Below are 47,632 nucleotides of genomic sequence, written 5' to 3' on the forward strand. Positions count from 1 at the left end.
TCGGCGGCTCAGCGGCTCGGCGGCTCGGCGGCCTGGGTGGTACCGGGCCGGGTTTGCCGACGGGTCCGGGCGGCGGCGCGTCAGGCGGCCGCGAGGGTTTGGCGCCAGTCGCGGACGTTCCCGTCCGCCCAGCGGTGCAGCAGCTCCGCGTCGTGGCTGATCGCCAGCACCCCCGCCCCCGCACGTTCCCGGTACGCCTCGATCCGCCCCACCAGGTGGGCCTGCGTCGAGGCGTCCAGCATCGTGGTCATCTCGTCGCAGATCAGGTAGCGGGGCTCCAGGGTCAGCGCCCGCGCCACGCAGGCCCGCTGGAGCTGCCCGTCCGACACCTCGTGCGGCCTGCGGCCGAACAGCTCGGGGGTCAGCCCCAGCTCCTCCGCCAGCTCGTGCGCCCGGTCCAGGGGCCGCCTGGCCGCGCGCAGCGGCTCGGCGATCACGTCGAAGAGGGTGAAGCGGGGGTCGACGGCGAGGCGGGGCTGCTGAAAAATCAGGCCGATCGCGGTGCGTTGCGGCGCCCGGTGCCGCCAGCCCGTCACCGCGCGGCCGTCCACGGTGACCGTGCCCGCCATGGGTTTCAGGAGCAGGGCCAGCACGCGGGCCAGCGTCGACTTGCCGCACCCACTGGGCCCCGCCAGGCCGACCACCTCCCCCGGGCGCACGGACAGGGAGACGCGGTCCAGCACTCGGTGGCGACCGAAGGAGACGGTGATCCCGTTGGCTTCGAGGCCGCCGGCCGCAGGTCCCCCGGTTTCCGGCCCGCCGGCTTCAGGCCCGCCGGCTTCAGGCTCGCCGGCTTCAGGCATGGTGCTTTCAGGCATGGTGGCAGGCCACCTTCTTCCCGTTCATGAGCGGCTGGTCCTCGCAGGCGGCGGTCGCCAGGGGGCAACGGGGCAGGAAGGCGCAGCCGTCCGGGAGGCGGGTGAGTTCCGGTGGCCGGCCGGGGATGGGGACGAAGCGGCGCGAGGGCAGCGCGTCCAGCAGGCCCCGCGAGTACGGGTGGAGCGGGCCCGAGAAGAACGGCTCCGCCTGCGACAGTTCGACGATGCGGCTGGCGTACATGACAGCGATCTCGTCGGCCACCCGCTCGGCGGCGCGCAGGTCGTGCGTGATGACCAGCACCGCGCGCCCGTCGTCGCACAGGCGGCGCAGCTCGGCCATGGTGGCGTCCACGAGCGGCCGGTCCAGCCCCGTGGTGGGCTCGTCGGCGACGATGAGCGGCGGGTCGCCGGCCAGGGCGAGCGCGTTGGCGACGCGCTGCGCCATGCCGCCCGAGAGCTGGTGGGGGTAGCGGTCCAGGTCATCGGGGCGCAGTCCGGCGCGGTCGGCGAGCAGGTCAGGGGTCTCGGTGCGACCAAGCTCCCGCAACGTCTCGGCGAGCTGGGCACGGGCGGTGCGAACCGGGGTGAGGTGCGCGGCCGGGCTCTGCGGGATGAGCCCGATGAGCCGCCCGCGCACCTGCCGCGCCAGCACCTTCTCCGGCGCCGCGACGAGATCGAGAGGGTCGTCACCCCCGTCCAGCCAGGCGTGGCCCGTGACGGTGGCGTTGCCGGGCAGGAGGCCGAGCAGGGCGTGCGCCATCACCGACTTGCCGCAGCCCGACTCCCCCACCAGCGCCAGGCACCGCCCCTCCCGCAGCTCGAACCGGGCGTCCGTGACGGCGTGCACCTCGGCGCCGGGAAGGTGGAACCGCACCGACAGGCCGTCCACACGCAGCTTCACAGGTTGAGCTCCGATCTCCACCGCGGGTTGGCGCGGTCGCGTACGTACTGGGCCAGCGACGACACCGCCAGCGTCGGCACCAGGATCAGCAGCCCGGGGAAGAGGCTGGACCACCAGTCGCCCGCCAGCAGCGACCGCTGCCCATCGTTGATCATGTTCCCGAGCGAGGCCAGATGCGCGGGCAGCCCGAGGCCGAGGAAGCTGAGCGCGGTCTCGTGCCAGATCGCGTGCGGGATCATCAGCACGGTCGCCAGGAGCAGTTGCGGCGCCAGGTTGGGCAGGAAGTGGCGGACGACGATGCGCAGCCGGCCGGATCCGCCGGAGACGGCCGCGTCCACGAACGGCCGCCCGCGCAGCGACAGCACCTCCGAGCGGACGATCCGGGCGGCGGTCGTCCAGTGGGTGACGGCCACGGACACGACCACGGCGGTGGCGCTGGGCGCGAACAGGGCCACGATGAAGATCCCGAACAGCAGGTGGGGCAGCGCGTTGAACCCGTCCACGACCCGCATGAGCAGGCGGTCGGCGATCCCGCCCGCGGCGCCTGCGGCGAGCCCGACGAGCCCGCCGATGAACACGCTGACCACCGCCGCCGCCAGGCCGACCAGCATCGAGACGCGCAGCCCGTAGATGGAGCGGAGCAGCACGTCCCGCCCGACCTCGTCGGTGCCGAACGCGTGGGCGGGGGACGGCGGCAGGCCGGCCGAGCGCAGGTCCACGAGCTGCTGGTCGAGTCCCGCGACGAGCGGCACCAGCACCACGGCCAGGACCAGCACGGCCAGCGTGCCGAGCGCGAAGCGGTGGCGGCGGGCCCGCCGACGCGCCCGTCCATCCGCACCGGCCCGCCGCAGGGTCCCTCCGGCCGCGCCCGGCCACCACCGCGCCCCTCCGGCCGTACCCGAGCGCCGCCCCGCCTTCCCCGTCCGGGTGACGTTCATCAGCTCACCCCGAGCACGCGCACGCGCGGATCGGCCACCGTGTACGCCAGGTCGGCCAGCAGGTTCCCGGCGACCACGGCTAGCGTGGCCAGCAGGGTCAGCGCGGCCAGCAGCGGGAAGTCCACCGCCAGGGCCGCCTTGATCGTCGTGCCGGCCACCCCTGGCCAGGAGAACACGGACTCCACCAGGATCGCCCCGGTGACCAGTTCGGGCACGCGCGCCCCCATGATCGTGATGAACGGCAGCAGCGCCGAGCGCAGCGCGTGCCGCAGCAGGACGGTGCGCTCGCGCAGCCCGCGCGCCCGCGCACCGGTGACGAAGTCCTCGCGCAACACGCCGATGACCGACTCGCGCACGAACAGCAGCAGCCACGACGACTGCGAGAACGCCAGCACCGCGACCGGCAGCACCAGGTGCCGCGCCAGGTCGGGCAGCGTGACGGTGGTGGAGGCGGCGTCGGTGAGGCCCCCCGCGGGCAGCCAGCCGAGCGTCACGGAGAACACCCAGATCGCCAGCAGCCCCACCCAGAACACCGGCGCGGCCTCGTTGGCGAAGGCCGTGCCGGTGACCAGCCTGTCCAGCCAGGAGTCACGCCGCCAGGCGGCCAGCGTGCCGACGGCCAGCCCGGCGGCCAGCATGACGACCAGCGCGCAGCCGACGACCAGCAGCGTCCAGCCGAGCCGTTCGCCGATCACCTGGGCGACGGGCAGCCGCAGCGAGCGGGACTCGCCGAGGTCGCCGGTGAGCAGGTTGCCGAGCCAGGTCGTGTACTGCTCCAGCAGGGGCCGGTCCAGCCCCCAGTTCGCCCTGATCCCGGCCATGATCTGCGGGTCGGTGACCATGGCCCGCTCTCCCAGGTACTGCCGTACGGGGTCGAACGGGGACGCCTTGGCCAGCGCGAACATCCCGAACGTCACGGCCAGCAGCAGCGGCACGGCGAACGCCAGCCGCCACAGCACGATCCGCATCCAGATCACGGGGCGGGCTTCCAGTTCACCACGGTGCCGAGCAGGCCGCCGGTGGCGTGCTCGTGGGCCTCGACGCCGGGGGTGAGGCCGCTCCAGCTCCCGCGTACGACGTAGGTGTGCTTGAGGTAGACCAGGTACAGCCAGACGGCGTCGTCGCTGATGCGCTGCTGCACCTCGTCGTAGACCTTCTTGCGCGCGGCGGCGTCGGAGGTGCTGCGGCCCTGCTCCAGCAGCCGGTCCACCTCGGGATCGGTGTAGTGGCCCGGGTTGAAGTAGCCCTGGCCGGAGTAGGCGGAGTGGAACAGCTCGTAGTTGGTGTAGTCGGGGTCGTACGGGCTGCCCCAGCCCATGATCAGCGCGTCCTTCGACATGCGGTGGTCGATGGCGTCCCAGTCGAGCCCGGCGAGCCGCACGTCGATGCCGATCTGCTTGGCGTCGGAGGCCACGGCCAGCGCCAGCTCCTTGCGCAGCGAGTCGCCCGCCGGGTACATGAGCGTGAACCTGGCGGCCCTGCCGTCCTTGACCCTGATCCCGTCGGCGCCGGCCTTCCAGCCGGCCTCCTCCAGCGTGGCGGTGGCCCTGGCCCGGTCGGGGGCGGCGGAGCCGGTGACGGCGGGGTTGTGCCAGTCGGTACGGGGGGCGATCGGCCCGAAGGCGGGCTCGCCCGCGCCGGCCAGGATTGCCGAGACCATGGCGCCCCGGTCCACGGCCAGGCCGAGCGCCTTGCGGATGGCCAGGTCTCCGGTGACGGGCTGCTTCAGCGGGAACATGACACCTCGGTAGTCGGCGCTGGGCACCTCGTGGACGGTGACGCCCCGCTGGTTCCTGAACCGGGCCACGGCCTTGGGCGGCAGCTCGGTGGCGGTGAACTCGCCGGCCGCCATCCGGGTGGCGCGGGCGTTGTCGTCGGTGGTGTACGCCAGGACGAGGTTCGTGATCGCGGGTTTGCCGCCCCAGTAACGCTCGTTGGCCTTCAGGGTGATCTTGTCGCCCTTGGCCCAGGAGACGAAGGCGTACGGCCCGGTCCCGATGGGACTACCCGACAAATCGGACTTGTCGGGAATGATGCCGAGGGTGGTGCGCTGCAGGATCGGTGCGTACGGATGCTTCAAGCGGAAGACGACCGTCCGGGCGTCGGGCGACTCGACCTTTTCGATGGCCGCGTAGTCGCCCCGGATCGGCGAATTGTTGCCAGGATCGAGCACCTGCTCGTAGGTGTAGACGACGTCGGCCCCGGTCAGCGGCCTGCCGTCGTGGAAGGTGACGCCCTGCCGCAGCTTGAACGTCACCTCCTCACCCTCCACCTCCGGCAGCGACTCCGCGAGCGCGGGCTGGAGCTTCAGGTCGGGCGTGCGCCGGACGAGGCCGTCGTACATCAGCGAGCCGCCGTCCACCGAGTAGCCGAGCACCGGATTGAGCGAATCGGGCTCCGAGCCCAGGCCCAGCACGGCGGTGTCCTGCGCGGCGGCCGTGGCGCCCGGCGGCACCTCCGAGGGCGCCGAACACGCGCTCAGCACCAGGACAACTGCCCCGAACAGGGCCGATCTTCGCCTCATGAAGGCGACATTAAAGCGATCATCTCGCTATTGCAATACATTCGCAATAGAGTCCATGGGGTGAGCAGACATCACCCGCTTCCGGATCACCGAAATTGCGCTCACCCCCGTGTACGTCCTGTGATAGATAGATGACAACCTGGGGTTAGCGCGCCCCACGGGTACATCCGGCTAATGTCTCCGCTACCTGAGAAAGCACGGGCGAGTTCGGAGGACCGGTCATGGGCGACTCCACCGTCGGCACGTCCCATTCGTCCGCGCGCGGCAATCGCGCCCGAGGTTCGGGAGAGGCAGGCGAGGAGCCGGAGCTGCGCCGGCTGCTGGCGGGGCTGACCGCCGTCAGGGACGGCGACTTCCGCACGAGGCTCCCCGACGACGCCGACGGGCTGCTCGGCGAGATCGCCTCGGTCTTCAACGGCATGGTGGACCAGCTCTCCCTGTTCACCTCCGAGGTGACCCGGGTGGCCCGCGAGGTCGGCACCGAGGGACGGCTGGGCGGCCAGGCCGAGGTGCCCGCGGTCTCCGGCACCTGGAAGGACCTCACCGAGTCCGTCAACGCGATGGCGGGCAACCTCACCGACCAGGTACGCAGCATCGCCCAGGTCACCACGGCGGTGGCCCGCGGCGACCTGTCGCAGAAGATCACCGTGCACGCGCGCGGCGAGATCCTGGAGCTGAAGAACACCGTCAACACGATGGTCGACCAGCTCTCCTCCTTCGCCGCGGAGGTCACCAGGGTGGCCCGCGAGGTCGGCACCGACGGCAGGCTCGGCGGCCAGGCCGACGTCAAGGGCGTGGCCGGCACCTGGCGGGCGCTGACCGACTCGGTGAACTTCATGGCCGGCAACCTCACCGACCAGGTACGCAACATCTCGCAGGTCGCCACCGCCGTGGCCCGCGGCGACCTGTCGCAGCGGATCACGGTCTCGGCCCGCGGCGAGATCCTGGAGCTGAAGAACACCCTGAACACGATGGTCGACCAGCTCTCCTCGTTCGCCGACGAGGTGACCAGGGTGGCCCGCGAGGTCGGCACGGAGGGCAACCTGGGCGGCCAGGCCACGGTCAGGGGCGTGTCCGGCACCTGGAAGGACCTGACGGAGAACGTCAACGTCATGGCCTCCAACCTGACCAACCAGGTGCGCAGCATCGCCCAGGTGGCCACCGCCGTGGCCCGTGGCGACCTGTCGCAGAAGATCACCGTCGAGGCCAAGGGCGAGGTCGCGGCCCTGGCGCAGACGATCAACACGATGGTCGACACGCTGAGCGCGTTCGCCGACGAGGTCACCAGGGTGGCCCGCGAGGTCGGCACGGAGGGCCAGCTCGGCGGCCAGGCCCGCGTCCCGAACGTGGCCGGCACCTGGAAGAACCTCACCGACAACGTCAACTCCATGGCCGACAACCTGACCAACCAGGTGCGCAGCATCGCGCAGGTCACCACGGCCGTGGCCAGGGGCGACCTGACCCGCAAGATCGACGTGGACGCCCGGGGCGAGATCCTGGAGCTGAAGACCACGATCAACACGATGGTCGACCAGCTCTCGTCGTTCGCCGCCGAGGTGACCAGGGTGGCCAGGGAGGTCGGCAGCGAGGGCAGGCTCGGCGGCCAGGCCGAGGTCGAGGGCGTCTCCGGCACCTGGAAGCGGCTGACGGAGAACGTCAACGAGCTGGCCGGCAACCTCACCCGCCAGGTCCGCGCCATCGCCGAGGTGACCAGCGCGGTCACCTCCGGCGACCTGACCAGGTCGATCACCGTGGACGCCGAGGGCGAGCTGGCCGACCTGAAGGACAACATCAACTCGATGGTGAAGTCTCTGCGCGAGACGACCAGCGCCAACGAGCAGCAGGACTGGCTGAAGTCCAACCTGGCCCGCATGTCGGGCCTCATGCAGGGGCACCGCGACCTGGCCACGGTGGCCGAGCTGGTGATGAACGAGCTGGCGCCGCTGGTCTCGGCCCAGTACGGCGCGTTCTTCCTGGCCGAGGAGAGCGAGCTGCAGCTCATCAGCGCCTACGGCTACCCGGCGGACCCGGAGCGGCCGACCCGGTTCAGGATCGGCGAGGCGCTGGTCGGGCAGGCGGCGCGCAGCCGCAGGACGATCTCGATGACCGACCTGCCGCCCGGCTACATCACGATCTCCTCGGGGCTGGGCAGGACCGACCCCACGTCGGTGATCGTGCTGCCCATCGTGGTCGAGGAGCAGGTGCTGGGCGTGATCGAGCTGGCGTCGGTGCAGGCGTTCACGCCGGTGCACCGGGCCTTCCTCGACCAGCTCATGGAGACCATCGGGGTCAACCTCAACACGATCGTGGCCAACGCGCGCACCGACGAGCTGCTCAAGGAGTCGCAGCGGCTGGCCTCGGAGCTGCAGGCGCGCTCGGAGGAGCTGCAGAGCCAGCAGGAGGAGCTGCAGCGCTCCAACGCCGAGCTGGAGGAGAAGGCGACGCTGCTGGCCCGCCAGAACCAGGACATCGAGACCAAGAACCTGGAGATCGAGCAGGCCAGGCAGGAGCTGGAGGCGCGGGCGCACCAGCTCTCGCTGGCCTCCACCTACAAGAGCGAGTTCCTCGCCAACATGAGCCACGAGCTGCGCACCCCGCTCAACTCGCTGCTCATCCTGGCCCAGCTCCTCGCCCAGAACCACACCCGCAACCTGACGCCCAAGCAGGTGGAGTACGCCGGGATCATCCACTCGGCCGGCTCGGACCTGCTGCAGCTCATCAACGACATCCTCGACCTGTCGAAGGTCGAGGCGGGCAAGATGGACATCAACCCCGAGTGGGTGCAGCTGCGCAAGCTGCTCGACTACGTGGAGGCCACCTTCCGGCCCATGACGGGCCAGAAGAGCCTCGCCTTCCGCGTCACCACCGCGCCGGGTGTGCCCGCAGAGCTGCTCACCGACGACTCCCGGCTGCGCCAGGTGCTGCGCAACCTGCTCTCGAACGCCGTCAAGTTCACCGAGACGGGCAGCGTGGAGCTGCGCATCGAGCCGGCCGCGCCGGGCGAGCTGCCCGTCACCGTACGCCCGAACGGCCCCGCCATCGCGCTGCGCGTCATCGACACCGGCGTGGGCATCCCCGAGCAGCAACTGGAGGTCATCTTCGGCGCGTTCCAGCAGGCGGACGGCACGACGAGCCGCAAGTACGGCGGCACCGGGCTCGGCCTGTCGATCTGCCGCGAGATCGCCTACCTGCTGGGCGGCGCCATCACCGTGCAGAGCACGCCCGGGCAGGGCAGCGTGTTCACGCTGTTCCTGCCGGTGGCGCGGCCCGGGTTCGAGGTCGTGCCGGCGGAGGGCGAGCCCGCGCAGCCGGCGGAGCGGGCGCCGGTGGCCACGCGGCGGCTGCTGGTCATCGAGGAGCGCCGCAACGGGCTGCTGTCACTGGTGTCCGAGAGCGTCGTGGGCGATCTGGCCGGCACGCGCGACCACGACGGGACGATGGAGGTCGTCACGGCGGCGGGCGCGGAGGATGCGGCCGTCATGCTGGGCGGTGAGCCCTGTCACTGCATCGTGCTGGACCTCAGCATGCCGGACATGTCGGCTTATCACCTGCTGGACCTCATGGACCGCGACCCGCGCCTGCACGGCGTTCCGGTGCTCGCCTACAACAGCTGGCGCTCGCAGGCGCAGGAGGAGGTGAGCCTGGCGCACCAGCCGCTGGAGCTGCTGTCCAGCCTGGACGAGCTGCGCGAGCGCATCGCGCTGCACCTGACCGCCAACCAGCCGGGCGACGTGCTGCCCCTGGTCAGGACCGGGACGGTGGGCGAGGCGGCGGCCCGCGAGATCGACAACACCCTCGCCGGGCGCACCGTCCTGGTGGTGGACGACGACGCCCGCAACCTGTACGCGCTGACGAGCATGCTGGAGATCCACGGCATCAACGTGCTGCACGCCGAGAACGGCCGCAAGGGCATCGACATGCTGACCGACCACGCGGAGACCGACCTGATCCTGATGGACGTCATGATGCCGGAGATGGACGGCTACACGGCGACGGAGACGATCAGGTCCATGCCGCAGTACGCCGACCTGCCGATCATCGCGGTCACCGCCAAGGCGATGCCGGGCGACCAGGAGAAGAGCCTGGCGGCGGGGGCCAGCGACTACGTGACCAAGCCGGTGGACGCCGACCATCTCATCGAACGCATCCAGCACTGGATGGACCCGTCCTGACGACCTCGCGAGGAGCGGCGACGTGCACGCAGACGACCAGGCGACTCCTCCCCACACCCCCACGACCCCTGCCTGGGACGCCGGCGCGCCCGGCCAGGGCGGATGGCATGACGGATGGCATGACAGCGCCGCCCGGGGAGACAGCGTCGGGGAGGCCGTGGGACGGGACAGCGGTGAGGAGGGCGCGGGGGAAGGTGATCTGGGAAGGCTGGCGGCGACCGTCGAGCGGCTGCGGCGGCAGGCCGAGCGGGCGCGGCGGGAGGCCGCCGGCCACGCCCTGATCGAGCTGGCCAAGGGCGTGCTGCTGGAACGGCTGCAGTGCGGCCCGGCGCAGGCGGCCGAGCAGCTCGCCACGCTGGCCGGCAAGGCCGGCGTGTCCCGGCTGGAGGTGGCCGCCGACATCGTCAACGAGGTCGCCAGGGACCGCATCGGCGCGGCGGGCGAGTCCGACCCGGAGGTCTCGGTGCGGCTGCGCTCCGCCGAGAGCGCCGCGCTCGGCGCCCGCGACACCCAGGTGGTGGCCGTCGCGCTGCTGGAGCACGCGCTGACCCCGCTGGGCGCCACGGCGGTGGCGGTGTGGGCGGCCGAGCCGGGCGCCGCGCTCAGCCTGGCCGGGTACGCCGGCTTCGGCCCGGAGGAGGCCAGGCGCTGGCGGCACGTCCCGCCGGGCGTGATCACCCCGGCGGGGCGGTCGCTGACGGAGCGGCGGCTGATCTGGCACGCCGGCGCGGGCCTGCCCGCCATCGGCCGGCTCGTCGCCGGCGGCGGCAGGGTCACGGTGCCGATGACCATGGCCGGCCGGGTGCTCGGCGTGCTGGAGATCTGCTGGCCGCACGCGCTGCCCCCGCACCCGCCCAGGCTCGAACGGCAGATCGAGGCCATGGCCGAGCTGTGCGCGCACACGCTGGACGCGCCGTTCGCGCCGCTGACGCCGTCCGCCCCCGCGCTGTCGGAGATCGTGGACCTGGCCGACGCGCTGCCCGACCCCGCCCTGGTGCTGCAGGCGCACCTGGACGCCAGGGGCGAGCCGGCCGACTTCCGGATCAGGCACGTCAACGAGCGCATCGCGGGCGGTGACGGGCTGCTGCTGGAGGCGTACCCGCTGGTGCCGGGCGGGCTGCTGCTGGAGGCCTACCCCCGGGCGGCGGGCGGGCTGTTCACGCGGCTGCTGCAGGTGCACGCCACGGGCCGGCCGTTCCGCGCCGAACGGATGACGTTCGGCATGAGCACGACGGGCGTGGCCGACGTCAGCCTCACCCGGCACGGCGACAGCGTGCTGATGGTGTGGCGCGACCACGACGAGGACGCGCGGCTGGCCGGGCTGCTGGCGCACGCCCAGCGGCTGGGCCGCATCGGCGGCTTCGAGGAGAGCGCGGTGACCGGCCAGATCACCTGGAACGCCCAGCTCTACTCCCTGTACGGCATGGCCCCCGGCGACCGGCCGATCCCGCTGGAGCGGCTGCGCGACCACGCCCATCCCGACGACGAGATCGCGATCGGCCGCTTCCTGCGCACGGTGCTGCACCACCGGCGCTTCGCGGCCGTGGCGTTCCGGCTGGTGCGCCCCGACGGGATCACCCGCCACATGCGGGTGGTGGCCGAGCCGGTCTTCGGGCCGGAGGGGCGGCTCATGGCGGTGCGGGGCGCGTACCAGGACATCTCCTCGCAGCACTGGACGGAGGTCGCGCTGGCGGTCACCCGCGACCAGCTCGCCCACACCGAGGAGCGCTCCGCCGCGAGCAACCGCCTGGCCCTGCAGCTCCAGCAGGCGATCATGCCTCCCTCGCACGGCACGATGGACTCCTTCGGCCTGCACATCGCCGTGCGCTACCGGCCGGCGCAGAAGGAGGACCTGGTCGGCGGCGACTGGTACGACGCGGTCGCGCTGCCGTCCCAGCGCGTGCTGCTGTCGGTGGGCGACGTGGCCGGGCACGGCGTGGAGGCGGCCACGGGCATGGTGATCCTGCGCAACGCGCTGCGCGGCCTGGCCACGACCGGCGCGGGCCCCGCGCAGATCATGGACTGGCTGAACCAGGTCGCCCACCACCTCGCCAACCGGATGACCGCGACCGCCGTGTGCGCCCTGTACGACCCGCCCACCCGCGTCCTGCGCTGGGCCAGGGCCGGCCACCTGCCGCCCATCCTGCTGCGTGACGGGAACGGCTCGGAGCTGCCCATGGTCAAAGGGCCGCTGCTGGGCGCGTTCGCCGACGCCCGGTACGAGGAGGGCCGGGTCCAGTTGCGGGCCGACGACACGCTGCTGATGTACACCGACGGGCTGATCGAGCGGCGCGACCACAACCTGCGCCACGCCCAGGACCAGCTCCTGACCATCGCCGGGCGCTTCGCCGCCACGCTCGACCACCGCCTCGACGATCTGCTCACCCACTGCAACTCCGACACCGACGACGACACCTGCCTCATCGGCGTGCACCTGAGCTGACCGCACCCGCTGCCCGGTCGCGCGGCCAGGTTGCCCAGTCCCGGTCGCCTGGCCCCGTTGTCGGCCGGGTGGCTCACTGGGCATCCTTGGTCCGGTGGACTTCAGGAACGCCGACCTGCTCCTGGCCGACGCGCGGGCCCTGCTGGACGAGCATGCCTCCGTCCGCGCGCAGGCGCGGCACGCCCTCGGCGCGCTGCGCCGCGACGTGGCCAGGGCCGGGCTGGAGGCGGTGCCGGTCTCGCGGCTGAAGGACGTGACCGGCGGGCGGCTGCGCGTCGGCGCGCTGGAGAAGGCCGGGCTCGCCACGGTGCGGCAGGTGCTGGAGGTCACGCCGTACGAGCTGCAGTTGCTGCCGGGGATCGGCGCGCGGACGGCGGGGCAGATCCACGCGGCCGCCCGGCAGATCGAGCAGGCCGCCGCCGAGGCCGCGAGCCTGCGCCTGGACGTGGACCGGCCCGACCACCACACCACGGAGCTGGTGGTCGCGCTGCACCGCCTGGTGGGTGCCGGCCCGGACCTGCCCCGGGCGCTCGGCGCCGCCGGCGACCTGGCGGGACGGCTGGCGCCGCTGCTGGCAGAGGCGCGGCCCGCGCGCAGCAGGCTGCGGATGATGGTCACGCTGCCGGCGCGGCGCCGCCGGGCGCGGGAGGCGGCCGGGGCCATCGAGGACCTGCTGGCCGGCGCCGCCGCGACGCGGCTGCTGCTCGCCCAGGTCACGACCGACCTGCTGCGCCCGCCGGCCCGCGACTTCGAGGCGTGGGCGGACTTCGAGTCCCGCTCGCCGGAGTACTTCGCCCTGCTGGCGGAGCTGGCCGGCGAGCCGCTCGGCACCGGGCAGGGCATGCTGCCGGACGACCTGGCGGCCAAGGTCGCCGCGCAGCCGCTGGACGACAGCCACCGGCGCGTGTCCCTGCGCGGCTACCAGGCGTTCGGGGCCCGCTTCGCGCTCGTCCAGGAGCGCGTGATCATCGGTGACGAGATGGGGCTGGGCAAGTCGATCGAGGCCATCGCGGCGCTGGCGCACCTGCGGGCGTCCGGCGACACGCACTTCCTGGTGGTCTGCCCGGCCAGCGTGCTGATCAACTGGGTGCGGGAGATCGGCTCGCGCAGCACGCTGCGCGCCTACCCGCTGCACGGGCCCGACCGGCTCGCGGCCCAGCGGGAGTGGCTGCGGCAGGGCGGCGTCGCGGTGGCCACCCTGGACGGGCTGCACCGGGTCGGGAGCGCGGAGCCCCCGGAGCCCCCGGAGCTGCCGGAGCTGCCGGAGCTCGGCATGCTGGTCGTGGACGAGGCCCACTACGTGAAGAACCCGGAGACCAAGCGGTCGCGGGCGGTCGCCGCCTGGTGCGGGCGGACGCGGCGGGTGCTGTTCCTGACCGGCACGCCGATGGAGAACCGGGTGGAGGAGTTCCGGACGCTGATCTCGTACCTGCGGCCGGACCTGGCCGCCGGGCTGCGCAGCAGCGACGTGGTGGCGGGGGCGCAGGCCTTCCGCAAGGCGGTCGCGCCCGTCTACCTGCGGCGCAACCAGCAGGACGTGCTGGCGGAGCTGCCGGAGCGGGTGGAGGCCGACGAGTGGGTGGAGTTCAGCGGGGCCGACTTCGAGGCGTACCGGGAGGCGGTGGCCGCGGGCAACTTCATGGCCATGCGCCGCGCCGCCTACGCCGAGCCGGCCACCTCGGCCAAGCTCAAGCGGCTGCTGGAGCTGGTCGGGGACGCCGAGGCCAACGGGCTGAAGGTGGTGGTGTTCTCCTACTTCCGCACGGTGCTCGCCACCGTGGGGGCCGCGCTGGACGGGCGGGCGCACGGGCCGCTGTCCGGGGACGTGAGCGCCGAGCGGCGGCAGCGGGTGGTGGACGAGTTCTCGGCCGCCGCCGGGCACGCGGTGCTGCTCAGCCAGGTGCAGGCGGGCGGGGTGGGGCTGAACCTGCAGGCGGCGTCGGTGGTGATCCTGTGCGAGCCGCAGGTCAAGCCGAGCATCGAGGCGCAGGCGGCCGGCCGGGCGCACCGGATGGGGCAGGTGCGCCGGGTGCAGGTGCACCGGCTGCTCACCGTGGACTCGGTGGACCAGCGCATGCTGGACATCCTGCGCCGCAAGTCGGCGCTGTTCGACGCCTACGCCAGGCGCAGCGACCTGGCCGAGTCCACGGGCGAGGCGGTGGACGTCTCGGAGCAGTCGCTGGCCAGGCAGGTGATCGAGGAGGAGCAGCGCCGCCTGCTGCCCGGCTGAACCCGGCTGCTGGGAGCGCCTGCCGGATGAAGCCGGCTCGCTGAGGGCGCCTGCCGGGCGATCAGCCCCCGCCGAAGCAGACCCCGCCGGGCGATCAGCCCCCGCCGAAGCAGACCCCGCCGGGCGATCAGCCTCCGCCGAAGCAGACGCCGCCGCATCAGCCCGCGCCGAAGCAGACGAACGTGCACGCGGGCTCCCCTTCCGCGGCCGCCGCGAGCGCGTCGGCGGGGGACGCGCCGAGCGCCACGCCCCGGTGGTAGGCCATCATGACCTGCTCGGCCACGGCGTCGGGCACGCGGGTGAGGCTGGAGATCACGGTGGAGGTGCCGAGGTAGAGCAGGGCCGCGGTGAAGCCCAGCAGCTCGTCGCCCGCCCTGACCACCGCCTGCCCGACGTCGCACGCCGACAGCACCACGTGTCCCGGTGTCCTGTCCAGGCGCTGCAGGTCGTGGGCCATGAGAGGGCCGTCGGCCAGGTCGAGGCGGGAGAAGAGCACGTTCTCGCGCTCGTGGTGGCCGTGGGTGGCGAAGTGGGCGAAGGACGCGCCGTCGAGCGCGGCCAGGGTGGCCGACACGGTGGCCAGCTCGCCCCGGAGCGTACGCGCCTTCGGATGCACCGCGCCCAGCCGCTCGATCTCCCGATCGGCGTGCTCCAGGTCGGGCCCGGCGACCAGGACGGAGGAGCTGCCGTCCCGGACGAACGGCTCCGCGGCGCGCCTGGCCGCCAGCCAGACCAGCGCGGACGGCGCCACCGCCAGCGGCCTGCCGCGCAGGGTGGGCAGCAGCCCCCAGGGCACGGCGGACAGGCCCATGGTCGGGATCAGCACGATCCCCCTGGCGCCGGACAGCGCCTGCCGCAGCGGCGCTCCGAGCGCGCCTGTGAGCACGCCGAGCTGGCGCTGGACGGAGGCCTCGATCACCGCTTTCAGCGCGGGCCGCAGGTTGCGTCCCGCCTGGGCGTTGAGGTCGCCCGCCAGGCGGCGCGCGGCCTCCGCCACCGGCTCGTACGCGCTGAGCCTGTGCAGGTGGCAGCGGCCGTCCACGAGCACCAGGGCGAGCAGCCCGCCGCCCACGTTGAGCAGGCTGACCATGGCGAGCCCGTCCTCGGCCAGCGCCTCCTGCACCGCCGCGACCGGGGCGGGGGCCAGCCGCTCGCCGACGCCGGGGAGCTGCCAGCCGCGCTCCCTGATCACCTGCTCCAGCTCCAGGCAGCGCCTGCGCAGGGCCGGGCGGCGGCGGCCCGCGGCCTCGTCGGCGTGCATCTGCTGGGCGAGCTGGCGCAGCTCGGCCAGCGCCTCGGCGGTCTGCTCGTCCTCGGGCGCCCGCGTCGGCCTGAACCTGAACGCCTGCGCCCTGCACCGCTCGGACCAGGCGAACACCTGCCGCGGCGAGCCTCCTGCCAGGGCCGCCCTGAGCCCGTGACCGGCCAGGTCGGCGCCCAGGGCGGCGACGCCGGTGAGCATGTCGAGGCTGCCCAGCCGGCCGCGGTGGGAGTCGATGAGCGCCAGCCCTTCGCGCACCTTGCGCAGCGCCTGCCCGCGCCGGCCCTGGGCGCCGGCCAGCTCGGCCTCCGCCAGCCGCCGCATCAGCCGCACATCGAGCGGCTCCCCCTTGGACCGGCGGCCCGGACGCGAGGGAGGGGACGGGGCACCCAGCGGCAGACCGTCCAGCGGCAGAACGTCCGGCGGTGAAACGTCCGGCGGCGGGGATGGGGGTTGGGCGGTGGCGGTGGATGCGGTGGCGGTGGATGCGGCGGCGGTGAGGTGGCCTGCGGCGATGAGGGCGCGTACCGAGACCAGGCGGGCCATCTCGCCGTCGTCGGGCATGCCGAGCTCGGCGAAGCGGGCCGCCAGGTCCCAGGCGCGCCTGGCCACCGACCGTGGGGCGGTGCCGCGGGCCAGGTCGGAGCGCAGGCGCATGAGCTCCGCGCGTCGGGCCCAGGTCGCGCTGCCCCGGCGGCGGAAGTGCGCCTCCGCCCGCCTGGCCCAGTCGCGGGCCTCGGCGTGCCGCCCGGCGTCGAGCGCGCACTGGGCCCTGGCCAGCTCGGCCTCGGCGTAGTCCTGCATCAGGCGCTGCCTGCGGAAGCCGTCGATGGCCTGGTCAAGCGTGTGCCCGGCCTCGTCGGTCAGGCCCACGGCGAGCAGCGCGCGGGCCCGGTCGAGCGCGAGCACGGGCAGGAAGCCGGGGTTGACGTCCTGGTAGAGCCGCTCCACCCGGGCGAACACGCTCAGCGCGGCCGGCACGTCGCCGAGCAGCAGGTCGCAGTAGCCGTCATTGTGCAGCGCCTTGGCCGCGAGCACGGGGTGGTCGTGGGTGTGCGCGAGCTGGGCGCTCCTGCGGGCGTCGTCCCTGGCCTGGCGGATGTGCCCGGTGGCGATGTGGATGACCGACCGGTTGAGCAGCACCCTGGCCAGCTCGACGCGGTCGCCGTCGAGCTGCAGCAGGGGGGCGGCGATGTCCAGCTCGCGCAGCGCCTGGGTGCTGGAGCCCATGCGCAGGTGCATCAGGCCGCGCTGGGCGTGCACGATGGCCAGCTCCCCGGCGGGGGCCCGGCGCTGGGCCTCGTCGAGCAGTTCCATTCCGAGCTCGCTGCGGCCCAGCTCGGCCTCGGCGTGCGCGAGGCTGGTCAGCAGGCGGGCGAGCAGATCGTCGTCGTCGGCAACGAGGGCACTGCCTCCCGAGGCGCGGCCCGCCGTGGATCCCGCCACCGTGGAGCCGCCCGCCGTGGAGCCACCTGCCGTGGAGCCACCCGCGCGGGGGCCGTTGGCCGGGGTGGCCCAGCCGACCAGGGCGAGGGCCCGGCGGAGCCTGCGGGCGGCGAGGGCCGGGCGGCCGTTGTCGGTCGCCTCGACGCTGAGCCTGTGCAGGCGCTCCGCCTGCTCTCGGACAGTGCCCGCACGCCTGCTGTCGCGCATCCGGCCTCGCGGTGGTCAGAGGATGAGTGAGGGCGTCACCGCCAGTATCGTCGCCTGCGCCGGATCATCAAGCCCCTGGCGCACCACGAGTTGCGACAGCCCTCTCGGCACCACGTCGAGCACGAACCGCCCCTGGTCGTCGGCCCTGACGACGTGGGCGCCCCCGCCGCAGCGCAGCTCCACCAGGTGGTCGCCGGGGGGCGCGAGCCAGCCGTCCACGCGGACGGCGTGGTCGTCACGCGCGCTGACGCTGATCATGATGGTGAGGATCTCGCTGTCGAAGGTGATCGTCCGGCTGTCCTCGCCACCCCGAACGCCGGCGGGCAGCACGTCCTCCTCCTGCGGCCGCAGCACCTCGAACTCGGGCGATTCCAGGGCCAGGGCGAACTGCAGGCGTTCGACGAGCGTCGCGGGCACGGGATCGACGACGCGGTAGACGTTCGCGATCTCCTCGGCGAGGTGCTGGTCCTCGGGGGGGAAACGGGGGTGATCCCCTTGGGCCGTGTTCATCAGGAACTCCAATCCGGGTCCTTCGCGAGCAGGAGGCGCAACTTCGCGAAGCACCGGCCGCGCGTGGGCCCGATGCTGCCCATCGGCATGCCGAGCGCGGCGGCCACCGCGTCGTAGTGGGGCCGCGGCACGAAGGCGATGATCCTCAGCAGCTCGGCGCACCGCTTGGGCAGGCTCTCGACCGCGTGCCAGAGCGCGCGCCGCCGCTCGTCGTCCACGAGCAGCTCGTCGGGGGTGAGCACGCTGTCGGGCAGCTCGTCGAACGTGTCGTCCCCGGGGAGGTCGTCCTTGCGCGAGGCGCGGCTGACCCGCCACGCCTCGCGGCGGGTCGTGGTGACGAGCCATTCGATCAGCGCGGCGGGAACGGAGATGGCGTGCAGGTGCCGCAGCAGGGTGAGCCAGGTGGTCTGGATGACGTCCTCGGCGGCCTGCTGGGTCAGGCCCTGGTTCCGCGCGGTGTGCCAGAGCACGGGGGTCAGCTCGGCGACGATGGCGTCGAGCGCGCCGCTGTTGCCCTGCCGCGCCTCGATGAGCAGCGCGGCGAGCCGGTCGCGGCGCTGGCCGCGGGCGGTGGGCGCACGTTCGAGTGCGGGGTCGCCGGTCATCAGATCGGTACGACTTCCGGCCGCGCGGCCTTGTCGTTGATCATCGTGTCGACGACCGTCCTGGCCCGTTCGACCCGGTCGACGCCCACCTGCTGGACCGTCTTGGTCAGCTCGGCGGCGATGGCGCCCGCGACGATCGGCGCCGCGAACGACGTGCCGCTCCAGGCGCAGTGCGTCCCCATGGCGTCGCAGTCGAGCGAGGCGCGCTCGCCGGTGCTGAGCGTGGCGTTCTGGGCGCCCCTGAACTGGGGCGGGAACGTGCTGACGACCATGGCGCCGGGCGCCCGCCACCGTACGGCGGGGTGCTCGTTGCTGAAGATGGCGATCGTCCCGTCGGGGTTCTTGGCGGCGACGCCGAGCATGGGCGCGAGCGGCGGCCCGGGGACGGCCGTGTCCGACAGGGCGGCGAGGTAGAACGGCCGGGTGGTGGCGTAGTTGCCGGCGGCGTTGACGACGATGACGCCGCGCGCCCGAAGCTGGTTGACCTTGTCGAACAGCGCCTGCATGGCCGGGCTGCCGGTTTCCGCGAAGCCGCCGAAGGAGCAGCACAGCACGTCCACGGCCTGCCCGCCGTCCAGCAGCTCCACCAGGCGGTCGAGCGCGGCGTGCACGGCCTCGCCGGGGACCACGCCGTCGCTGTGCATGACCTTGTACATCAGGACGCGGGCGTCGGGCGCGATCTGCGCGATGAGGCCGGCCAGCATGAGGCCGTGGCCGGTGTGCGAGTTGAGGGTGCCGACCAGCGGGTTGGGCAGCTGGCCGAGGTCCTCGTACCCGACGAGCTTGGCGATGTCGCGGCCCTGGTAGGCGGGGTGGGTGTCCTCGATGAGCTGCTGCCCGTCCGGGTCGACGGTCAGGAACGCGTCGGGGTCGGTCACGGGTTTGAACCAGGGGTGCGCGGCCACGCCGGTGTCCAGGGTGACCACGGTGATCCTGGGCCCGCCGAGCTCTTCGAGCGTGCGGCGGCGCGGCGGCCCGGCCACCACGGTGACGGGGACGCGGCCGTAGCCGGGGCGGCTGTTCCCGCCGTGCTCCTCGGTCACGGCGTGCCCGCTGGTGGCGGGCTCGCCACCGAGGGCGAGCGAGCCGATGCCGCTGGTGGCCGAGCCCACGAACAGGTGGTCCAGCGAGATCTTCTCCAGGCCCTCCCTGTCGGCCGGGGTGGCGTCCTGCTCGCGCAGGGCGCGGCGCACGGCCCGCAGGGCCGGCCAGGCGTCCGCCTTGACGTCGCGGGCTCCCCCGGCGACGGTCAGGACGGCGGGCAGCCAGGCGGTCTCGCGGCCGGGCTCCCTGCGGCGGGCGCGCTCGACGCTCTCCTCCGAGAGCTTGAGCCCGACATCGGCCAGCGCCGTGTTGATCCAGTCCGTGTCGTCCCGGCTGACGAGCAGGTGCGCGGGTACGAGGAGCACGTCCGCGCGGTAGACCGTCGAGTCGGGCCGGGTCTCGCCGTCGTCCAGGCCGACGGCCCACGGGTCGAGGACCTTGGCTCCGTGCCGGTCCAGGATCTCCCGGGGGAGGGTGAAGCCCTGCCAGGACGGCCCGAACTTCTCGGTGGGGCCGGCTTTGGCTGCTTCGGGGATGTAGTCGATGGTCATACGCCGTCTCCGTTCTTCCCTCTGTGGCCTACGAGAGCGGATCGGGAGCGCCGATACGCGCAGCCGTATAACGGAATGGTCACGTTCTCCGGCCGCCGGCGGCACGGCCGCGCCGCCCGCCCAGGTCGCGACCTGATCAGGCACCCATGGCGGCGCGCAGCATCGGCAGGGCCCGCTCCAGCGCCCGCTCCCAGTAGGGCCAGGTGTGCGTGCCCGCCCCGTAGAAGTCGGTGGTGATCTCCGCGCCCGCCGCCCGCGCCCGCTCGGCGAAGACCGTCGCCTGGTTCAGCAGCGCGCCCTCGAAGTCGCCCGTGGCGCCCGGCGGGTCCAGCGGCCCGGGCTTCCCGTCGCCGCAGGACACGTAGAGCGGTACCCCGCCCAGCCGCGCCGCGAGGCGGACGGGGTTGTGCTCGTCCCACGCCTGCCCGTCGGGCTCGCCCCACAGAGCGGCGGGGTCCTCGCCGTTCTCCCGGAGCAGCCTCCGCACGCCGGAGCGGTCGCCGGTGGTGTCGAGCACGCCGGAGAAGGACGCGGCGGCGCGGAACAGGCCGGGATGGCGAGCGGCGTACACCATGGCGCCCAGCCCGCCCATCGACAGCCCGGCGACCGCCCGGTCCGGCCCGGCCCCGAACTCGGCCTCGATCAGCGGGATCAGCTCCTCGATGTGGAAGGTCTCCCACTTCGGGCCGCGTACCCAGTCGGAGTAGAAGCCGACCCTGCCGCCCTCCGGCACCACCACGATGGCGGGCAGCTCGGCGGTGAGCCGCTCCGCGCCGCCCTCGTCCACCCAGCCGAGATGGCCGGCGCCGCAGCAGCCGTGCAGCAGGTAGAGCACCGGCCAGGGGCCGGAGCCGCGGGTCCAGCCGCGCGGGAGCAGCACGCGTACGGGGGTCTCGCGGCCGAGCGCGCGCGAGGTCACGGTCAGCGCCTGCCCGCGCTCGCCCGCCGGTTCCCGCTCGACGATCCGCACGCCGTCCACCTGGGGGGCGGGTGGCACCGGGGCGGGCGTGCAGCCGAGGGACAGCAGCGCGAGCGCCAGAACGAGCGCGGCCCGGGCTCTCATCGCCCGGCCAGGGGGTCGAAGCCGCGCAGCATCATGCCCTGGCCCCGCGAGCGGTGCACGTCGTCGGCGGGCCGGTCCTCGGGGTCGCGGAACTGGACGAGCAGCGTCGTTCGGGCCTGGTCCGACCGGTTGATCCCGGACCCGTGCACGGTCAGGTAGCCGATGAACAGCACGTCGCCCGCCTCCGCCTCGACCGGCACCGCCTCCTCCAGCGGCCACCGCTCCGGCGGCAGGTGCCAGCCGCCCTCCTCGACGTGCGGCAGCGGCCCGTCCTTGTGGCTGCCCGGCACGACCCGGACGCACCCCTTCTCCTCGGGCGCGTCGTCGAAGTGGAAGATGGCGGCGCCGACCGTGTGGCGGGTGTGCGGGAAGTGCGCGGCGTCCTGGTGCATCGGGAACGGCGAGCCCTTCCCGGCGGGCTTGACGAAGATCTTGGTGTGGTGGAGCTGGACGTTCTCCGACCCGATCAGGGCCGCCGCCACGTCGGTGAAGCGCGGATCGAGCACGAGCCGGGCGAACGCGGCCGAGTGGAACTGCGCGTCGTGGCAGTGGCGCAGCTCGGTGGCGACCCCGGCCAGCCGCCTGGCGCTGCCCCAGGTGGGGTCGTACGGGTGTAACCGCGACAGCACCGCGTGGCACTCCTCGCGGTAGGCGCGCGCCTCGTCCTTGCCGATCAGCCCCCTGACGAGCAGGTATCCGTGATCCCGGTAGAACCGGGTCATCGAAGAATCGCTCATGCCACACTCCCGGTGCCGCGCGGTCCCCCTCACTGTGTGCCCGCGAAGCCGCCGGGGGAAGAGTGGCGGCCCGCGCCGCCACCCTTCCCCGCGCTACCGGCAGGTCACCGGGTAGGCCGCCTGCATGGTGGGTTTGTTGTGGTTGAGCACCTCCAGGGCGACCGTGCCGTCCTTGCGCTCGGGACGGTCCCAGTTGGCCGCCTGCACCTCCAGGATGCCGCTCTGGCCGACCTTGAGCGTCACGGGCCCGGTGGGGTGGCCGTCGGTGACCCAGCGGAAGGTGATCTCCGTGCCGGGGGCCGCGGCGAACGCGCCGTGCGCGGTCACGTACGGGGCGTCCACGCAGTCACCGTGGTAGGCGACCGGCCACAGCTCGGTGATCTCGACGGTGCCGGGCGACGGCTCCCGCTGCTTGCACGTCCAGGTGTAGTTCTCCTGCATGAACGGCTTGTTGTGGTTGAGCACCTCCAGGCGGACGACGCCGGTGCCGCTGGTGCGGGCGGAGCCGTACCAGAAGTCGCCGATCTTGCTCTTGACGCCGGGCCTGAGCACCTCGGTCCTGACCGGGCCGGGCTTGCCGTCGATGACCAGGCGGTACTTGACCTCGGCCTCGCGGTCGGTGGTCACCAGCCCGTCGGCGCGCAGGCCGTAGGAGCTGTCGCAGACGCCGTGGAAGACCGGCGTCAGCAGGTAGCGGAAGGTGAGCCGGGCGTCGCCGGGCTGGTCGGTGCAGGAGAAGCCGAACTCGCGCGTCACCGGCTCCGCCGGGCCGCCCTCGGTCATCAGGCCGAGCGTGTGGCGTCCGGCGCCGGCCCGCTCCAGGGACCACGTGGCGGTGACGTCCTGGGCGCGGGGCCGGTCGGAGGCGGCGAAGTCGAGCACCTGCTGCTGCCACTTGTTGCCGTCCAGGATCCACCAGTACGTGACCTTCGCCGCCGGGCCGGCGGGCAGCGCGATGCGGCCGGTGGCCTGGTACGCGACCGGTTCGAGGCATTCGCCCGCGTAGTCGCCCGGGGTGAGAGCGGTGATGCTCGGCACCGGCTTCTGCGCCGGCGGCGGGGTCGGCGCGGGAGTCGTGGGCGCCGGGGTGGTGGGCGGGGGCGAGGTCGGCGGGGGTGACGTCGGCGGGGTGGATGCGCAGGTCACCTGGTACGCCGCCCGGCCCGAGTCATGGCCTGCCGTGAGCAGCCGGATCGCCTTCCACCCGCTGGTGGAGCTGCCCACCCCCATCGGGAGCACGACCTGGCGGCTGCGCGGCCCGCCCGCGGTGAAGGACAGCGACTGCGCCGGCCCCTCACCGGTGGCACTGTCGATCCACTGGTAGTCCACCTTGGCGGGGGTGCGCGAGACCTGGATCGTGCCGGTGAACCGCACGGTCGCCGGGCACGTCCCGCCGTACGAGGGCGGGTCGGCCGTCACGGACGCGGCGGCGACCAGCGGCTTGCCGGGCCGGGCGGGCAGGTGGTGCCGGTCGTCCCAGACCGTGACGCGGCCGGAGCAGGTGACGCTGAACCTGGCCTTGGCCGACAGGCCCTTCCTGCCCAGGATCTCGACCGCCTGCCAGCCGGAGGTGGTGCGGTCGAAGGTCTGGCGGTCCCGCACGACCACCGCGCGCGTCCGGCTCACGCGCACGCTCTTGACGGCGCTCCTGCTGCCGTCGCCGCGTACCCAGCGGTAGCGGACGGTGCCCGTGCCCTTGGCGGCCACCACGGCCGAGAAGCCGACGGTCGTGGGGCAGCCGCCGGACTGCCTGGCGGGGCTCGCCTTGACCTGGGCCACCTTGACGGCCGGCCCCATGGTGGCGGCCGCGGCGGGCGGCGGGGCGGCCAGCAGACCGCTGAGCAGTGCGGCGCCCAGCAGCAACGCTGTCCTTGTCATCTCTGGGGGTCCCTTTCTCTGCTGTGGAAGGGACCACGATCCTCAACCGGTCTTGGACGTCACTTGGATCCCTCTTGTAAGTGCTGGCGGTGGGCGGCGTGGACCCGGCGGCCCTCGGCCCGATCCCGCCGAATGTCGAGGTGCACGCGCACGTGCCCCAGCTCGCGGTGCTGCGGCGGGCGCGGGTGTTCGTGACCCCCGCGGGGATGGGCAGCACGATGGAGAGCCTGTACTTCGGGGTGCCGATGGTGGCGGTGCCGCAGATGGCCGAGCAGTGGCAACGCCGACCGCATCGCCGAGGCCGGAGGTGCCACGGCGGCGGCGGACGAGGTGGAGAAGGTGCTTAACTTGAGGTCGTAAAACGTTTCATTACGATCTCTGCGGAAGGTCACCCTTGGACTACGAACGCCAGCCGTACAGAAGGTGCGGCCGCAGCGGACTGCTCCTGCCCGCCGTGTCGCTGGGCCTGTGGCACAACTTCGGCGAGGGCAAGCCGCTCGACAGCCAGCGCGCCATCCTGCACAAGGCCTTCGACCTCGGCATCACGCACTTCGACCTCGCCGACCGCTACGGCCCGCCCATCGGCGCCGCCGAGGCGGCCTTCGGCAGGCTCTTCCCACGGTCGCTGCGCGACGAGGTGGTGGTCACCACCAAGGGCTACAACCCCATGTGGGACGGCCCGTACGGCGTGGGCGGCTCGCGCAAGCACCTGCTGGCCACCCTCGACCGCTCGTTGCAGCGGCTCGGCCTCGACTACGTGGACATCTTCTACCTGCACCGCGACGACGAGGAGACGCCGCTGGAGGAGCAGGTGGCCACGCTGGACCACATGGTCCGCACCGGCCGCGCCCTCTACGTCGGCGTCTCGAACTTCTCCCCCGGGCGCACCGCACAGGCCGCCCGCCTGCTGCGCTCCCTCGGCACCCCGCTGCTGGTGCACCAGCCGCCGTACTCGCTGCTGAACCGGCACATCGAGGAGTCGCTGCTGGGCGTGCTGGAGGAGGAGGGCGTCGGGTGCGTGGTGTACTCGCCGCTGGCGCAGGGCCTGCTGACCGACCGCTACCTGAACGGCATCCCGGCCGACTCGCGGGCGGCCGAGGGCCGGTTCCTGACGCCTGACCGGGTGACGCCCGAGGTGCTGGCGTTCGTGCGGTCGCTGTCGGAGCTGGCGGACTCGCGCGGGCAGACGGTGGCGCAGCTCGCGCTGGCGTGGGCGCTGCGCGACCCGCGGATCACCTCGGTGCTCGTGGGCGCCTCCAGCCCCGAGCAGCTGGAGGCGAACGTGGCGGCCGTGGACCGGCTCGACTTCACCGAGGACGAGCTGGCCACCATCGAGCGCGCCGCCAAGGAGTCCGGCGTCCAGGCGTGATCCCGGCCGGCGGGTGGCCGTGGGTCACCCGCCGCCCTTCAGAGCAGGTCGCGACGGCGGTCAGGGTGTCGGGGAGCGTCGCCCGGCGGGAACCAGAACATGGTCAGCACCCCCGGCAGGTGCAGGTGGTGGTGCTCCCAGGCGATCTGGACCGGCGTCTGCGCCGGATCCCCGATCGGGAAGTCGCGGCGGCGCGGGTTGAGCACGACCGTGCCGAGCCGCCCGAGCACCCGCGCCGCCTCCCGCTGCCAGTCCGCCACCCCCGTGATCCCGCCGGCCAGGAACACCGCGGGCGGGTCCCCTGGCGCGGGCTCGTAGTAGTCGGGCGCCTCGTAGTAAGGGCTCATGGCGGCTCCTCCTCGTCCGCGACTTCGGTCGCGCGCCGTACATCCATCGATGTACCGGCGATTTCGCTCCCCGGGACGATCGATCCCGGCCCGCGCGCCAGCACAGTTGAAGGTGTGGACAGACGCATCGACGCACTCGACGTGTTGCGCGGCGTGGCCATCCTGGGCACGCTCGGCACCAACATCTGGATCTTCACCGATCCCGGGGGACCGCCGGCGATCCTGAGCTTCGGCGGGGACGCCGGCGTGGCGGAGACGTTCCTGCGGTTCTTGTCCAACGGCAAGTTCCTCGGCCTGCTCACGCTGCTGTTCGGCGTCGGGCTGGAGCTGCAGTACCGCAGCGCGGTGCGCAGGGGGCTGGCGTGGCCGGGCCGCTATCTCTGGCGGGCGGCGCTGCTGTTCGCCGAGGGGGCGCTGCACTTCGTCCTGATCTTCGAGTTCGACGTGCTGATGGGGTACGCGCTGACCTCGATGATCGTCGCATATCTGATCGGCAGGAGCGAGCGGGCCGTCACGGCCTGGATGGTGGGGGCGGGCACGCTGCTCGTGGCCCTGGTGAGCCTGGTGACGCTGGCCCTGCTGACGGCCCAGGGCCAGGCGGCGGGCAGTGCGCCGGCCGCGTACCCGGACGGCTGGCTCGACCAGGTGCGGCTCCGCCTGGACAACCTGGTGGTGTTCCGCGCGGAGCTGGTCCTCATCGTGCCGCTGGGCATCGTGCTGTTCCTGCTCGGGGCCCGCCTGCTGCGCGCCGGCGTGTTCGAGGAGCGGGGCGCGCGGCTGCGCGGCCGGCTGATGGCCGCCGGGCTCGGCCTGGGCGTGCCGCTGAACCTGCTCACCTCCTTCGCGGGCCCCGCCTGGTTCATGGTGGATCGTTACCTCATGGCACCGCTGGTCGCCCTGGGCCTGCTGGCGCTGGTCACCTCGATCGTGCTCGGCATGAAGGGCGCGCCGGGCGTGCTGCGCCGGGGACTCACCGGCGTGGGGCGCACGGCGCTGTCCTGCTACGTGTTCCAGAATCTGGCCGCCGGGGTGCTCTGCTACGGCTGGGGGCTGGGCCTGGCCGCCCGTTTCGACGGCCTGCGGCCCTGGTGGGTGCCGGTGGCCTGGGGCGCGGTCTGCCTGCTGTTCATGGTGCTGTCGTCGCTCTGGCTGCGCCGGTTCGCGCGCGGGCCGCTCGAGCTGGCCTGGCAGTGGGCGTATCTGGCGCCGTTCAGGACGCGCGCCCCCGCGGAGCGGTAGCCGGCGGACTCCACCGCGCGTCCCCGCACCCCGGCTCCGCGCCGCCCCCCGGAACGTGTTTCAATGCACGGACATGAAACTCTCCAGCTTCGGGCCGGGCGGCGGGGCCGCGGCGGAGCCGGCGCCATGACCGGGCGCGTGCTCGACTGGCTGCTGGCGATCGCCGGCGGCGTGCTGCTCACGCTGATGACGCTGTCCAACGCCGTGCTCGCCCGCCACACCGACGCCCTGTACGCCTCGTGGGCCGCGCACGCCGTCGGAGCCGTGGTCGCGCTCCTCCTGGTGCCGGCCATCGCTCGGCGCGGAGCGCCGGTGCGGGCGGCGGGCGCGGCCAGGACGCCGCTGTGGTACTACCTGGGCGGCATCCCCGGCGCGCTCGTGGTCGTCCTGTCCGCCGTCGCGGTCAACAGCGAGCTGGCCCTGGCAGGGACCATCGCGCTGATGCTCACCGGCCAGGTGGTGTTCGGCACCGCCGCCGACCACCTGGGCCTGCTGCACACCCCCCAGCGCCGCGTCACGGGCACGGACCTGGCGGTCGCCGGGTGCGTGCTCGCGGGCAGCGTGCTGATCGTGCTCGGCGGAGCGTGACCCGTGCTCTTCTTCGTGTCCCTCGCGCTGCTCAACGGCGTGCTCATCGGCGCCAGCCGCACCATCAACGGCCAGCTCGGCACGCGGGCGGGGGCGTTCAGGGCCTCCGTGTGGAACCACGTGGTGGGTTTCGTCTTCCTGAGCGCGGTCCTGCTCGTCCTGCGGACCTGGCCGGACATCACGGACGTGCCCGTCGCCGCGTACGCGGGCGGGGTGTTCGGGGCGCTGTTCGTGGCGGTCAACAGCTACGTGTTCCCGAGGCTGGGCGCGATGAGTGCCTCGGTGCTGGTGATCAGCGGGCAGGTGCTGTCCGCCGTGGTGATCGACTGCGTCCAGCAGGGGACGCTTCCCGCGCCGGTCAGGCTGGCCGGCGTGGCCCTCGTGCTCCTGGGGCTCAGCCTGCCCCGCATCACGGCCCACCTGCGCCGCAAGGACCCGTGAGAGCCGCCCGTCATCGCCGGCGGGCGTCCCGACGGCGGCGCAGCGCGACGGCGGTGAACGCACCCGCCAGCAGCAGGACGGCGGCCGCGCCCCCGGCGATCCATCCCCAGCCGGCGCCCGTGCCGCCCTCCGCCCGCAGCGGCTCCTTGACGGGGAAGGTCTCGCCGGCCGCCACCGGCGGCAACGGGGTGCCGAGCGCCTTGACGAGCCCGGCGTCCACGGGTCCCGCCAGGCTCTCGTGCCCGGCCTCCCGCTCGTCGCCGGGCCGCAGCGGCCCCGTGCCCGGGTCGACCGGCACGTTGCCCGAGCACAGCGTGGACGACAGCTCGACCCCCTCGGCCACGGGCCCCGTGGGGCTGGACGCCGCGAACACCAGGTAACGCCCGCCTCGCTCGAACGCGTAACCGCACGAGGCGCTGTCGGCGCTGCTCGCGACCGTGAACCTCTCCGCGGGCAGGCCCTTGTAGACCTGGTCGGCCCGGAACGTGTGAACGCGGGGCCCGCCCATCCCCTCCCCCGCGCGCACGTGCGTCACGGTGCCGGTGAAGACGGCGTCCGCGTGCTCCACGGCCTGCGCCGGTGACAGGTCCGCGCAGCTGCAGGCGTGCGCGGCAGTGGACAGCCCGACGAGCAGGGAGGCGGCGAGGGCGAGCAGAGCGAGCAAGCGAAGCACCATGCCCTTACCACGTACCCGAGGGGGCGAGCAGTTCAACGGGGGTCAGCGCAGCGGGTCGAACTCGGCCAGGGCGGCGGGCTGCTTGCCGGTGGTGATCTGCTCGGCCAGCAGCCGGCCGGTGATCGGGCCGTGGGTCAGGCCCCACATGCCGTGGCCGCCAGCGACGTACACGGTGGGAGCCGCCGTCGCGCCGATGAGCGGCCGCCCGTCCGGGGTGACGGGCCGGGAACCCACCCAGACGTCGGTCCGCTCCTCCCACCGCACCCCGCGCAGGAGCGGGCGGGCGGAGGCGATGATGGCGTCCAGCCGGGCGGGCACCCGCGGGGCGTCCGGGTCGCGGAACTCCATGGTGCCCGCCACCCGCAGGCCGCCCCGGTACGGCGTGCACGCGACCCGCACGCCGGGCAGGTAGAGGGGGCCGGGTACGGGATGGTCGACCGGCACGGTGAAGGAGTAGCCGCGGCCCGCCCGCACCGGGACGCGTACGCCCCACTGCCGGGCCAGGCGGGGCAGCCAGGCGCCGGTGGCCAGCACCACCGCGTCGGCCGACAGGACGGTGCCCTTGGCCGACCGGACGATCGCCTTCCGGTCGTCGGTGCGCACCTCGGTGACCTCGACGGCGTAGACGGTCGCGCCGCGCCGCATGACGGCCTTGCCCAGGGCGTGCACGAAGGCGCCCGGGTCGACGTAGCGCTGCCCGTCGATGCGCACCCCCGCGCCCAGCGGCTCGCCGGCGAGCGGGACCTGCTCGTGGAGCCGCCCGCCGTCCAGGACGGTGTGCTCGACCCGCTGCCCGGCCGACTCCAGCCTGCGCAGCTCCCGCAGCAGGCTCCCGGCCTGGCGCGGGGTGCGGAACGCGGCGGTGATCGGCGCCGCCATGACGGGCGCGGTCACGCCGTCGGCCGCCAGCACCTCGTACGCCTCCACGCACTCGTCGTTGAGCGGCAGGTTGGCCCGCGCGGCACGGGTCCAGGACCGCCAGCTGCTGTTGGCGGCGAAGCGGGCCAGGAACGCCCACAGGCCGGGGTCGACGGTGGCGGGCACGTGCAGGGGCGCGGCGGGATCGAGCAGCGAGCGCAGGCCGTAGCGCAGCACGGCGGGCTCGTTCAGCGGGATGGCCAGGCCCGGCGCGATCCATCCCGCGTTGCCCCAGGACGCGCCGGCCGCCACGCCGCCGCGGTCGACCACGTCGACCTGAACCCCGCGCTCCTGCAGGAACCACGCGGTCGACAGGCCCACGATGCCCGCGCCCACCACGATCACCGATCGCGGCCAGTTGCCGGCCATGCTCACCCTCCAACGAGTACGGATCCGATGTCGCAGCCAGCATGGCCCGGGCGGCGACCGGCGGCGGTGTGGGCAGGCGACAATCGCGCAGCCGCCGCCTGTGGATCCGGCACAACGCGTCAGTGGCCGGGCTCGTCCTCGACGGCGGCCAGCATGATGGTCAAGGCGAGGCGCTTGCGGGCGTCGCCCAGGTCCAGCGGGCTGATCTCGCCCATCCTGCGCAGCCGGTTGCGCACGGTGTTGGGGTGCACCTCGAGCCGTTCGGCGGCCAGCGTGAGGTCGCCCTGGCTCTCCAGCCAGGCCCGCAGCGTGGCCACGAAGCGCGTGCCGTGGCTGGCGTCGTGCCGCAGCAGCGTGGGCACCGGGCCGCGGGCCGGCGCCCGGCCGGTGCGCGCGGCCGCGCGCAGCCGCCGCAGCAGGATGTCGTCCCATGACTCGTCGTAGGCGGGCGGCAGGGCGCCGGGCCGGCCGCTCTCGTGCAGGGCCAGGCATTCGTCGGCCTCCTGGCGGCCCGCCGGCAGCTCCGCGACCCCGGCGGGGGCGCCGATCCCCGCCGCCAGACGTACCTGTGCGGGGAGTTCGGCCTGCAGTGCCGTGATCCATCGGCGGGCCGCCTGCGCGGGGCCGGCCGGCAGGATCGTGTAGAGCGTGTCGCCGAGCAGCGTGCTGCGCCCGGGCCTGGACCAGCCGAAGCCGGTGGTGGCCTGCTCGAAGGCCAGCAGCAGCGCGGCGTGGCGCTCGCCGCCGGTGCCGGCCCGGACCGCGATGACGCGCATCTCCCGCTGGGGCAGGCCCAACCGGCTGATCACCGTCGCCGCGTCGGCGCTGCCCTCCAGCAGCCGGATGACCAGGTCGGACTCCACCTGCCGCTCCAGGTCGGCGCTGGCCCGGGAGCGCAGCAGGTGCAGCGCGACCGTGCGGGCGCCGTCGGCCAGGGCGCGGCGGCCGGCCTCGTCCGGCGGGCTGCCGCAGCTCACCCACACCGAGCCGAGCAGCTCGCGGCCGGCCCGGACCGCCACCGCCATGCGCCCGGTCAGGCCGTTGGCGGCGTCGGCGGGGACGAACACCGGCTCGTCCGTGGTCGCCAGGCGGGCGAAGACCCCCTGCTGCTGGAACAGCTCGCGCAGGCGATCGGGCACGCGGCGGGCGAGGATCGTCTCCAGCCGGGCCGGGTCGCCCGCCTGCTGGGAACGGGAGTAGGCCAGCACCCGCGAGTGCCGGTCCTCGATGGTCACCGGCCCGCCGATGACGTCGGCCAGGCTGTCGGCCAGCGCGAACAGGTCGGTCGGGCCGCGTCCCGAGGCGGTCTCGCGGCTCTCCAGCACCAGCCCGTAGACCACGCCGGCCAGCTGGCTCCACGAGACGGCGGGGTCGGCCAGCAACACGGCCACCCCGTGCCGGTCGCCGAGCGCGGCGGCCTCCCGCTCGGCGGCCATGCCACCCCCGTCCCCGGCGACCCCCGGCTCGGGGGCCGCGCCGCCCCTGTTCGCGGCGGGCCGGACCAGGACCGCCGTGGCCTTGACCGCGGCCGCGCTCCGCACCGCCTCGTCGATCGAGGAGCTGCCGACGGCCAGGAGCAGGTCGCCCGTGACGTGGCGGTCGCCGGCTTCCGGCATGGCCACGCTGCGCAGCCAGGTCGAACGGGTCTCGGGACGGCCGCACAGCCGCACGCCGTACCCCCCGAGAACGTTCACCAGGCGGTCCAACGTGATCACGATCGGCTCCGGTCCGGCTTGCCGCGGGCCGCCAGGTCCGGCTGCAGGCACAGCCGCATCAAGCCGCGGACGGTGGCGTGCTGCGGCTGCGCCGCCACGCTGATCGGCAGCCGCACCGAGGCACGCAACCGGCGCAGCAGCCGCTCCTGACGCGCGCCGCCGCCGGTGACCACCAGCCCGCGGGCGCGCGCGGCGGGGCGCGTGCCGGCCGACAGGCGGCGGGCCAGGGCCGCCGTCATGTCCACGACCCCCTCCAGCGCGTACGACGCCAGCCCCGCGCCGGTGGTGGCACTGAGCTGGAGGGCGGCCGCGTCGATGACGGCCCCCTCGCTGAACGCGACCACCTCGACGATGCCCGCGCCGACGTCCAGCACCAGGCAGGGCCGCGTGTCGAGGACGTCCAGGCCGGCGCCGACGGCGGCGGCCAGCGGCTCGTCCACCAGCCGCACCTCGCACCCGGCGACCTCGGCGACCGCGGCGCGGACCGCCCCGCGATCGCTCCGCGACGCCGCCAGCGGCACTCCGGCCAGCACCCGCTCCAGCGGGCGGCTGTCGTAGAGGCGGGTGTCCCGCAACGCCAGGCGAACCAGCCGCAGGCAGGCGCCCGGGTCGATCACCATGCCGTGCCGGATGGGCCGCACCGCGTCCGGCCCCCTGGCGATCACCGACGCCCGGTCGGCCATGGCGTGCCCGTCCAGGGCCAGTGACCGGGTACGCGCGGTGCCCAGATCGAGCGCCACGAAGCGCCGCGCGGCGGTCACCGCGCGCTCCCGCACGGGGCCGGGCGGAGCTGACGTGCGAGCTCGTGCGGCCGCTCCAGCCGCGGCAGGGCATGAACTGATTCGGCGACGGACATGACGATGATCGGCTCCTAGCTGACTCCGGGGAAGGGCGGCACGACACAGCGCGCCCCGCCCCTGTTCCAAGGGGAAGGAAGAAGAGACGCCGGCTAGGTGTGCGGCGGGCTGCGCGACCCCGCGGTGCGCTGCGCGAGCTGTTGCGGATCGCGGACCGCGTCCGCGGCGGGGGACGCCAGCAAGGCCAGGTGTATGGGCTCGCCCTGGCGATCGCCGCGCAGCAGCGGCCACAGCGACAGCAGGACCGGGCCCATCACGCCGGCGAGCGCGCCGGCCCCTCGTGGTGTCCTCCACGGCCCCGTCATGGGGCCGACCATAGCCCAGACCGCCGCCGAACGCGCCCTCCTCCACGCCCGCCGGCACCGGACACCCCGGGCTCAGCCGGCCCCGGCGAGGACACGGGTCGCGACGCGCCGCCCACCCGCTGCCCCTCGGGCGCCCGCGAAGACAGGTGGTTGACGTGGCGCCTGCGAGCGCTTACGGTTCCGGCAGTCGGTGAAACTATCGACACAATTCCGAAACTTTCGGAAGTCGTGTCGCCGCCCAGCCACCCCCACGGCACCGGAGGTCATTCGGTGAAGCCACTGATCATCGCCCTCGCGCTCGTCCTCGCCGCCCCGCTCCCCGCCTCCGCCCACCCGCGCCCGCCACGCGACCTGCGCCAGCTCGCGCAGCAGACCGGCATCAAGATCGGCTCAGCGGTGGACATCGCCGCCCTGCGCGCCGAGTCCGACTACCGCAGGGTGCTCAACCGCGAGTTCAACCACGTCACCGCCGAGAACGCGATGAAGTGGGAGTCGGTGGAGCCGCAGCGCGGCGTGTTCACCTGGGACGACGCCGACACGCTGGTCGAGAACGCGCGCCGCAACCGCCAGCAGGTACGCGGCCACACCCTCGTCTGGCACAACCAGCTCCCCGCCTGGCTGACCGCGGGCGTCGAGGACGGCTCCATCGACGCCACCGAGCTGCGGCAGATCCTGCGCGACCACATCACCACGCAGGTACGCCGCTACAAGGGCAAGATCCGGGCCTGGGACGTGGTCAACGAGGTCGTGGAGGAGGACGGCTCGATGCGGCAGAGCATCTGGCTCAAGCACCTCGGCCCCGGCTACATCGCCGACGCCTTCCGCTGGGCGCACCGCGCCGACCCGCGCGCCAAGCTGTTCATCAACGACTACAACCTGGAATGGAACGCCCCCAAGATCGAGACCACGCTGTCCCTGGTCAAGGAGCTCCAGGCGCAGGGCGTGCCGATCCACGGCGTCGGCTTCCAGGGCCACCTCGGGATCCAGTACGACTACCCCGGCGACTGGGCGAACGTCATGCGCCGCTTCGCCGACCTCGGCCTGGAGGTCGCGATCACCGAGCTGGACGTGCGCATGGAGCTGCCGGTGACCCCGGAGAAGCTGTCCACCCAGGCCACGTACTACAGCCGGGCCATGACCGACTGCCTCAGCGTCAAGGCCTGCCGCGAGCTCACCGTCTGGGGCTTCACCGACCGGCACTCGTGGGTGCCGGGCTGGTTCGAGGGGGAGGGCGCGGCGTGCCTGCTCGACGAGAACCTGGCGCCCAAGCCTGCCTACCAGGCGCTGCTGACGGTCAAGAGCCCTCGCTGACAGATCACCCTCGCTCCCCGGGGGCGCGCTGCCGGGGGGCGAGCGCCCCTGCCGAGCCTGGGGTGCCGGGCCGGCTCGGCAACCCTGATGACCAGGATGCCGCACCGGCTCGACGTCCCTGATGACCGGGATGCAGCGCCGGCGCAGTGTTCCTGATGACCGGGATCCAGCGCCGGCGCGGCATGCCCGATGACCGGGATGCCGGGCTGACGCGGCGTTCCCGATGGCCGGGCACCTTCCGCCGACGGTGCCCGGCCGCCGCCCAGGTCCTCACGATCCTCACACCCGCGTGAGGACCTGGGCCCCAGCATCCCGGCAGGCCCGCCCGAACAGGGAGCCCGGTGTCCCGCCGCGCCTCACAGCGGGCCGGACGGTGCTCGTTCGAGGCGCTGGAAGAGGCCGTACACGAAGCGGGCGCGATGCGTCTCGCCCCCGTGGCGGAAGTCGACCGTCCAGTGGTGCGGGGCCGGGCCGTCGATCTGTACGGCGCCGGGGAAGCTCGCGCCGACGTCCCCCACGACGCACGCCCAGGGCACCAGGTCGGCGAAGGTCAGCGCGGCGGCCCCGGAGGGGCGGACGAGCCACTGGTTCCACAGCTCGCCGCCAGGGCCGACCAGCGCCTCGTACGCCAGGCCGGGCCAGGTCGGCAGCGGCCAGCGGAGCACGTCGCAGGTGAGGCTGCCGGCGGGCCTGCGGGCGCGGTGCGGCGGCGGGCCCAGCGCCATCCGCAGGGCGGCGGCCCCCTTCGGCGCCCTCGGGGCGTGGGCCAGCCTCGTCCAGTGGGCATGGGCCTCGCGCAGCTCGGCGCGGGAGGCGCCGATGAGGCCGAGGGTCTCCTCGACCTTCTCGGCGTTCATGTCGCGCATGCGGTGCAGCAGCGCCAGCTCGAACTCGCGTACCCCGAAAGCCACCGCCCCAGCTTGCCACTCCCCTACGGGACCTCGCGCCCGGCCAGGCCATCGAACCCCAGCAGGCCGCCGGCGCCGGCCGGGGCGGCGGGGAGGCTGCCGGAGGGGGTCCGGCCGGCAGCGGGACTCTCGGAGGCGGTCCCGTCAGGAGGGAGGTCGCCGGAGCCGGGCCGGCCGTTCGGGCGGTCGCGGGAGGCGACGACGTCCGCCAGGCTGATCTCGCTGAGCAGCGCGTCCTCGTGGCTGCGCAGCCGGTCCCAGATCTCGGCGAGCGGCGCGGCGGCCGGGGAGAACGGGCGCAGGGCCTGCTCGGCGCCCTCGGTGACGCGGATGACGTCGGCAAGCGCGATCTCTGCGGGCGGCCGGGCCAGCCAGTAGCCGCCGTCGGGACCGCGCTGGCTGCGGATGAGGCCGGCCCGGCGCAGCTGAAGCAGGATGTTGTCGCAGAAGCGACGGGGGATGTCCTGCGTGACGGCGATCCGTTCAGCGTGCACCGGGCTGTCGGCCACGGCCAGGGCGAGCATGGCGCCCAGGGCGTATTGGGTGCGGGCGGAGATTCTCATGGGCCGGCTCAGGCGGACGCCGTCTCCTCCTCCGTCGTCGTACGCTGGCGCAGCTCGCTCTCCACCGCCTCGACCGACTCGTTGGCCTTGTCACGGCGGTACTCGCGTACGGAGTAGGCGATCGCGGCGGCCCAGATGACGGCGATGACGATGTAGGCGACGGCCTGGACACCACCGGAGGCGTCGATCCAGTCGCTGCGCAGCAGCGTGCGGACGTTGGTCAGCACGATCACGCCGCCCACGGCCGAGCCGAGGATGCGCGGCGGGATGTGCCGGACGAGCCAGGCGGCGATCGGCGCGGCGATGACGCCACCGAGCAGCAGGACGGCGACCCAGGCGAAGTTGATGTTCTCGGAGCCGATGCCGACGAAGAAGCCGACGCTGGCGGCGATGGCGACGAGGAACTCGCTGGCGTCGATGGAGCCGATCACCTTGCGCGGGGCCAGGCGCCCGCTGGCCAGGATGGCGGGCGTGCCGACCGGGCCCCAGCCGCCACCGCCGGTGGCGTCCACGAAGCCGGCGAGCAGGCCGAGCGGCGCCAGGAAGCGCCTGCGCAGCGGCTTGCCCAGGTTCCCGCGCGGCAGGCCGAACGCGGTGAAGCGGATGAGGATGTAGACGCCCAGGGACAGCAGGATGAGCGACATGACAGGGGCGGCGATCTCGGTGGACAGGCTCGACAGGAACGTCGCCCCGGCGAAGGCGCCGACGGCTCCGGGGATCCCGATCTTCGCGACGACCTTCCAGTCGACGTTGCCGAAGCGCCAGTGGGAGATGCCCGAGGCGAGCGTGGTGCCGATCTCGGCGAGGTGGACGGTGGCGGAGGCGGCCGCCGCGTTGGTGCCGATGGCCAGCAGCAGCGTGGTCGAGGTGACGCCGTAGGCCATGCCTAGGCTGCCGTCGACCAGCTGAGCGGCGAGGCCGACCAGCCCGAGCAGGATGAGCGCTCGCACGATCTCCCCTTCCCTACGATTCCTACTATACAAGTAGGAATAATCTAGTGCGTTGGGCGACCTGTCAACCCTCGGGATGGACACGGAACGATGACGACCGTCACCCGCATACGTGCGCCGGTGCGGCCCGGCGGTTCGCCACGCCGGCGCGGGATGCCAGAGACGACGTGCTGCGACGTCCTGCGGCGTCCTGCGGCGTCCTGCGACGCGCGTGGCCGGCGGCGCTGCTGGGCGCCGCCGGCGATCGGCGGGCGGCGCTAGCCGGTGATCAGCGCCTTGACCGCGAGTTGCTCCTCGCCCGCCGGGCCGTCGAGGCGGATCGACAGCTCCCAGACGCCGCTCATCGAGAACAGCTCGCCCTCGGCCAGGAAGCGCCCGGGCTCCCGCTCGGTGGCGGCGAGCTCGGGCGTGGAGTGCCCCATGTCGGCCATCACCGCGGACACGGCCACGCTGTCGGCGTCGCCCTTGCTCACCTTGACCTCCACGGCGACCCGCCCCGGAGCCGGGTCCTCGATCAGGACGGTGGCGGCGTAGCGGTCGCCGGTGGTGGTCAGGTTGATCGGGTCAGCCGACGCGCCCCTGCCCACGACGAACACCACCGCACCGGCGACCACGAGCGCACCGGCGACCAGGGCCGGTTTCACCCTCGTCACCGGGCCTCCGCCGCCGTCACGTCCACGGTGAACGGCGCGGTCTCGATGCGGTCGGCGGTGGCGTACTGGATCCAGGCGAGGTAGCGGCCGGGCGCGGGGAAGCTGAAGGTGAAGCGCAACCGGGATCCGGGAGCGCCCATCTCGTGCACGTGGCCGAGGAAGCCGCCGTCCTGCTCGCGGATGAGCAGGTGCCCGGTCATGCCGAGCCAGGGCCGCACGCCGGCGGGCACGTCCAGCTCGATCGTCGTGGGCCGTCCCGCGACCGGCACGCCGGGCTGCAGCCGCGGCACGACACCCCCGGATCCGGGCTCCGCAACGACGCCACCAGGCTCCACCGCCTCCGCGCCTTCCGCGCCCTCTGCGGTCTTCGCGCCTTCCGCGCCCTCCGCGCCTTCCGCGCCCTCCGCGCCCTCCGCACCCTTCGCGGTCTTCGCGGTCTTCGCGGTCTTCGCGGCGTCCGCAGGCGCGGGCTCTTCCCCGACCTGGAAACCGGCCGCGACGAGCTGGCCGCCCGAATCCTCCCGTTCCAGCTCGGCATGCGCCAGGTACCGGCCGGACCGGTCCGCACGCAGGCGCACCTCCAGCCGCCCAGGCCCGGTGCGCAACGGATGCACATGGCGGAAGTACCGCCCGTCCTCGCTGGTGACGACCACATGAGCGAGCGCCTCGTGATGCACCGCGAGATCATCGACGGGCCGCCCGGTCGAACCGTCGACGAGATCCAGCCGCAACGTGAACTCCTCCCCCACCCCCGGCCGCGCGGGCACCGTCACCACCCGCGCCTGCGCGTACGGCCGCCCACCCGCCACCGGGCTCACAGCAGCGGGAGCCGCGCCGTCCGGCACCGGCGGCGGCAGCCACGGCTCGAACACCACGACCATGGCCGCCACCGTCACCCCGGCAGCGGCCCCCGCACCCAGCGCCATCGCCCGCCCCGGACGAGCCACAGCACCGGTCAGCAGACCGCCCACCAGCAGCAACGCGGCCACGAACAGGCCACCGTAGACGAGGAAGTCGCCCATCGACCCACGCTCGACCAGGACCCGGAACGGGACGACGGCGACCTCGCCCCCCGCACGCAGCCTCAGCTCGTGCGGCCCGGTCCGCTCCACCCTGAGCTGGACATAGCGCGGATCCGCCGCGGCCTGCGCCGCGCCCGTCACCGCCCGGCCGTCCTCCACCGAACGCACCTCAAGACCCACGGACAGCCCGGCGACCGGCTGGTACGCGATCACCCCGATCCGCAGCGGCCCCGGCACCCGCGACGTCCCCTTGATCACCACCGTGACCTCGGCGTCGGCGATCGTCTGGGCGATCCGCAGATCCGCCCCCGCCGTGACGTTGTGCGCCACGGCGGGAACAGCCAGCGCCACCACCAGAACAGCGGCCAGGCACAGAGCTCGAACGATCATGCCCGCTCGGCGGCGGCCTCGCCGGGCCGGACCGGCTGGGCGGTGACCGCGTTGGGCAGGAACAACGCCCCGAGCGCCAGCCCGATGAGACCGGCGATGATCGGCGCCCCGGTCCACAACTCCGGCACCGCGGGCAGCCCACCCCCCGCGGCCGAGGAGATGCCGAGGTAGAGCGTCCAGGTGGCGAACGCCGACAGCCCGGCGAAGGCCCAGTAGGCGCCGCGCCGCTGAGCCGACGGGCGCAACCAGCGGATGAGCAGGTCGCTCACCAGCCCGGCGGCCACGAACGACAGCAGCACGGGCACGTTCTCGAACTCCGTCTGCGCTCCCGGCATGAGCACGGCGATCGCGTACATGACGGTCACCGAGCCGAACGGCAGCATCCATCGGCGCACCAGCAGCAGCACGGGGCTGAGCACGACGACGTTGGTGACGACCATCGCCAGGGCGAGCCGGTCCGCGCCCGGGTCGTCCACCGAGGAGAACGCCTCGACGATGCGGGCCGCCCGGTACTGCATGGCGTCGCCGTACGACAGGAACAACGACACCAGCGTGGTGGCGAACGCGAGCCCGATCAGGGCGGGCAGCAGCCGGCCGAGCGTCGGCTGGGGACCGACGTCGGGGGCGTTCCACGCGGAGCGGAGCGGGGTGGTGATGATGAGGAGCATCGTCACGACGAGCCCGAGATGTGAAGGGCTGAAAAGAATGTCGAGGTTCGTCTCGATGCCCAGAATGGTGTGCCACATCATGTCCGCGAACCCGAACGCGGCGAACGCGGGCACGGCCACCAGCCCGGCGAGATAACCCGTCGGCACCGCCGCCAGCCCCTGCCTCCCGGCGCGTACGTTCCGCCAAACCTGCCAGAGGATCCAGCCGGAGACCACGGCGAACCCGGAGTAGAACACCGCATGCCACGGGGTGAAGAACGTCTCCAACTCCGCCAGATTGGTGTGCGCCCAGGCGTCGATCATCAACCCGACCCCGAACCACACCCCCAGCAGCGCTGTCACCAGGTCAGCCCTGGGGGACACCCATCCCCGGGGCTCCCCCGAATCCACCAGTAATCGCCGGATGCCGGCGTCTGCCAATGCCACGTGCTGACTCCTTTCCGTCAAGTCGAATCTATCGATATCAAGCGAAGAGAAGGAGCCCGAAAACAACTCGTTGATTTCACGGTGCGTACTTGCGCGGATACGATTCACCGGAATACCCGGCAAAATCCCCATATGCCCGTGACGGGATTTCCGGAATCGCCCGCCACCGGCCGACCTTGCCTCCCCGGGTTGAGAACGACGGGTTTCCTGCGCGATGCTGGTACGCCGGAAGAGTTCACTCGGGGGTCGGATGAGGTCACTGCGAATCCTGCGCTGGCTGCCGTTCGTCGTCATGCTGGGTGTCGCGCTCACCGACCTGCTGGCCGGCGAGAACCTCGTCTTCCTGCCGCTCCTCACCCTCGGCCCCGCCTTCGCCTCGGTGTCGGGCGGCGTGCGGCGCACCGCGGCCGTCGGGGCGGTGGCGCTGGCCGTGTGCGTGCCGATGGCCGTCTACAACGACCTGCTGTTCACGTTCGAGAACAACCTCACGGTCGTCGGCATCATGGGGGTGACGGCGGCGAGCATGCTGGCCAGCCGCCTGCGCCTGCAACGCGAGCGCGAGCTGGCCAGCGTCCGCCAGGTCGCGGAGGCCGCCCAGCGCGTCCTGCTCCGCCCCGTGCCCCGGCGGGCGGGCGACCTGCAGGTGGCGCTCTCCTACACCTCGGCGGCGGCCGAGGCCCAGATCGGCGGCGACCTGTACGAGATCGTCACGACCCCGCACGGGGTGCGGCTGCTGATCGGGGACGTGCAGGGCAAGGGGCTGGCGGCGGTCGAGACGGCGGCCTGGGTGCTGGGGGCCTTCAGGGAGGCGGCCTACGACGAGGCCGGCCTGGCCGACATCGGCGAACGGCTGGAGGCCAGCCTGGCCCGGCACCTGGGCGGGGAGCAGTTCGTCACCGCGATCATCGCCGAGATCCACGAGACGGAGATGACGCTGGTGAACTTCGGGCATCCGGCGCCCCTGCTCCTCCTGGGCGACGGCACCCTGCACACCGCCGACCCACCCGACCCCGGCCTGCCCCTGGGCCTGGGCGCGCTGGAGCCGGCGGCGGTCAAGGCGCATCGGGTGCCGTTCGGGAGCGGGGATCGGATCCTGCTGTTCACCGACGGGGTCATCGAGGCGCGGAACAAGGACGGGGAGTTCTATCCGCTGGAGGAGCGGGTCCGGTTGTTGCGGCGCGACGATCCGCAGGCGGGGCTGGACGCGTTGCGGGCGGATCTGGTGCAGCACGCGGGCGGGCCGTTGCTGGACGACGCCGCGATGTTGCTGCTGCATCGGCCGGCCGACTGAATCTCGGCGGTGGCCTATGGGTGCGTCCGCTGAGCCTCGGCCACGATCGCGTCGATCAGGCCGCTGTCGTTCGGCAGTGCGGGATCGAGGGCGGCCAGGGCCGTGCGGGCGGCGTCCCGCAGCGGTCCATCGGCGGCCGGGGCCGCGGCGTCCCGTACGGGACCGGCCTCGCGCAGGTGCAGCAGCCAGGCGGCGAGCACCCGGACCGCCCCGGCGGGGAGCGCGCCTCGCGCCCGCTCGGCTCGCAGCACCGGCAGGATCCGTACGGGCAGCTTCCGCGAGCCGTCCTCGGCGATCTTGGCCAGGGTGTGCCGGATCCTGGGGTTGGCGAAGCGGTCCAGCAGGGCGTCCTGGTAGGCGGCCAGCTCCGGCTCGGGGAAGGCCAGGTGGCGGGCGGCCTCCGCCCACCATTGCGCCAGCCACCCCCGGCAGGCCGGATCGGCGACGGCCTCGGCGACCGTGGTGTGGCCGCGCAGCGACCCGGCGTAGGCCAGCAGCGAGTGGCCGCCGTTCAGCAGCCACAGCTTGCGTTCCTCGTACGGGGCCGCGTCGGTGACGAAGCGGGCGCCGGCGTCCTCCCAGCGCGGCCGGCCCGCCGGGAAGTCCCCGCACAGCACCCATTCGGAGAACGGCTCGGTGACGACCGGGGCGGCGTCGGCGCGGCCGGTGGCGCCGGCCACCAGGCCGGTGTCCTCCGGGGCCGGGTACGGGGTGATCCGGTCGACCATGGTGGTGACGTAGGCGGCGTCCGCGAGCCGCAGCCCCGCCGCCTGTGCCAGCTCGTCGACCATGCGCCGGGTCAGCTCGCCGTTGCCCGGCAGGTTGTCGCAGGACACGATCGCCACCGGCCCTCCCCCGGCCCGCCGTCGCGCCGCCAGCCCGGCCACCAGGCGCCCCGCCACGGTCCCGAGCGCGGGGCCGGGGTTGGGGCCCGGCCCGCCGGTGGTCGATTCGCCCGCGTCCTGCCCTTCCTCGGAGGGGTGGCGCGCGTAGCCTGCCTCGGTGACGGTCAGTGTGACCACGGCCAGCTCGGGGCGCCGCCAGTACGCCAGCCACTCCTCGTGCTCGCCCCCGCCGTGCACCGCCGTGACCGAGCTGACCACCTCGAAGGCGTCCCCGCGCGCGCCCCGCGTGACCAGCGTGTAGACCCCGTCCTGGGCGGCCAGCCGCGCCGCGAGATCCGTGCTGCGCCCGGTGAAGGCGGCGATGCCCCACCGGGAGGCGTCGGGGGCGTGTTCGGTGTACCAGGCCTGGTGCGCGCGGAAGAAGCCGCCGAGCCCCAGGTGCAGCATGCGGACGGGCGCGGCGGGCCGGCCGTCGGCGGCTCGGGTCAGGGGTGGTGTCACGGTTGCGAAGGCCTCCGTGGCAAGAGCATAAGGCCGCCGTCTCACGAGTCCACCGGCACCAGCGGCACCGTCGTCGACTCCCGGACCACCAGGTGGCAGGGCCGGGCGTGCCGTCCAGGAGACGGCGTGCCGTTGATGGCGGCCAGCAACATCTCGGCGGCCGCCCTGCCGAGCCCTTCGAGGTTCATGTCCACGCTGGTCAGCGGCGGCTGGCAGGCCTCCGCCATCACGTCCCAGTTGTCGTACCCGACCAGCGCCACCTCCTCCGGCACCCGCCGCCCCACCGCCCGCAGCGCGTCCGCGACGCCGCGCGCGATCTGGTCGCTGCCGCAGAAGACGGCGTCGAAGGAGGTCCCGCCCGTCAGCAGCATCCCCACGGCCTGCCGCCCCCAGGCCTCGCTCCACGCCCCGAACAGCGGCGGCCCCGCCAGGGAGAGCCCCGCCTCGGTGAGCCGTTCGACGGCGGCGGCCGAGCGCACGCGGGCCGAGTGGTGGTGCTCGGGCCCGGTCACGTGCGCCATCCTGGTGCGGCCGATGGCCAGCAGGTGCTCCACCGCCTTGCGCGCCCCGCCCTCCTCGTCGGGCACCACCGAGCAGTCGGCGGGGTCCGTCGAGCTGATGAAGGCGTAGACGACGGGGACGGGCAACCTGGGCGCGATCGGCGCCCGGGCCTCCGTGCGCCGGCCCGTCACGATGATGCCGTCCACGCGCCTGCTGAGCAGCGTCTTGACGTGGTACTGCTCCCGGATCGGGTCGTCGCGGCCGTCGCACAGGAACACCGACATCTGCCCCGCCCCGAGCGCGTCCTCCGCGCCCATCAGCACGGGGATGCTGAACCTGCCGATCGTGTCCGTGGTGATCATGCCGACGGTGTACGTGCGCCCGGAGTGCAGGCTCCGCGCTCCCGTGTTCACCTCGAAGTTGAGCTGCCTGGCCGCCTCCCTGACCCGGGTCCGGGTCTCCTCCCGCAGGGACCCGCGCCCGTTGAGCGCCTTGGAGGCCGTGCCCACCGACACCCCGGCGAGCGCCGCCACGTCGGCGATCGTGGCGTGACGCTCCAATTTCCCCATACTTTCCTCCGCTTTCCGAACATCTTGCCCATAGCAACTCTACCCTCCGTTGACTCCAGCAATATGGCGTTGCTAGCTTGAGGCAAACGATTTCCTAAGTTTCCAAGAGAGTGCTGGATGAGTTCGCCGAAACCTTCAGGCAACCCCGTGGCCACCCGCGTCGCCGGCCCGGCGACCCCAGGCCCCGGCGCGGTCGCCACGCTGCACCCGCTCGGCCTGGACCAGGTGCGGCTCGACGGCGGCGGGCTGCTCGGGCAGTGGCGGCGTCGCAACGCCGGGCAGACGCTGCCGCACTGCCTCGCACGGCTGGAGAGCAGCGGCAACCTGGACAACCTGCGGGCCGCGGCCGGCGAGGCCGGCAAGGAGTTCGCGGGGATGTGGTTCGCCGACTCCGACGTGTACAAGACGCTGGAGGCGGCCCTGTGGGAGCTGGCCGCGCCGGGCAGCGACCCGGACATGCCCGGGCCGGCCTCGCCCGGCACCCGCCCGAACGGGCGGGAGCCGGCCGCGCCGGGCAGTGACCCTGCGGTGTCCGGTGCGGGGCCGCGCCTGCGGAAGTTCGTGGACGACACGGCCGCGCTGCTGGCCCGTGCCCAGCAGGCCGACGGTTACCTCAACTCCTACTTCACCGTCGCCGAGCCGGACCAGCGCTGGCGCAAACCGGTCTGGAGCCACGAGCTCTACTGCGCGGGCCACCTGATCCAGGCCGCCGTCGCCGCGGGCCGCACCGGCGCCTGCCCCGGGCTGGTCGAGGTGGCCAGGCGCTTCGCGGACCTGCTGGTCGAGCGGTTCTCGCAGGTGGAGGAGGTGTGCGGGCACCCGGAGATCGAGACGGCGCTGGCCGAGCTGTACCGGCTCACCGGGCACCGCCCCTACCTCGACCTGGCACGGCGCTTCCTCGACCTGCGCGGCCGGGGCCTGCTGGAGCACGGCCGGTTCGGCCCCCGCTACCACCAGGACCACGTGCCGCCGCGCGAGGCGCGGGAGGTGACCGGGCACTCGGTGCGCCAGCTCTACCTGCTGGCGGGCATGGTGGACGTGGCGGTGGAGACCGGTGACGGGGCGTTGCTGGAGGCGTCCAGGCGGCTGTGGGACGACGCCGTCCGCACCAGGACGTACGTGACCGGCGCCCACGGCTCCCGGCACCGCGACGAGGCGTACGGCGACCCGTACGAGCTGCCGCCCGACCGCGCGTACGCGGAGACCTGCGCCTCGATCGCCGCCTTCCAGGTGAGCTGGCGCCTGCTGCTGGCCACCGGCGAGGCCAGGTACGCCGACGAGATGGAGCGCGTGCTGCACAACGCCGTCGCCGCGGCCGTCTCCGCGGACGGCAGGCACTTCTTCTACTCCAACCCCCTGCACCTGCGCACCGGCCACACCAACGCGGGCGAGGAGTCGGCGGGCCACCGCCTGCCCTGGTACTCGTGCGCCTGCTGCCCGCCGAACATCGCCCGCCTGATGGCCTCCCTGCCCGCCTACCTGGCCACCGGCGACGCGACCGGCCTGCAGCTCCACCTGTACGCCGGCGCGACGATCGAGGCGGGCCCCGCCACGGTGCGCGTGCGTACGGACTACCCCTGGCAGGGCCGGGTGGAGCTGACCGTCAGCGCGCCGGAGCAGTGGACGCTGGCGCTGCGCGTACCGTCCTGGTGCGCCTCCTACAGCGTGCTGATCGACGGCGAGCCGGCCCCCGCCTCCGTGGACGCCGGCTACCTGCGCCTGACCGGGGCGTGGGGCGAGAGCACGAGCGTCGTGCTGGACCTCGGCATGCCCGCCAGGCAGGTACGCCCGCACCCGCGCGTGGACGCGGCCCGCGGCTGCGTCGCGCTGGCCCGCGGCCCGCTCGTGTACTGCCTGGAGCAGCACGACCTTCCCGAGAGCGTGGTGCTGGAGGACGTCCGCCTCGACACCGGCGGCCCGCTCGAAGCCGTCAGCACGCACCCGATCCCCATCGTGATCACGGCGTCGGGCGCGGCCCTCGACGTCACCGGCACCCCTCTCTACACCACCGACCGGCACGCGAGCAGCGCCGCCCCGCTCCGGCTCATCGCGGTGCCCTACTTCCTGTGGGGCAACCGCGGCCAGGGCCCGATGCGGGTCTGGCTGCCCGCGGCAGACACGCCATGACCGACCCCGACCCCCTGTAGAACGAGCGAGGTACGAACGTGTCCACCCCCCGACCGAAGCGAACCGCCGCCGTCCCACCCACCACCACCGCCCTCCCCCGCCCGAAGCGGATCGCCGTCTTACTCGCCGCCGCCCTGCTCGCCTGCGGGTTACCGGCGGCCCCGGCCCAGGCGGCGGGCGCGACCCTCACCGTGAACGTCGCCCAGCCGTTCCGCCCCGTCACGCACGCCGCCTCGGGCGGCCTGTACGGCCTGGCGGAGAACTCCCGGCCCGCCGACTCGACGCTGCTGCCCATCAAGGTCAACTCGCTGACGCAGCCCGCCCCCGGCGTCGGCCAGCGCCCCAACGGCCAGCCTCCCGGCGGCGACGCCCTGCTGATCGCCCCGCAGGCCACCCGCGTCGGGGCCGGCCAGTTCATCCGGATGCCGGACATCTACCCCGACTTCCCCTACAGGTGGGTGAGCTGGGACGACTGGCTGGCCAAGGTCGACACCATGGTCAGGGCCAGGCTCCAGGCCACCACGGTCACGAACGTGATCGGCTGGGAGCTCTGGAACGAGCCCGACTACACCTGGAACACGGCCGCCGCGGGGAACTTCAACGACGGCTGGGTGCGCACGTACCGGGCCGTACGCGCTCTCGACCCGCTCACCCCGATCGTCGGCCCGAGCACCGCCGTCTACAACCGCTCCTGGATGCAGGCGTTCCTGACCCGCGCCCGGGACACCGGCACGCTGCCCGACGTCATCTGCTGGCACGAGTTGCAGGACCCGGTCAGGATCGCCGCGGACATCGCCGACTACCGCAACCTGGAGGCGTCGCTCGGCATCAGCCCGCGCCGCCTGTCGATCAACGAGTACGCCGCCCCGTCCGAGGTGGACGTGCCAGGAAGGATCGCCAGCTACGTCGCCAAGCTGGAGCGCGGCGGCGCGGAGTCGGCGCACCGCGCCTTCTGGTACGAGTACGGCACCATGAACGGCCTGGTCGTGAACAACAACCAGCCGACGGGCACGTGGTGGCTCTACAAGTGGTACGGCGACATGGCAGGCAGCATGGTCACGACCACGCCGGGCACCCAGACGGGCCTGGACGGGTTCGCCGCCTACGACGGCACCCGCAGGATCGTCAACGTGGTGTTCGGCAACGAGGCGGGCACCAACACGGTCGAGCTGACGGGCCTGGGCGCGCTCGGCTCCTCCGTCCGCGTCACGCTGCTGTCCACCCCGTCGAGCGGCCGGTTCACCGCCGTGACGGCGCCCACCACGATCTCGGCCACGACCAGGACGGTCAGCAACGGCCGGCTGAGCATCTCGGTGCCGGGCATGGTCGCCACCAGCGCCTACCAGCTCGTCGTCGAGCCGGCCTCCGGCGTGCCTGCCTACCAGCAGCGTTACGAGGCGGAGAACGCCTCGGTGTTCCGCGCCGAGCGGCTGACGGCCGCGAGCGCGTCGGGCGGCGGGTACGTCGGCCGCATCGACAACGCGGGCACGCCCCGCACCGACAGTTACGTCGACTTCGTCGTCAACGTGCCGGCCGCCCGCGCGTACACGATGACGATCGGCTACGCCAACGGCACCGGCGCGACCGCGACGCAGGGCCTGGCCTACAACGGCGGCGCCTGGAGCACGGTCAGCTACCCGCCGACCGCCGCGTGGGGCCAGTTCGGCGCCACGGTCAGCACCACCGTCACGCTCCGCGCAGGCTACAACGTGATCCGCCTGGCCAAGGGCTCGCCGTACTTCGCGGGCGGCACCGGATTCGCCGAGCTGGACTACATCCAGCTCACCTGAGAGAGGAATCAACCGACATGGCGAGCTTCGTCCCCCGGGCCGCCTGCTTGGCCCTGGCCGCCGTCATGATGGCGGCCTGCGGGTCCGCGCAGGAGGTCCAGTCGTCCGGCGCGAGCACCGCGTACACGGTCTGGGATCCCTATCCGCAGTTCGACAGGGGCTCGGACTGGGTGAAACTCCTGGAGCGGTGCGGCGCCGAGGCCGGGGTGAAGGTGGAGCGCACCGGCTACGACACCACGGACCTGACGAACAAGGCCCTTCTGGCCGCCCAGCAGGGCAACCCGCCCGACGTGCTGATCGTGGACAACCCGGTGATCTCGACGCTGGCCGAGGCCGGGGTGCTGACCACGACCGAGGAGACGAGGACCGACACCTCCTCGATCGCGCCGAACCTGCTGGCCGCCGGGCAGGCGGGCGGCAAGACCTACGGCATCCCGATCGGCGCCAACACCCTCGCCCTGTACTACAACAAGGACGTCCTGGAGACGGCCGGCGTGGACATCGCCTCGGTCAAGGACTGGGCGTCGCTGACGGCGGCGCTGGAGAAGGTGAAGGCGGCCGGCAAGAAGGGCATCACGTTCTCCGCGATCGGCACCGAGGAGGGCAGCTTCCAGTTCCTGCCCTGGTTCTGGGGCTCCGGCGCGAACCTCACCAAGCTCGACTCCCCGGAGGGCGTCTCGGCCGTGACGCTGTGGAGCGACTGGCTGAAGAAGGGGTACGCGCCCAACTCGGTCATCGGCAACACGCAGACCACCAGCTGGCAGGAGTTCGCCACCGGCGAGTTCGCCTTCGCCGAGAACGGCACCTGGCAGCTCGCCAACGCCAAGAAGGCCGGCTTCCCGTACGGGATCATCCCGATCCCCGCCAAGGCGGGCGGCACCGCGCCCGCGCCGACGGGCGGCGAGTTCGTCAGCGTGCCCGTGCAGGCGGACACCGGCCGCTACGCCACCTCCCAGAAGCTGGTC

Annotated in this window: 39 protein-coding genes; 13 read left to right on the forward strand and 26 right to left on the reverse strand. The window is 73.4% G+C overall.

From position 1 onward, the window contains the following. Window positions 1-80: 80 nt before the first annotated feature. Genes AB0I79_RS36230 through AB0I79_RS36250 form a run of 5 tightly spaced genes read right to left on the reverse strand, consistent with a single transcriptional unit; the run spans window position 81 to window position 5,181 of the window. Window positions 81-818, reverse strand: a complete 738-nt coding sequence (locus AB0I79_RS36230) for a dipeptide/oligopeptide/nickel ABC transporter ATP-binding protein (RefSeq protein ID WP_357883231.1) — start codon at window positions 816-818, stop codon at window positions 81-83. After that, window positions 811-1,719 (reverse strand): ABC transporter ATP-binding protein, encoded by a 909-nt coding sequence (locus tag AB0I79_RS36235; RefSeq protein ID WP_357883234.1) that lies wholly within the window; start codon window positions 1,717-1,719, stop codon window positions 811-813. The genes AB0I79_RS36230 and AB0I79_RS36235 overlap by 8 nt, the downstream gene beginning before the upstream one ends. Then, complete coding sequence (locus AB0I79_RS36240; RefSeq protein ID WP_357883237.1) at window positions 1,716-2,657, reverse strand: ABC transporter permease; 942 nt, start codon at window positions 2,655-2,657, stop codon at window positions 1,716-1,718. The genes AB0I79_RS36235 and AB0I79_RS36240 overlap by 4 nt, the downstream gene beginning before the upstream one ends. After that, the gene (locus tag AB0I79_RS36245) at window positions 2,657-3,625 is read right to left on the reverse strand and encodes an ABC transporter permease (protein WP_357883361.1); all 969 of its coding nucleotides are present in this window, start codon (window positions 3,623-3,625) and stop codon (window positions 2,657-2,659) included. Before AB0I79_RS36245 ends, AB0I79_RS36240 begins: the two co-directional genes overlap by 1 nt. Before the next feature lie 5 nt (window positions 3,626-3,630). Beyond that, a complete protein-coding gene (locus AB0I79_RS36250) occupies window positions 3,631-5,181 on the reverse strand; it encodes an ABC transporter substrate-binding protein (protein ID WP_357883240.1) in 1,551 nt (516 codons plus the stop codon). 221 nt (window positions 5,182-5,402) lie between these two features. Here AB0I79_RS36250 and AB0I79_RS36255 point away from each other — a divergent pair, with 221 nt between their 5' ends. From AB0I79_RS36255 to AB0I79_RS36265, 3 genes are all read left to right on the forward strand, one after another. After that, a complete protein-coding gene (locus AB0I79_RS36255) occupies window positions 5,403-9,353 on the forward strand; it encodes a HAMP domain-containing protein (protein WP_357883243.1) in 3,951 nt (1,316 codons plus the stop codon). A gap of 22 nt (window positions 9,354-9,375) precedes the next feature. Beyond that, a complete protein-coding gene (locus AB0I79_RS36260; RefSeq protein WP_357883246.1) occupies window positions 9,376-11,796 on the forward strand; it encodes a SpoIIE family protein phosphatase in 2,421 nt (806 codons plus the stop codon). 94 nt (window positions 11,797-11,890) lie between these two features. After that, a complete protein-coding gene (locus AB0I79_RS36265; protein WP_357883249.1) occupies window positions 11,891-14,026 on the forward strand; it encodes a DEAD/DEAH box helicase in 2,136 nt (711 codons plus the stop codon). Window positions 14,027-14,183: 157 nt separating this feature from the next. Here the strand turns inward: AB0I79_RS36265 and AB0I79_RS36270 are convergent, their stop codons facing one another. From AB0I79_RS36270 to AB0I79_RS36300, 7 genes are all read right to left on the reverse strand, one after another. Then, window positions 14,184-16,940, reverse strand: a complete 2,757-nt coding sequence (locus AB0I79_RS36270; protein WP_357883252.1) for a CHAT domain-containing protein — start codon at window positions 16,938-16,940, stop codon at window positions 14,184-14,186. Window positions 16,941-16,955: 15 nt separating this feature from the next. Next, window positions 16,956-17,450 carry a hypothetical protein gene (locus AB0I79_RS36275; RefSeq protein WP_357883255.1) on the reverse strand — a complete coding sequence of 165 codons (495 nt, stop codon included), beginning with the start codon at window positions 17,448-17,450 and terminating at the stop codon, window positions 16,956-16,958. Beyond that, window positions 17,450-18,055 carry a sigma-70 family RNA polymerase sigma factor gene (locus AB0I79_RS36280; protein WP_357883258.1) on the reverse strand — a complete coding sequence of 202 codons (606 nt, stop codon included), beginning with the start codon at window positions 18,053-18,055 and terminating at the stop codon, window positions 17,450-17,452. Before AB0I79_RS36280 ends, AB0I79_RS36275 begins: the two co-directional genes overlap by 1 nt. Further along, window positions 18,055-19,650 (reverse strand): S8/S53 family peptidase, encoded by a 1,596-nt coding sequence (locus AB0I79_RS36285; protein ID WP_357883261.1) that lies wholly within the window; start codon window positions 19,648-19,650, stop codon window positions 18,055-18,057. Before AB0I79_RS36285 ends, AB0I79_RS36280 begins: the two co-directional genes overlap by 1 nt. A 136-nt stretch (window positions 19,651-19,786) precedes the next feature. Next, window positions 19,787-20,713, reverse strand: coding sequence for an alpha/beta hydrolase family protein (locus AB0I79_RS36290; protein ID WP_357883264.1), 927 nt, complete (start codon window positions 20,711-20,713; stop codon window positions 19,787-19,789). Further along, complete coding sequence (locus tag AB0I79_RS36295; RefSeq protein ID WP_357883267.1) at window positions 20,710-21,450, reverse strand: phytanoyl-CoA dioxygenase family protein; 741 nt, start codon at window positions 21,448-21,450, stop codon at window positions 20,710-20,712. Before AB0I79_RS36295 ends, AB0I79_RS36290 begins: the two co-directional genes overlap by 4 nt. A 93-nt stretch (window positions 21,451-21,543) precedes the next feature. After that, window positions 21,544-23,328 (reverse strand): hypothetical protein, encoded by a 1,785-nt coding sequence (locus AB0I79_RS36300; RefSeq protein ID WP_357883270.1) that lies wholly within the window; start codon window positions 23,326-23,328, stop codon window positions 21,544-21,546. Between the two features lie 98 nt (window positions 23,329-23,426). On the opposite strand from AB0I79_RS36300, the gene AB0I79_RS36305 reads away from it, so the two are divergent. Beyond that, window positions 23,427-23,675 (forward strand): nucleotide disphospho-sugar-binding domain-containing protein, encoded by a 249-nt coding sequence (locus tag AB0I79_RS36305; protein ID WP_357883273.1) that lies wholly within the window; start codon window positions 23,427-23,429, stop codon window positions 23,673-23,675. Window positions 23,676-23,722: 47 nt separating this feature from the next. Next, a complete protein-coding gene (locus AB0I79_RS36310) occupies window positions 23,723-24,697 on the forward strand; it encodes an aldo/keto reductase (protein ID WP_357883276.1) in 975 nt (324 codons plus the stop codon). Window positions 24,698-24,735: 38 nt separating this feature from the next. Here AB0I79_RS36310 and AB0I79_RS36315 read toward each other — a convergent pair whose 3' ends face one another. Then, on the reverse strand, window positions 24,736-25,044 hold the full coding sequence (locus tag AB0I79_RS36315; RefSeq protein ID WP_357883279.1) for a nucleoside 2-deoxyribosyltransferase domain-containing protein: 309 nt from the start codon (window positions 25,042-25,044) through the stop codon (window positions 24,736-24,738). A 114-nt stretch (window positions 25,045-25,158) separates the two neighbouring features. Between AB0I79_RS36315 and AB0I79_RS36320 the strand changes: the two genes are divergently transcribed. From AB0I79_RS36320 to AB0I79_RS36330, 3 genes are all read left to right on the forward strand, one after another. Continuing rightward, complete coding sequence (locus AB0I79_RS36320) at window positions 25,159-26,283, forward strand: DUF418 domain-containing protein (RefSeq protein ID WP_357883282.1); 1,125 nt, start codon at window positions 25,159-25,161, stop codon at window positions 26,281-26,283. A gap of 126 nt (window positions 26,284-26,409) precedes the next feature. Beyond that, window positions 26,410-26,871, forward strand: a complete 462-nt coding sequence (locus tag AB0I79_RS36325; RefSeq protein ID WP_357883285.1) for a DMT family transporter — start codon at window positions 26,410-26,412, stop codon at window positions 26,869-26,871. A gap of 3 nt (window positions 26,872-26,874) precedes the next feature. Further along, window positions 26,875-27,312, forward strand: a complete 438-nt coding sequence (locus AB0I79_RS36330; protein WP_357883287.1) for a DMT family transporter — start codon at window positions 26,875-26,877, stop codon at window positions 27,310-27,312. A 10-nt stretch (window positions 27,313-27,322) separates the two neighbouring features. Here the strand turns inward: AB0I79_RS36330 and AB0I79_RS36335 are convergent, their stop codons facing one another. The 5 genes from AB0I79_RS36335 to AB0I79_RS36355 all read right to left on the reverse strand — a co-directional run bounded on the left by AB0I79_RS36335 (window position 27,323) and on the right by AB0I79_RS36355 (window position 32,152). Beyond that, a complete protein-coding gene (locus tag AB0I79_RS36335) occupies window positions 27,323-27,988 on the reverse strand; it encodes a hypothetical protein (RefSeq protein WP_357883290.1) in 666 nt (221 codons plus the stop codon). Window positions 27,989-28,030: 42 nt separating this feature from the next. Continuing rightward, the gene (locus AB0I79_RS36340) at window positions 28,031-29,275 is read right to left on the reverse strand and encodes an FAD-dependent oxidoreductase (RefSeq protein WP_357883293.1); all 1,245 of its coding nucleotides are present in this window, start codon (window positions 29,273-29,275) and stop codon (window positions 28,031-28,033) included. Window positions 29,276-29,394: 119 nt separating this feature from the next. Further along, a complete protein-coding gene (locus tag AB0I79_RS36345) occupies window positions 29,395-30,990 on the reverse strand; it encodes a helix-turn-helix domain-containing protein (protein ID WP_357883296.1) in 1,596 nt (531 codons plus the stop codon). Next, window positions 30,987-31,751: a rod shape-determining protein gene (locus AB0I79_RS36350; protein WP_357883299.1), complete on the reverse strand. Its 765-nt coding sequence runs from the start codon at window positions 31,749-31,751 to the stop codon at window positions 30,987-30,989. Before AB0I79_RS36350 ends, AB0I79_RS36345 begins: the two co-directional genes overlap by 4 nt. A 188-nt stretch (window positions 31,752-31,939) precedes the next feature. Next, complete coding sequence (locus tag AB0I79_RS36355; RefSeq protein WP_357883302.1) at window positions 31,940-32,152, reverse strand: hypothetical protein; 213 nt, start codon at window positions 32,150-32,152, stop codon at window positions 31,940-31,942. Between the two features lie 270 nt (window positions 32,153-32,422). Between AB0I79_RS36355 and AB0I79_RS36360 the strand changes: the two genes are divergently transcribed. Beyond that, the gene (locus tag AB0I79_RS36360; protein ID WP_357883305.1) at window positions 32,423-33,463 is read left to right on the forward strand and encodes an endo-1,4-beta-xylanase; all 1,041 of its coding nucleotides are present in this window, start codon (window positions 32,423-32,425) and stop codon (window positions 33,461-33,463) included. A gap of 356 nt (window positions 33,464-33,819) precedes the next feature. On the opposite strand, the gene AB0I79_RS36365 is transcribed toward AB0I79_RS36360, so the two are convergent. The 6 genes from AB0I79_RS36365 to AB0I79_RS36390 form a co-directional block, all read right to left on the reverse strand. Next, window positions 33,820-34,374, reverse strand: coding sequence for a hypothetical protein (locus AB0I79_RS36365; RefSeq protein ID WP_357883308.1), 555 nt, complete (start codon window positions 34,372-34,374; stop codon window positions 33,820-33,822). 20 nt (window positions 34,375-34,394) lie between these two features. Next, window positions 34,395-34,934, reverse strand: a complete 540-nt coding sequence (locus tag AB0I79_RS36370; protein WP_357883310.1) for an Rrf2 family transcriptional regulator — start codon at window positions 34,932-34,934, stop codon at window positions 34,395-34,397. A gap of 8 nt (window positions 34,935-34,942) precedes the next feature. Then, window positions 34,943-35,884 (reverse strand): sulfite exporter TauE/SafE family protein, encoded by a 942-nt coding sequence (locus AB0I79_RS36375; RefSeq protein WP_357883313.1) that lies wholly within the window; start codon window positions 35,882-35,884, stop codon window positions 34,943-34,945. A 257-nt stretch (window positions 35,885-36,141) separates the two neighbouring features. Next, window positions 36,142-36,537, reverse strand: a complete 396-nt coding sequence (locus AB0I79_RS36380) for a hypothetical protein (RefSeq protein ID WP_357883316.1) — start codon at window positions 36,535-36,537, stop codon at window positions 36,142-36,144. Next, complete coding sequence (locus AB0I79_RS36385) at window positions 36,534-37,949, reverse strand: hypothetical protein (protein ID WP_357883319.1); 1,416 nt, start codon at window positions 37,947-37,949, stop codon at window positions 36,534-36,536. Before AB0I79_RS36385 ends, AB0I79_RS36380 begins: the two co-directional genes overlap by 4 nt. Beyond that, window positions 37,946-39,043 (reverse strand): hypothetical protein, encoded by a 1,098-nt coding sequence (locus tag AB0I79_RS36390; RefSeq protein WP_357883322.1) that lies wholly within the window; start codon window positions 39,041-39,043, stop codon window positions 37,946-37,948. The genes AB0I79_RS36385 and AB0I79_RS36390 overlap by 4 nt, the downstream gene beginning before the upstream one ends. Window positions 39,044-39,293: 250 nt before the next feature. Here AB0I79_RS36390 and AB0I79_RS36395 point away from each other — a divergent pair, with 250 nt between their 5' ends. Then, window positions 39,294-40,334 carry a PP2C family protein-serine/threonine phosphatase gene (locus AB0I79_RS36395; protein WP_357883325.1) on the forward strand — a complete coding sequence of 347 codons (1,041 nt, stop codon included), beginning with the start codon at window positions 39,294-39,296 and terminating at the stop codon, window positions 40,332-40,334. Between the two features lie 14 nt (window positions 40,335-40,348). Here the strand turns inward: AB0I79_RS36395 and AB0I79_RS36400 are convergent, their stop codons facing one another. Both AB0I79_RS36400 and AB0I79_RS36405 read right to left on the reverse strand, forming a co-directional pair. Further along, entirely contained in the window at window positions 40,349-41,680 is a 1,332-nt protein-coding gene (locus AB0I79_RS36400) for a mannitol dehydrogenase family protein (protein ID WP_357883327.1), read from the reverse strand. A gap of 41 nt (window positions 41,681-41,721) precedes the next feature. Beyond that, window positions 41,722-42,750: a LacI family DNA-binding transcriptional regulator gene (locus tag AB0I79_RS36405; RefSeq protein WP_357883330.1), complete on the reverse strand. Its 1,029-nt coding sequence runs from the start codon at window positions 42,748-42,750 to the stop codon at window positions 41,722-41,724. A 117-nt stretch (window positions 42,751-42,867) separates the two neighbouring features. On the opposite strand from AB0I79_RS36405, the gene AB0I79_RS36410 reads away from it, so the two are divergent. From AB0I79_RS36410 to AB0I79_RS36420, 3 genes are all read left to right on the forward strand, one after another. Further along, on the forward strand, window positions 42,868-44,877 hold the full coding sequence (locus AB0I79_RS36410) for a beta-L-arabinofuranosidase domain-containing protein (protein WP_357883333.1): 2,010 nt from the start codon (window positions 42,868-42,870) through the stop codon (window positions 44,875-44,877). A 38-nt stretch (window positions 44,878-44,915) separates the two neighbouring features. Then, window positions 44,916-46,667: a CBM35 domain-containing protein gene (locus AB0I79_RS36415; protein WP_357883336.1), complete on the forward strand. Its 1,752-nt coding sequence runs from the start codon at window positions 44,916-44,918 to the stop codon at window positions 46,665-46,667. Window positions 46,668-46,684: 17 nt separating this feature from the next. Continuing rightward, a partial coding sequence (locus AB0I79_RS36420) for an extracellular solute-binding protein (protein ID WP_357883340.1) occupies window positions 46,685-47,632 on the forward strand: 948 nt, incomplete at its 3' end.

It is taken from the genome of Nonomuraea sp. NPDC050202, from assembly GCF_040656115.1.
Lineage (GTDB): Bacteria > Actinomycetota > Actinomycetes > Streptosporangiales > Streptosporangiaceae > Nonomuraea.

What these genes read in the sequence shown, in the direction of transcription:
- AB0I79_RS36395 (WP_357883325.1), top strand. Translation starts at nt 39,294, where the DNA reads ATGAGGTCACTGCGAATCCTGCGCTGGCTGCCGTTCGTCGTCATGCTG.
- AB0I79_RS36325 (WP_357883285.1), top strand. Translation starts at nt 26,410, where the DNA reads ATGACCGGGCGCGTGCTCGACTGGCTGCTGGCGATCGCCGGCGGCGTG.
- AB0I79_RS36245 (WP_357883361.1), bottom strand. Translation starts at nt 3,625, where the DNA reads ATGCGGATCGTGCTGTGGCGGCTGGCGTTCGCCGTGCCGCTGCTGCTG.
- AB0I79_RS36240 (WP_357883237.1), bottom strand. Translation starts at nt 2,657, where the DNA reads ATGAACGTCACCCGGACGGGGAAGGCGGGGCGGCGCTCGGGTACGGCC.
- AB0I79_RS36290 (WP_357883264.1), bottom strand. Translation starts at nt 20,713, where the DNA reads ATGAGAGCCCGGGCCGCGCTCGTTCTGGCGCTCGCGCTGCTGTCCCTC.
- AB0I79_RS36355 (WP_357883302.1), bottom strand. Translation starts at nt 32,152, where the DNA reads ATGACGGGGCCGTGGAGGACACCACGAGGGGCCGGCGCGCTCGCCGGC.
- AB0I79_RS36255 (WP_357883243.1), top strand. Translation starts at nt 5,403, where the DNA reads ATGGGCGACTCCACCGTCGGCACGTCCCATTCGTCCGCGCGCGGCAAT.
- AB0I79_RS36285 (WP_357883261.1), bottom strand. Translation starts at nt 19,650, where the DNA reads ATGACCATCGACTACATCCCCGAAGCAGCCAAAGCCGGCCCCACCGAG.
- AB0I79_RS36315 (WP_357883279.1), bottom strand. Translation starts at nt 25,044, where the DNA reads ATGAGCCCTTACTACGAGGCGCCCGACTACTACGAGCCCGCGCCAGGG.
- AB0I79_RS36250 (WP_357883240.1), bottom strand. Translation starts at nt 5,181, where the DNA reads ATGAGGCGAAGATCGGCCCTGTTCGGGGCAGTTGTCCTGGTGCTGAGC.
- AB0I79_RS36340 (WP_357883293.1), bottom strand. Translation starts at nt 29,275, where the DNA reads ATGGCCGGCAACTGGCCGCGATCGGTGATCGTGGTGGGCGCGGGCATC.
- AB0I79_RS36230 (WP_357883231.1), bottom strand. Translation starts at nt 818, where the DNA reads ATGCCTGAAAGCACCATGCCTGAAGCCGGCGAGCCTGAAGCCGGCGGG.
- AB0I79_RS36270 (WP_357883252.1), bottom strand. Translation starts at nt 16,940, where the DNA reads ATGCGCGACAGCAGGCGTGCGGGCACTGTCCGAGAGCAGGCGGAGCGC.
- AB0I79_RS36405 (WP_357883330.1), bottom strand. Translation starts at nt 42,750, where the DNA reads ATGGGGAAATTGGAGCGTCACGCCACGATCGCCGACGTGGCGGCGCTC.
- AB0I79_RS36275 (WP_357883255.1), bottom strand. Translation starts at nt 17,450, where the DNA reads ATGAACACGGCCCAAGGGGATCACCCCCGTTTCCCCCCCGAGGACCAG.
- AB0I79_RS36280 (WP_357883258.1), bottom strand. Translation starts at nt 18,055, where the DNA reads ATGACCGGCGACCCCGCACTCGAACGTGCGCCCACCGCCCGCGGCCAG.
- AB0I79_RS36300 (WP_357883270.1), bottom strand. Translation starts at nt 23,328, where the DNA reads ATGACAAGGACAGCGTTGCTGCTGGGCGCCGCACTGCTCAGCGGTCTG.
- AB0I79_RS36370 (WP_357883310.1), bottom strand. Translation starts at nt 34,934, where the DNA reads ATGAGAATCTCCGCCCGCACCCAATACGCCCTGGGCGCCATGCTCGCC.
- AB0I79_RS36385 (WP_357883319.1), bottom strand. Translation starts at nt 37,949, where the DNA reads ATGATCGTTCGAGCTCTGTGCCTGGCCGCTGTTCTGGTGGTGGCGCTG.
- AB0I79_RS36410 (WP_357883333.1), top strand. Translation starts at nt 42,868, where the DNA reads ATGAGTTCGCCGAAACCTTCAGGCAACCCCGTGGCCACCCGCGTCGCC.
- AB0I79_RS36335 (WP_357883290.1), bottom strand. Translation starts at nt 27,988, where the DNA reads ATGGTGCTTCGCTTGCTCGCTCTGCTCGCCCTCGCCGCCTCCCTGCTC.
- AB0I79_RS36295 (WP_357883267.1), bottom strand. Translation starts at nt 21,450, where the DNA reads ATGAGCGATTCTTCGATGACCCGGTTCTACCGGGATCACGGATACCTG.